The organism is Nostoc sp. NZL (genome assembly GCF_015714705.1).
Taxonomy (GTDB): domain Bacteria; phylum Cyanobacteriota; class Cyanobacteriia; order Cyanobacteriales; family Nostocaceae; genus Nostoc; species Nostoc foliaceum_A.
The window spans coordinates 1-57,671 of the sequence record NZ_WBKL01000172.1 but is presented as its reverse complement, the minus strand read 5'-3'; the positions used below and the strand labels follow the sequence as shown (position 1 = coordinate 57,671).

At 39.9% G+C, this 57,671-nt stretch carries 49 protein-coding genes, 1 tRNA gene, 1 other RNA gene and 5 pseudogenes (1 of these 56 running past the window's edge); 32 read left to right on the top strand and 24 right to left on the bottom strand.

The annotated features are described in order from the left end of the window. Positions 1–2,255, bottom strand: a pseudogene (locus F8R90_RS26000) (phycobilisome rod-core linker polypeptide) (its annotated part extends 1,033 nt beyond the left edge of the window); the annotation flags it as partial. Between the two features lie 539 nt (positions 2,256–2,794). Between F8R90_RS26000 and F8R90_RS25995 the strand changes: the two are divergent. The 3 genes from F8R90_RS25995 to F8R90_RS25985 all read left to right on the top strand — a co-directional run bounded on the left by F8R90_RS25995 (position 2,795) and on the right by F8R90_RS25985 (position 4,886). Then, a complete protein-coding gene (locus tag F8R90_RS25995) occupies positions 2,795–3,325 on the top strand; it encodes a hypothetical protein (protein WP_196513072.1) in 531 nt (176 codons plus the stop codon). Positions 3,326–3,573: 248 nt separating this feature from the next. Then, on the top strand, positions 3,574–3,717 hold the full coding sequence (locus tag F8R90_RS25990) for a hypothetical protein (protein WP_196513071.1): 144 nt from the start codon (positions 3,574–3,576) through the stop codon (positions 3,715–3,717). Between the two features lie 107 nt (positions 3,718–3,824). After that, positions 3,825–4,886 carry a glycoside hydrolase family 2 TIM barrel-domain containing protein gene (locus F8R90_RS25985; protein WP_196513070.1) on the top strand — a complete coding sequence of 354 codons (1,062 nt, stop codon included), beginning with the start codon at positions 3,825–3,827 and terminating at the stop codon, positions 4,884–4,886. Positions 4,887–5,048: 162 nt separating this feature from the next. On the opposite strand, the gene F8R90_RS25980 is transcribed toward F8R90_RS25985, so the two are convergent. From F8R90_RS25980 to F8R90_RS25955, 6 genes are all read right to left on the bottom strand, one after another. Next, the gene (locus F8R90_RS25980; RefSeq protein ID WP_230966888.1) at positions 5,049–6,182 is read right to left on the bottom strand and encodes a glycosyltransferase family 2 protein; all 1,134 of its coding nucleotides are present in this window, start codon (positions 6,180–6,182) and stop codon (positions 5,049–5,051) included. Positions 6,183–6,233: 51 nt separating this feature from the next. Next, entirely contained in the window at positions 6,234–7,007 is a 774-nt protein-coding gene (locus tag F8R90_RS25975; protein WP_196513069.1) for a glycosyltransferase, read from the bottom strand. A 26-nt stretch (positions 7,008–7,033) separates the two neighbouring features. Then, positions 7,034–8,350 (bottom strand): EpsG family protein, encoded by a 1,317-nt coding sequence (locus F8R90_RS25970; protein WP_196513068.1) that lies wholly within the window; start codon positions 8,348–8,350, stop codon positions 7,034–7,036. A gap of 26 nt (positions 8,351–8,376) precedes the next feature. Further along, a complete protein-coding gene (locus tag F8R90_RS25965; protein ID WP_196513067.1) occupies positions 8,377–9,360 on the bottom strand; it encodes a glycosyltransferase in 984 nt (327 codons plus the stop codon). Between the two features lie 61 nt (positions 9,361–9,421). After that, the gene (locus F8R90_RS25960; RefSeq protein WP_196513066.1) at positions 9,422–10,900 is read right to left on the bottom strand and encodes an oligosaccharide flippase family protein; all 1,479 of its coding nucleotides are present in this window, start codon (positions 10,898–10,900) and stop codon (positions 9,422–9,424) included. 74 nt (positions 10,901–10,974) lie between these two features. Continuing rightward, positions 10,975–13,188, bottom strand: a complete 2,214-nt coding sequence (locus F8R90_RS25955) for a GumC family protein (protein ID WP_196513065.1) — start codon at positions 13,186–13,188, stop codon at positions 10,975–10,977. A gap of 1,056 nt (positions 13,189–14,244) precedes the next feature. Here F8R90_RS25955 and F8R90_RS25950 point away from each other — a divergent pair. Together F8R90_RS25950 and galE are read left to right on the top strand one after the other, a co-directional pair. Further along, a complete protein-coding gene (locus F8R90_RS25950) occupies positions 14,245–15,657 on the top strand; it encodes a sugar transferase (RefSeq protein ID WP_196513064.1) in 1,413 nt (470 codons plus the stop codon). Positions 15,658–15,667: 10 nt separating this feature from the next. Then, entirely contained in the window at positions 15,668–16,684 is a 1,017-nt protein-coding gene (gene galE, locus F8R90_RS25945; RefSeq protein ID WP_196513063.1) for a UDP-glucose 4-epimerase GalE, read from the top strand. A 14-nt stretch (positions 16,685–16,698) separates the two neighbouring features. Here the strand turns inward: galE and F8R90_RS25940 are convergent, their stop codons facing one another. Then, the gene (locus tag F8R90_RS25940) at positions 16,699–17,472 is read right to left on the bottom strand and encodes a 2-phosphosulfolactate phosphatase (RefSeq protein ID WP_230966885.1); all 774 of its coding nucleotides are present in this window, start codon (positions 17,470–17,472) and stop codon (positions 16,699–16,701) included. 109 nt (positions 17,473–17,581) lie between these two features. Here F8R90_RS25940 and F8R90_RS25935 point away from each other — a divergent pair, with 109 nt between their 5' ends. Both F8R90_RS25935 and F8R90_RS25930 read left to right on the top strand, forming a co-directional pair. Beyond that, positions 17,582–17,956 (top strand): type II toxin-antitoxin system HicB family antitoxin, encoded by a 375-nt coding sequence (locus tag F8R90_RS25935; protein WP_196513062.1) that lies wholly within the window; start codon positions 17,582–17,584, stop codon positions 17,954–17,956. Next, positions 17,953–18,375 carry a type II toxin-antitoxin system VapC family toxin gene (locus F8R90_RS25930; protein WP_196513061.1) on the top strand — a complete coding sequence of 141 codons (423 nt, stop codon included), beginning with the start codon at positions 17,953–17,955 and terminating at the stop codon, positions 18,373–18,375. Before F8R90_RS25935 ends, F8R90_RS25930 begins: the two co-directional genes overlap by 4 nt. A gap of 22 nt (positions 18,376–18,397) precedes the next feature. Here F8R90_RS25930 and F8R90_RS25925 read toward each other — a convergent pair whose 3' ends face one another. From F8R90_RS25925 to F8R90_RS25910, 4 genes and pseudogenes are all read right to left on the bottom strand, one after another. After that, positions 18,398–18,781: a barstar family protein gene (locus F8R90_RS25925; RefSeq protein ID WP_196513060.1), complete on the bottom strand. Its 384-nt coding sequence runs from the start codon at positions 18,779–18,781 to the stop codon at positions 18,398–18,400. A 23-nt stretch (positions 18,782–18,804) separates the two neighbouring features. Further along, a complete protein-coding gene (locus tag F8R90_RS25920; RefSeq protein ID WP_442946762.1) occupies positions 18,805–18,981 on the bottom strand; it encodes a ribonuclease domain-containing protein in 177 nt (58 codons plus the stop codon). Between the two features lie 55 nt (positions 18,982–19,036). Beyond that, positions 19,037–19,186, bottom strand: a pseudogene (locus F8R90_RS25915) (protein phosphatase 2C domain-containing protein); the annotation flags it as partial. Positions 19,187–19,208: 22 nt separating this feature from the next. Beyond that, positions 19,209–19,856 (bottom strand): annotated as a pseudogene (locus tag F8R90_RS25910) (vWA domain-containing protein). Between the two features lie 260 nt (positions 19,857–20,116). Here F8R90_RS25910 and F8R90_RS25905 point away from each other — a divergent pair. The 12 genes from F8R90_RS25905 (at position 20,117) to ssrA (ending at position 29,679) form a co-directional block, all read left to right on the top strand. After that, positions 20,117–20,533, top strand: a complete 417-nt coding sequence (locus F8R90_RS25905) for a XisH family protein (RefSeq protein WP_196513058.1) — start codon at positions 20,117–20,119, stop codon at positions 20,531–20,533. Then, entirely contained in the window at positions 20,521–20,850 is a 330-nt protein-coding gene (locus F8R90_RS25900) for a XisI protein (protein WP_196513057.1), read from the top strand. Before F8R90_RS25905 ends, F8R90_RS25900 begins: the two co-directional genes overlap by 13 nt. 82 nt (positions 20,851–20,932) lie before the next feature. After that, the gene (locus F8R90_RS25895; RefSeq protein ID WP_196513056.1) at positions 20,933–22,114 is read left to right on the top strand and encodes a class I SAM-dependent methyltransferase; all 1,182 of its coding nucleotides are present in this window, start codon (positions 20,933–20,935) and stop codon (positions 22,112–22,114) included. A 506-nt stretch (positions 22,115–22,620) separates the two neighbouring features. Continuing rightward, positions 22,621–23,103 carry an ATP synthase subunit I gene (locus tag F8R90_RS25890; RefSeq protein ID WP_196513055.1) on the top strand — a complete coding sequence of 161 codons (483 nt, stop codon included), beginning with the start codon at positions 22,621–22,623 and terminating at the stop codon, positions 23,101–23,103. Between the two features lie 60 nt (positions 23,104–23,163). Then, a complete protein-coding gene (gene atpB, locus F8R90_RS25885; RefSeq protein ID WP_012411161.1) occupies positions 23,164–23,925 on the top strand; it encodes a F0F1 ATP synthase subunit A in 762 nt (253 codons plus the stop codon). 152 nt (positions 23,926–24,077) lie between these two features. After that, positions 24,078–24,323 carry an ATP synthase F0 subunit C gene (atpE, locus tag F8R90_RS25880; RefSeq protein WP_012411162.1) on the top strand — a complete coding sequence of 82 codons (246 nt, stop codon included), beginning with the start codon at positions 24,078–24,080 and terminating at the stop codon, positions 24,321–24,323. Between the two features lie 183 nt (positions 24,324–24,506). Beyond that, positions 24,507–24,938, top strand: a complete 432-nt coding sequence (locus tag F8R90_RS25875; protein ID WP_190894666.1) for a F0F1 ATP synthase subunit B' — start codon at positions 24,507–24,509, stop codon at positions 24,936–24,938. Between the two features lie 167 nt (positions 24,939–25,105). Beyond that, entirely contained in the window at positions 25,106–25,678 is a 573-nt protein-coding gene (locus tag F8R90_RS25870; RefSeq protein ID WP_196513054.1) for a F0F1 ATP synthase subunit B, read from the top strand. Further along, positions 25,675–26,229 carry an ATP synthase F1 subunit delta gene (atpH, locus tag F8R90_RS25865; RefSeq protein WP_196513053.1) on the top strand — a complete coding sequence of 185 codons (555 nt, stop codon included), beginning with the start codon at positions 25,675–25,677 and terminating at the stop codon, positions 26,227–26,229. The genes F8R90_RS25870 and atpH overlap by 4 nt, the downstream gene beginning before the upstream one ends. Positions 26,230–26,438: 209 nt before the next feature. After that, positions 26,439–27,959: a F0F1 ATP synthase subunit alpha gene (gene atpA, locus F8R90_RS25860; protein ID WP_196513052.1), complete on the top strand. Its 1,521-nt coding sequence runs from the start codon at positions 26,439–26,441 to the stop codon at positions 27,957–27,959. Positions 27,960–28,055: 96 nt separating this feature from the next. Then, positions 28,056–29,003, top strand: a complete 948-nt coding sequence (locus F8R90_RS25855; protein ID WP_196513051.1) for a F0F1 ATP synthase subunit gamma — start codon at positions 28,056–28,058, stop codon at positions 29,001–29,003. Between the two features lie 286 nt (positions 29,004–29,289). Then, positions 29,290–29,679, top strand: a transfer-messenger RNA (tmRNA) gene (ssrA, locus tag F8R90_RS25850). A 148-nt stretch (positions 29,680–29,827) separates the two neighbouring features. On the opposite strand, the gene F8R90_RS25845 is transcribed toward ssrA, so the two are convergent. Further along, complete coding sequence (locus F8R90_RS25845; protein ID WP_190894670.1) at positions 29,828–30,283, bottom strand: helix-turn-helix domain-containing protein; 456 nt, start codon at positions 30,281–30,283, stop codon at positions 29,828–29,830. 1,122 nt (positions 30,284–31,405) lie between these two features. On the opposite strand from F8R90_RS25845, the gene F8R90_RS25840 reads away from it, so the two are divergent. The 5 genes from F8R90_RS25840 to F8R90_RS33145 all read left to right on the top strand — a co-directional run bounded on the left by F8R90_RS25840 (position 31,406) and on the right by F8R90_RS33145 (position 37,456). Further along, a complete protein-coding gene (locus F8R90_RS25840; protein ID WP_196513076.1) occupies positions 31,406–33,124 on the top strand; it encodes a diflavin flavoprotein in 1,719 nt (572 codons plus the stop codon). 126 nt (positions 33,125–33,250) lie between these two features. Continuing rightward, positions 33,251–34,963 carry a diflavin flavoprotein gene (locus F8R90_RS25835; protein WP_196513050.1) on the top strand — a complete coding sequence of 571 codons (1,713 nt, stop codon included), beginning with the start codon at positions 33,251–33,253 and terminating at the stop codon, positions 34,961–34,963. A gap of 422 nt (positions 34,964–35,385) precedes the next feature. After that, positions 35,386–36,501, top strand: coding sequence for a hypothetical protein (locus F8R90_RS25830; protein WP_230966883.1), 1,116 nt, complete (start codon positions 35,386–35,388; stop codon positions 36,499–36,501). A gap of 374 nt (positions 36,502–36,875) precedes the next feature. Further along, positions 36,876–37,052 (top strand): hypothetical protein, encoded by a 177-nt coding sequence (locus tag F8R90_RS25825; RefSeq protein ID WP_196513049.1) that lies wholly within the window; start codon positions 36,876–36,878, stop codon positions 37,050–37,052. Between the two features lie 224 nt (positions 37,053–37,276). Continuing rightward, entirely contained in the window at positions 37,277–37,456 is a 180-nt protein-coding gene (locus F8R90_RS33145) for a hypothetical protein (protein WP_230966875.1), read from the top strand. 20 nt (positions 37,457–37,476) lie between these two features. On the opposite strand, the gene F8R90_RS25820 is transcribed toward F8R90_RS33145, so the two are convergent. Next, a complete protein-coding gene (locus F8R90_RS25820; RefSeq protein ID WP_196513048.1) occupies positions 37,477–38,769 on the bottom strand; it encodes a dicarboxylate/amino acid:cation symporter in 1,293 nt (430 codons plus the stop codon). Positions 38,770–38,962: 193 nt separating this feature from the next. Here F8R90_RS25820 and F8R90_RS25815 point away from each other — a divergent pair, with 193 nt between their 5' ends. From F8R90_RS25815 to F8R90_RS25805, 3 genes are all read left to right on the top strand, one after another. Further along, complete coding sequence (locus tag F8R90_RS25815; RefSeq protein WP_196513047.1) at positions 38,963–41,593, top strand: DNA polymerase III subunit alpha; 2,631 nt, start codon at positions 38,963–38,965, stop codon at positions 41,591–41,593. 70 nt (positions 41,594–41,663) lie between these two features. After that, positions 41,664–42,293, top strand: a complete 630-nt coding sequence (locus F8R90_RS25810; protein WP_196513046.1) for an FMN-binding negative transcriptional regulator — start codon at positions 41,664–41,666, stop codon at positions 42,291–42,293. A gap of 219 nt (positions 42,294–42,512) precedes the next feature. Beyond that, positions 42,513–43,730 (top strand): acetate kinase, encoded by a 1,218-nt coding sequence (locus F8R90_RS25805; RefSeq protein WP_196513074.1) that lies wholly within the window; start codon positions 42,513–42,515, stop codon positions 43,728–43,730. A gap of 42 nt (positions 43,731–43,772) precedes the next feature. Here F8R90_RS25805 and F8R90_RS25800 read toward each other — a convergent pair whose 3' ends face one another. The 3 genes from F8R90_RS25800 to F8R90_RS25790 form a co-directional block, all read right to left on the bottom strand. After that, positions 43,773–44,720: a hypothetical protein gene (locus F8R90_RS25800; RefSeq protein WP_196513045.1), complete on the bottom strand. Its 948-nt coding sequence runs from the start codon at positions 44,718–44,720 to the stop codon at positions 43,773–43,775. Continuing rightward, positions 44,720–45,595 (bottom strand): hypothetical protein, encoded by an 876-nt coding sequence (locus F8R90_RS25795; RefSeq protein ID WP_196513044.1) that lies wholly within the window; start codon positions 45,593–45,595, stop codon positions 44,720–44,722. Before F8R90_RS25795 ends, F8R90_RS25800 begins: the two co-directional genes overlap by 1 nt. 137 nt (positions 45,596–45,732) lie before the next feature. Beyond that, complete coding sequence (locus tag F8R90_RS25790; RefSeq protein WP_196513043.1) at positions 45,733–46,191, bottom strand: hypothetical protein; 459 nt, start codon at positions 46,189–46,191, stop codon at positions 45,733–45,735. A gap of 471 nt (positions 46,192–46,662) precedes the next feature. Here F8R90_RS25790 and F8R90_RS25785 point away from each other — a divergent pair, with 471 nt between their 5' ends. From F8R90_RS25785 to F8R90_RS25770, 4 genes are all read left to right on the top strand, one after another. Further along, entirely contained in the window at positions 46,663–47,448 is a 786-nt protein-coding gene (locus F8R90_RS25785) for a hypothetical protein (RefSeq protein ID WP_196513042.1), read from the top strand. Between the two features lie 11 nt (positions 47,449–47,459). After that, positions 47,460–48,254 carry an aminotransferase class IV gene (locus F8R90_RS25780; protein ID WP_196513041.1) on the top strand — a complete coding sequence of 265 codons (795 nt, stop codon included), beginning with the start codon at positions 47,460–47,462 and terminating at the stop codon, positions 48,252–48,254. Positions 48,255–48,367: 113 nt separating this feature from the next. Further along, positions 48,368–50,209 (top strand): ATP-dependent zinc metalloprotease FtsH3, encoded by a 1,842-nt coding sequence (gene ftsH3 / locus F8R90_RS25775; protein ID WP_190729958.1) that lies wholly within the window; start codon positions 48,368–48,370, stop codon positions 50,207–50,209. A gap of 271 nt (positions 50,210–50,480) precedes the next feature. Then, positions 50,481–50,681: a hypothetical protein gene (locus tag F8R90_RS25770; RefSeq protein WP_196513040.1), complete on the top strand. Its 201-nt coding sequence runs from the start codon at positions 50,481–50,483 to the stop codon at positions 50,679–50,681. 143 nt (positions 50,682–50,824) lie between these two features. Here F8R90_RS25770 and F8R90_RS25765 read toward each other — a convergent pair whose 3' ends face one another. The 6 genes from F8R90_RS25765 to F8R90_RS25740 form a co-directional block, all read right to left on the bottom strand. Then, complete coding sequence (locus tag F8R90_RS25765; RefSeq protein WP_094330884.1) at positions 50,825–51,043, bottom strand: hypothetical protein; 219 nt, start codon at positions 51,041–51,043, stop codon at positions 50,825–50,827. Between the two features lie 397 nt (positions 51,044–51,440). Next, entirely contained in the window at positions 51,441–52,622 is a 1,182-nt protein-coding gene (locus tag F8R90_RS25760; protein ID WP_196513039.1) for a low temperature requirement protein A, read from the bottom strand. Positions 52,623–53,067: 445 nt separating this feature from the next. Then, positions 53,068–53,139, bottom strand: a tRNA-Gly gene (locus F8R90_RS25755). 172 nt (positions 53,140–53,311) lie between these two features. Further along, entirely contained in the window at positions 53,312–53,917 is a 606-nt protein-coding gene (locus tag F8R90_RS25750; RefSeq protein WP_196513038.1) for a GerMN domain-containing protein, read from the bottom strand. Between the two features lie 249 nt (positions 53,918–54,166). After that, positions 54,167–55,018 carry an indole-3-glycerol phosphate synthase TrpC gene (gene trpC, locus F8R90_RS25745; protein WP_196513037.1) on the bottom strand — a complete coding sequence of 284 codons (852 nt, stop codon included), beginning with the start codon at positions 55,016–55,018 and terminating at the stop codon, positions 54,167–54,169. 202 nt (positions 55,019–55,220) lie between these two features. Further along, positions 55,221–55,499, bottom strand: coding sequence for a HetP family heterocyst commitment protein (locus tag F8R90_RS25740; RefSeq protein WP_196513036.1), 279 nt, complete (start codon positions 55,497–55,499; stop codon positions 55,221–55,223). A 1,808-nt stretch (positions 55,500–57,307) separates the two neighbouring features. On the opposite strand from F8R90_RS25740, the pseudogene F8R90_RS25735 reads away from it, so the two are divergent. Then, positions 57,308–57,451, top strand: a pseudogene (locus F8R90_RS25735) (response regulator); the annotation flags it as partial. A gap of 29 nt (positions 57,452–57,480) precedes the next feature. Here the strand turns inward: F8R90_RS25735 and F8R90_RS25730 are convergent. Beyond that, positions 57,481–57,671 (bottom strand): annotated as a pseudogene (locus tag F8R90_RS25730) (ISKra4 family transposase); the annotation flags it as partial.

Here is a 57,671-nt window from a genome sequence, read left to right as displayed (position 1 = left end):
AAAATCTGACGATATGCAGCACTAATCAAAGTTTGCACTGCAACTTTGTCACTGGTATTAGCCACCAGCTTAAAGATTTTGGTTTGTTCGCGTTGCTTGCTGACACCTTGGTTAATGCGGAACTGAATATCTGGTTCTGACCGTTTTTCTGTGACTGTACCCAATGTCACAAAACTTGGTGTTACTTCCTTGTGAACTTTCGCCGCAACATCTTCACGAATGGTACCAACGCGCAATTGTCGCCCTGATACACCACCAGGAGTCAAATACCGTTCATAAGGAATTGTATCTTCACCAAATGCTTCGGTGTATTCTACGCTGTTAATAATGGCATCAACCACCGCGTAAAAGCCTTGCTTCGCAGCAATGTCAAAGTACTTGTTGATTTCTTGACGACCATAGGTCGGACGACCCAACAAGCGGCGGTGAATATACTCGATCGCTTTACAAACATAGAGCGATGACCAGTACAGATTGCGGAATACATCCGACTTAGCCAAAGCACGGATAAACTCCCGCACAGAGATGTCGCCGTTTTCCAGCTTGATTTCCAATACCTTCGGGCGCTGACCTTCGTAGAGATCGCGACCGAAAACTTGCAGGTAAGCAGCTTTAATCAATGCTTGCGTGGAGCTTTCGGAGTATCTGACGCTAGAACCTTTGGCAGCCTTTCTACCAACAGTACCAGGTAGCTGGTCTAACTTGAACACCTTGGGTCCAAGGGTACCAGGAACTTCACCCCGCGCTTTGGGATTACTATTTTGGTTATTAATCCCTGCCCCTTGGTGAATCAGGATGCGCTTGGTATCCTTGCCAAAAGGAGCCGGACGGGTGCTAGGGTTGCGAGTTTCTTTCGGGAAAATCGCCCCAAACTGAATTTCCAAGGGGTCATTACCAGAACCATAGGGATGTTGGTCTGGTAGTGGTTGTTCGTAAGCAGCAAATGTGGTAATAAACTGAGGTATCTTGCGGAAAGGCGCACTGTAGTTAAACAGGTCTTGCTGCGGCCCCCAGTTGCGACATTCTTGTGCTTCTTGTCCCAGACCCCGCAGGTAGGGTACTGTTTCTTCGCCAAAATAGTCGCCGTATTCAGCAGAATCTACTAAGGCATCTACTAAGGCTGGCAGACCACCGTTAGAAATAATTGAGAAGTATTTTTGTACTTCTTCACGGCTACTTGGGCCTCGTCCTAGAATGTGACGGAAAGCCAGTTCAATGACTCGGCTGTTAATAAAAGGCTGGTAAAACTGTTTTTGGTAAAGGGGAGATTTAGCTAGACGACGGACAAACTCTTTCACGGAGATGTCGCCATTTTTCACTTTGGATTCTAGGTCAGATATGGACAAGCTATAAGCACGGGTAATGTCGCGCTCAAAAATTTGCCGATATGCAGCCTTGATTACCTCATTTTTTTCGCTACTTGACAACCCAGTTTTCATCACAAACTTGGGACGCCGTTCTGCCGCATTAAAGTAAATTTGCGGCAGTTGCAACCCTTGCTGGTCGCTAGAGGGGCGTTGGCGGACTTTATTTGAAGGTGTGGCTGCTTTGAATTCTGTTAGCAAAACATCCATGTACTGAGACACAATTTCTGTAGCCTCAGCATCCTTGCGGAAAAAGGAAAGCGACCCGGCTTTGATTTCTTGCAAAGCTACCAGCGTTGCTTCACCAGAGCAGGCATTTTCAATTATTTCCCGCAGACCCCGTGTATTCACCGCTATGATGTTGGGGTCGCCAGCAACGATCGCATAAGTAGCGTAGCGCAAGAACCAGGATAAATCCCGCAAGCTCTTGGCCATGTTGCTTGGGCCATATCGAGCAATGTTAATTGGTCTGAAACCTGGAGGTGTCGGACCACTGGGGGATGAGTTAAATATTGAGCGTAAATTTTCTAGGAACCCACCACGACTTTCAACGTAGGTTACAGTTCCCAGTTGCATCCCTTGTTGAACATTAGCACCACCACCAGCAGTTACTAGTTCTGCTTCTCTGGGCTTTTCTAAAAAAGCCATTGGCGAACCACCGACAAAAATCCGGTTGGCAGCGCGAGATACAATAATCTCGGCATTATCCGTCAGCGTCTGGGAAATTTCTAGACGCTTTGCACCAGATGCAAAATAGCTTGCGAGTTCATTTAACTCACCACTTCCCAAAAAGCGGTCTTGCTGCTCGGCTTGGGTAATTGTCGCTACAGCTAGGGTTTGATATAGTTGCGGACGCGCAACTGAGCTTCCACCACTTGCCTTAACACTCATCGGATTTGTAAAACTCCCATCATAATCATTTATGTGTTAAGTCTGGGTCGCTTTGAGGCTTGACACATCGGTGCGTCTGTGCTTTATGAGCTTGAGAGTACTGCCTGCAAAACTGCCAGTAAATTAACCCAGTTAGCTTTTAGATTAGAACGTTTTGCGTTCTCAAGGCTGGTTTATTAAGAAGTGTGTAGAACCTGTAGCTTAGATACATCCAGTCTTAAAAGTACATACTCTTGTTTGGCTGAGACAAAATCTAAGTTTTGTAACTAAGTAATAGGGTAAGCATGGTCTACTGATGCCGAAAACCCTTATTGTGATGTTTGTGGCAGTGTCCACTCTACGATTATTACAACTTATACAAAATTTTAGTTGAAACCAAATTGCCTTTAGCAATCTCAGTGGACAGTAGTCATTAGTCAATGTTAAGTTGTTTTTGCTACTAGCAAATGGGTATCAATAAATAACGTCACCCTGGAAATAATTCTTAACTTGTGATGGGTTAAGCGTTTGCTATCAACATTCTTTAACCGGAAAATACGATGTACAAAAGTTATAAATTTAACTATTTATTCAATGCTACTCTGTCTGCGATCGCAGTTATTTTAGCTATCACTCCTGCAAATGCGCTTCCAGATCAAAACATTAGCACCGTTGTTAAGTGGGCAAAAACACGATCGCAACTACCAACTTTGAGATACAACAGCGAAGCCCACGGCTACGATGGTACAAAGGGAAATTTATACTTTTATGCTGATGTCACTTCTCAAAATGGGACAGTGACTAAAGAAGGAATAACCGTTAGTCGTGACTCAAGCATCAAATTCAGCACAAAAAATGCCAAAGGAGTCAAACTACTAGAAAATATTTACAATTTAAACATTGCCAATGACTTCAAGCAGTCCCAGTATGTTACAAAAATTGGTCGCGACCAATTTTATCGTGGAAAAAAGTTTGCCTACATCACTGCGGCGGTTCAAGATGGAACTAATTTTCAGATAATTCCCTTGAGAAATTTACAAGATACAATCAATAAAACCAAATACTGCCAAACCCATGAATGTGACATTTGATTAACCTCAGAGCTTTGAATTGATGATTGCCAGTTCAAATCTCTACCCCATTGGTTAAACTCACAATTGCTGCAATCTTGCTCACCATCCCATATATAAAATATTAATCCCCTCTGTTGGCTCAAGGTGGTTTTTGCTGACAGGACTTTTCCATTTTTTTTGATTTTATGAACAAAGGCGTTAGTCGCCAGAATAAAGCCATAAATTCTGTGGGACTAGTGAGCCAGCACGCGCGATAGGGGATTTTCATGCCACAAATGACACTTGGTAACGCCCCAAGCGCTCTCTACGATACGCTGCGCGTAGAGAAACTATCACCAGAAGCAGAAGATCGACTTTTTGCTGAATCTCCAACGCCAAAGCATCAAAATGCTTTGGCGCAATGTCTCTAGCTTTGTTCCTAAATTTTTCTGAAACTTGATATTTGATGATCATAACGCGACGTAAATTTATAGCCTTGATTCCTAGTTTCATAGTAGCTAGTACTAGCAGCATTCTTTTGAGTTTCAATACTACCAAATATTTAACAGTTCATCGGAAAAGAAATTTACCCTTTTTCTTAGGCTGGTATGACCACATTTACAATATTGATGTTTCAACTCAAGTATCTTCTAAAGGAATTGATCTATTAATACCTTATGTAGGAGAAGCAGACAAGAGAAAAATTCAAGCATTTCTGGATACCTCTAAGAAAGCAGGAGTAAAAGTTTTATTAGAGATTTATCGTCCCCTAGTTGAATCAGAAAATATATTAGGAGTAAAAAATTTTATTCGTACTTATAAAAACCATCCTTCCGTTTATGGTTGGTATCTTTATGATGAACCAGAGATGAAAAAACCTACACCACTCTCTCCAGATTTATTAAAAAAGGTATACAAAGCTATTAAAAAAGAAGATAAAACTAAGCCAGTTGCTTTAGTTTTTGCTGGCATAAAAAAAATCGAATCTTACGCCGATGCAATGGATATACTGATGTGGGATCGTTATCCTTGCGAGGAGGGAGTTCCAGAATTTGAATGGGTATTATCTTACCGCAAGGCAATCTATAAAGTCATTTCTCTAGCTGATGTTAAAAATAAAAAATTTTGGAACGTACTACAGGCTTATAGCAGTAATCAGTTCAAAAAACGACTACCAACAAAGGCAGAATTTCGCTATATGTTTTATTTATCAGTCCTTACAGGGGCTGACGGACTGCTATTTTGGACGCACTACCGTTCTTCACATTTCTGGAATGAGTCAGTTTTGTATCCTACTATTCAGGAATTTCGAGATTACATTCCTGCAATCGTTAGAGGGGAAGATTCAAATAATCCAGTACAAGTAAATCACTCAAACATAGAAGTTAAATTATTCTCTATTCCTAATACTAAAAATTTTGTGATGATAGTTGTTAATCACAATAATACTCAGAGCAATTTCACTGTAAAACTTCCTCAAAAATTAGCTAGCAAAATAGTTACTTTTAATCAAAAGCCTATTACAAAACTAATTGCTGAGGGAGGTTTTAGTACTCTTTTAAAAGCTTACGAAGTTGGGTTATATCAAATGGGAATGTAAAACATGATTTGATAAAAATAATTATAGTTGAGATAAGGTATGGGAAAAAGGTGTTTTAGTTCTGTTTAGCTTTCTTCCCATAGTTTGGTTTTATTGTGCCAACTTATGCTACGCTTACTTATTTTGCATATTAATTAATCGATAAATATATAATATATTAATTTACCAAGTTTTTACTCTCATAATTTTCTGCCGAAATAATTGATATGCATATCCAGAAAAGTGAGCAATCGGCATACTTAATAAAGTGGTACCACAAAAAAACCAACAACTAAAAAATGATGGAATTTTATCTTCATTACCTCGCCAAATTTCGGAAGGAAAGCTTTTCCAGTATATCAAATTAACTCTTAAACTCTCTAAAAAAGGCAAAAATAAACCTATTGTAATTAATATTTCTATAGGCAGACCTAGCTTAGGAAATAGTAAATCAACAATCAGCAGTAAGATGACAGTAGATATAAATACAAAAGGTAGCAAACCCCTCAACTGCGATTTGATTTGGTGTTTTGTACTTGTTAAATAGCGACCTCTACCATATTTAAAATATTGAATAAACAAAGACTTCCAGCTTTTTCGAGGGTAGTACCAAGCACGAATTTTGGAGTCAATATATATTGCTTGTTTATTTTGAGCAATTAATCTTTGATTTAATTCAGCATCTTGATTAGTAATTTGTGTTGTGTCAAATACTTTTTTTAATCTTAAGTTTAATTCAGCATCTTCATTAGAACTTGCTTTTAAATTATAGGCTTGTATTTCTAGTAAACTCTTTTTCCAGAAACACCCTAAATAAACTGTATCCGCATAACCTGTATAGTTGGGATTTCTATATTTAGCTCCACCATTACCAAGAAAACTTTTGGATGCAAGGGAAACACCAGCTTGGAAGGAAGTTTGTGCAACAAAACGCTGCGCTCCACCAACATTGCTAGCTTTTGATTCTAGCAAAGCCTCTACACATCTTTCAATGTAGTCAGGTGCATAATCGGAATGAGCATCAATTCTAATAAAAATATCACCTACAGATTCAGAGAAAATCAAATTAAGACCAGCCGATTGGATTTTTTGAGGATTGTGTATTAATTTAACTCGTACGTCTTTATCTGATAGTTTTTTGACTATTTCTTGAGTGCCATCATTGCTGCCACCATCAGCCACAAATATCTCGATTAAGTTGGGATAACTTGTTCTTAAAAACCCTAAAACCAGGTTTTCTATATAATTTCCCTCGTTATAGGTTGGTATGGCTACAGTTACAGAAGGAAAAGTCTTGACTTTGGGTTCAACTAACATATTACATTTAGCTATGATATTGAATTTATTTTGGAGAAATAACAATTTAAGTTACAAGAATATTTTAATCGGGATCATCAGAAAGCGCATACATGCTTTTAAAAAGCACAGACTATCAGTTTTCAAGCTATTAATAGGAGATAGCGGAAAGTATTTTTTACGTAACTTTCTGTGTATTCTATAATGTTTAAAGACTTTTATAGAAGATACGCCTGTAGTGTCATAGTAAGAAATTGGAAAATATAGCAGGTGTGGTTGAGCAATCAAGGAGGCTCTAATATTAAAATCATAATCCATTTCTAAATTTAGCTGCTCATCATATAAGCCGACTTTCTGGATAAGCTTTTGAGAAAAAATAGTAGACTGATGACAGATAGGATTACGAGATAAAAATAAGTTTTGATCCCAAAGAATATACTGTTTGATATGTCGTTTTAAGTATTGCTTCCGGCTCATAGAAATAGTTTCTCCAAATGCCCAAAGCCACTTTTGTTTTACATAAGAATCTACAATTTTAGTAATTACTGCTTCATTAACTAAAGTATCTCCAGAATTTAAAAAAATCAATAAATTACCTGATGATTTCGTTAATCCTGCGTTAAAAGCATTAGCAATTCCAGTACCATTTTGCTGAAATATAGTTATTATTTTTTTATGATTATATCGATTGATAAGGGAAACTGTTTCGTCTGTTGAATGTCCATCAATAATAATGTGATTTATATATTTATAATCTTGCATACTAACACTATTTAAAGTTTTAAGTATACAATTGGAAGAATTTTTTGTCAGAGTAATTACATCAACTTGAATTAGGTTATTCATGAATTTTTAAACTTGTAGAGAGTTATTTACCACCGAGAAATAGCCAAATCAATATAATCTACAATAGATGATGTAAACAGACGCCCTTCTAAATAATTAAATGTAACATTTTTACCAGAATTAGCTTGTAAAAAATAAATAAAGTAACTAAACAATAAGGTAACTAAAATAACCATAGACCAAAATTTTATTGGTGGTTTAAGCTTACTCTTTCTTTCTAAAGGTAAATAGAAGAAAATTCCTAAAAACGATAGAAGTATAAGACTCAATCTCAAAGGAAGGTAATCAAGATTGCGCGTAAATAAAAATAAAATTGACTGCAATACATAAAGACATAACATACTTAGGTCTAAATGTTCTTCTTCTGAAGTAAGGCAACAATTTAAACTTGTCTCAATGTAATTATCTCGTGATAAATTTATATAAAAATAACCAAGAAAGGCTACAAGCACTAAATGAGCCAGGAAACCTATACTCGCCAATTGATTTTTTACAAAAAATGAACTTTTAGCAGCTAAGAAACTAAGTTGGGGAATACTACTAATTCTATCAAAGAGAGATGCGATAGTAGCTTGATTCACAGAATATATTAATCCAAATGCAAATAAACTAATACTGGTATATTTAAGTAAAATAATGATTTTATTAAAATATTTATATTGTAATAAGCTCTTTACATCAACGAATTGCATGATTATTATAGGTAAATAAAGGAGTATAGAGTAATGATTTAAAATACTTAAAAGCAGGAATAAAATACAAGTTACCTTATTTTTTTTAGAAACTAATGCACACAAAAAAAAAGCACTTGACATAAATTGGCGCATTATAAATGCTTGAAGATAAAATGCCGGATTTAGTAATATAAAAAATATCAGTAAAGCATAATATTTTTTTGAAAATCCCTTAGAGATTACGAAAAATGTCAGAAAATTAATAATAAAAGACCAAAATAATAGAAAGCCCAGTTCCGAACCATTACAAATAATAAATAATATAGAAGCGAGCAAATAAAAACCTGGTTCAAATGGAAAAATGTCTGATTTAAAACATTCTATAGGATTATCACCATTACAATCTCGATATGCTATTAAATATTGCTCAGTATCAGCTTGAATATCTATAAGACAACAAAAAAGAGTGACGGTTACTGCAACTAGCAGAAGTATAGAATTATTGAGTAAGCTGTCTAGGCTATAAGATTTTGAGTTTCTATTGAGAAATACAAATAAAACTAGTGGTAAAACTCCAATTATCGGAATGTTTAGCCATATAATTATTCCAACAAATAGCAAAATATACTTTTGATAGTTGTTTTGGACACTTGATAAGTTTAAAGTCATTATCTAATTCTTGTCTAATTCTATACTTAGGTATTCAATGATTTTTGAAATAAGCTTAACCAGATTATATGTTCTTGTTTATCCATCCTGACAATAGTAAATAAACTATAAATTTGACCTTTAGTCCAATTCCACATGATTAATGCTTCTGCTTTATTGTTCGGATTAATTGAAGCTTTAATATAGCAAGCAATTACTTGCAAAAACCCCTTGAAAATTCGGAGAATAGATACAAGCAACCAAATATAATAAGAACGGTTCCAACGCATAGCAGCAATGTAAGGAGCTGCGGCACCAAAACCATACATTAAGTTAAAAAGATAAGTTTCTGATATGCGCTTTGTGGGGATAAAATGATGCAGCACACAATCAGGCGTATACCAAAGTTGATAACCTGCGTTCAGAATTCGTAAAACTATCTCTGAATCTCCTCCTGCACTTAGCTTTTTTCCTTCTCTATCGTTGAGTAATTGTTTATCTAACCAGCCACTTTTATCAAGGGCAGTTCTACGAATAACTAAACCTGCACCTGGAATCTGGTAATTACCCCGATTTAACTGTTTTGAAGTTTCGCCGCGTTCATAGGCTGCATATTTACCTGAATGTTTGACAAGGATGGGGGAAGGAGTTATTTCCCAATCGAGAACTACCTTGCCACCAAAAGCACCACAATTTGGATGAGTTGCAGCAAATCGTGTTGCTTTATCTATCCAGTCTTCTGATAACAGGCAATCATCATCAACAAAAGCGAGCCATTCACTAGTTGTATTTTTAATTCCACATAAACGGGCGTGAGTTAATCCTTGTTTTTGCTCTACTATCCTAAACAAGCTAGGTATTCGTTGTAAATTAATGTGTTTTTCAACAACAGCACTAGTATCATCTGTACAGTTATTATCTACAACTAAAACTGTCCATTGATAGCTAGGAGATACTTTTGATAAGGAAAGGGCTGTAAGAACACGATCTAGTAAATTAGCGTTATTGTAAGTACAAATTATTATATCCATGAATACAACCCTGAATTATTTTTTAAGCTTAATAATCATTTATAAAATATAGCTGTAAAGCTTATTTTTTAACGGCGATATATTTTTTGATAGATGAGAACTTGTAGTTATTGCTAATAGCAAACCATGTCAATATAATAGTTGTTTGCATCGAACATATAATACATCTTAGTATATAATCATTTGGAAGCTGAAAGCTCAATAATACAACTATAAAAAACCAAATTAATGGAAACCATAGCCATTTAAACCAGAGAGTATAAGACACAGATAAACGTTTCATTCCAAAGACAGTTACCAGAAAGGTTGTGAGATATCCCAAATTACCTAGAATTGCTCCTATTAAGCCAAAATTATAAGCACCAATAGCGATTAATCCTAGTGACGAAAAACTGCCTAGCAGTTGAATCAATGCACAAGCCTTAACTGCATTTGTTCCTAACAAAGAATAGTAGCCGACTGCATGACACGAATAAAGTGCGTAAATTGCTGTTGCAATACAGAAGATAATTAAGTATTGACTTGCAGTTTGCTCAGAAAATAATAGTTTGAGAATTAATGGAGAGAGTGTTATGAGAGTTGCTCCCATTCCCAAAGCAACTAATCCATTGATTTGTGTAGCTTGTTTAAGTTGCTGTTCTAGTTGACGCTGATTAATGTTTTGCTGTCCAATTAGATTGCTTAAAGTGGGAAGCAAAGGCTGTACAGGTAATGCAGAAAATGAGTTGATTTGTGCGGTGATATCAGTAATACTTGCATAAACTCCAAGCGCCTGGGTACCTAACAAGCTACCAACAATCAGCCGATCGCCTCGACTAAAAAGCATACTTCCCAATGTGTTTAACCACATCATTAAGCTGTAGCCTCCTACTGCTACTGCTTTGTTTTGATTCCAACTCAGACGCAGGTTCATATTTTGGAGTAACGATCGCACTACCCAGATATGACTGACCAAAGTCACTACACCGACTCCAGCCTGCCACTGCATTAACTCAACTGTGCGACCTCCTAGCCAAACTACAATCAACATTCCGACATTGAGTAGCACAGACTGTATTGTATTCAGCACATTCATTAAGTCATAGCGCTGATGGGCTTGTTCGACACCAATCAAAATTTGTTGCAACAATCGCGCCGCTACTACTAACCCACCAATTTTGATAGCCTGTATAACTTTTAACTGTTGTAACTGACCCAATTTAGGAAATAAATTCATAATCGGTTCAGCACCCATCCAAAGAGCAACTACTGCTAAAGTTGCCAATATTAGCATTGCCCCAATAGTGACAGTCAAGGTTTGCGATAGTCCATCAACATCTTTCTTTCCTAAGTCTTGAGAAACAAATACAGTTGTGGCTGTGGATAGACCCGCTTCAGCTAAAGTAACCATTACCACCACAGCAGAAGCTAGAGTCCATAGTCCATACTCTTCAATTCCCAACAGGCGAATTAGTATAGGAATAATTAGTATGCCTAGCCCTATTTTGATTAATCCTGTTATTGAGTTGTAAAAACCGTTCTTAAGTAAGCTATTTTTCACCAAAAATATTCTCTTTTAATACAAGCATTAACGCAAAAATACTAAAATAGTTAAGTTAAATCGCTATCAAGGGATTAGGAAATGCGTATATTGGGAAACTTCAGTTCACCCTTACCATTCCGCAGCTTGCCGCCGTAGGCATCGCTGCTATTTTTGTCGTAATAACTCTTCTGGTTGTAGTAAATAAAACCGCTATCAGCAGTAACTCCATTCATCACCATTCCCAAAACACGCGATCGCGCTTGCTCAAGCATCATCTTCGTACTCTTAGCAACAGCACAATCAAGCACTCCAGGACGTACAACCAGCAATATCCCATCTGCCATCTTGCCCAGCATCAGTGCATCACCAAACAAACTCAAGGCAGGAGTATCAATAATGACGCAATCATAGTCTTTGGCTGCCTCTTGAATTAACAAAGCCATGCGTTGTGAATCTAGCAATGCTGCGGGGTTGGGTGGAATTGTCCCAGCCGTTAATAGATCCAAGTTAACTAATACTTCTTGGGTGGTGCTACGAAACTCCGCTTGACCAACTAAAACATTACTTAGTCCGACTGGGTTAGATAATTTCCAGATTTCCTGTTGGCAGGAGTGACGCATATCCGCATCTACTAATAGGATTCTGCGTCCCATGTGTGCTTTAGCTACTGCCAAATTTGCAGCCACAAATGATCTACCTTCACCTGGAGTTGAACTAACTACGGCAATTACTTTTAGTGGTTTATCAGAGATGGTAAAATCCAGGTTTGTCTGAAGCATCTCAAAGGCTGAACTTGCTCCCGAATATGGATTATCTCTCACTGGCAGTTCTACTAAAGCTTCCCCACCATTTTTAGCTTTTTGACCCAAGTGAGGAATCGTACCGAGTAAAGGATAACCTAATAACTGCTGGGCTTGCTCAAGAGTTTTGAGAGATTGATCCATAGCTTCTAACATCAGAGCTAACCCTACACCCAGCAAAATTCCCACAAATCCACCTAGCGCCAGGTAAAGGGCAATTTTGGGAGAAACAGCTTTTTTAGGAAGTAAAGCCGCAGATACTACCCTGGCATTACCGACATTTTGATTTACTACTACCTCGACTTCTTGCGATCGCTTCAGCAGTTCTTCATAGGTAGACCTCGCTACTTGCAACTGTCGCTCTAGCTGCTGCTGTTTTTCTTGCAGTTGGGGTAAGACACTCAATCGTCTTTGGGAAAGTGCGTATGCATTCTGCAAAACTGTAACTCGGTTAGCTAATGCTGACCGTTCTACATCCGACTGTACCAGTTGGGCCAGTAGGGTCTGCTTGAGTTCTCCCATCCCTAAATTCTGCGCTGGTACAGATTTTTCTCTGCCTGCATTCTCAAAAATTCGAGTCTCTAGCTGCTTTTTCAGGGCTGCTTCTTTTGCTAATAAATTAGCGATCGCAGGATGTTTGTCTGTATAGCGAGTCTGTTCTACTGCTAACTGATTTTGCACTTGCTGGTATTCTGTTAATACCTCCTGCACAGCTTTTGATTGACTTAAATTCCCCGTATCCACAGCCTGCTGGGAATTCAATCTCAATTGACGTTGCAGAAGTTGTGAGCGAGTCTCAGCATCCGTTAAATTTGCCTGAGCTTGGGTAATCTGGTCTGATAAATCCGCAAGTCTGTCCACTCCTTTTGCCGCTTCTTGCTCTAAGGCAATTACCCGATTTTCTTCTTTAAACCGACGCAAAGCTGCCTCTGATTTAACTACCCTTGCTTCAACTTCAGGCAATTGCTTAGTCAAAAACTTCTGTGCCACTGTCGCTTGGGTTTGGTTAATGCGAATATTATTCTCCAGGTAATATCTCATCAGCAAATTCACAACATCTGCGGCTTCTTTGGGATTGCTACTGCTGTAGGAAATCGCCAAAATATCTGTACCCCGGACAATCTTAATTTTGATTTTTTTGAGAAACTCATCTATTTCTAAGGGTATTCCTTGCTTACCTACCAAGTTGAGACTAGCGATAGTTTTTTCAACTATCGGGTTAGAACGAATTACCTCTGCTTCTGTATCCAACGGGCTGCTGAGTTGAGTCACACTGCTCAACTCTCCAACTTGTGCCGAGGGACTTGTCAGCGAAGAAACACGGTCAGTTTTACTAAAGAGCAACTTGCCTTCTGCTTCATAAATTGGTTTTTGTCTGATGGCAGTTAAAGCTGACAGTCCAAAAATAGAGGCAGTCACCGCAGCTATGACTAACCAACGCCTTTTCAGGATCAGCGAATATTGTTGCAAATCTAGGGAGTTTTGGTCTTCTTGGTTAGAGGGCATGGAATATATTGCGAATACCTAAAATACTTACTAATTTTGCTTCACAATCAAATTTGGCAGTCTAAGACAGTAATTTTGACATCCTTAAGTATAAATGCATGTAAAATAATGTATAAAAAATATTAAAATTACTGTGTTTTTATATTTACTTTCTTATTTTGTTACATCTTTTTAGTTTTATCCCAGAAACATTATCTAAATGTCAAGGTATTTTTAATATTCTTTCTCTGAGATTTTATATTACTTCGACAAGTATCTGAATTAAATAAAATTTTAACCTTCAGATAGCCTTATATACTAGTATATAAGGCTACGGATATTCAAATTAAACAATTTCGGTTTGATTGTAGTATATTTAAGAGTATTTTTCTTATTTAAGCATTAATACTCAAAATATGTAAATAGATGCTGGGGTTATAAAATTAACTAAGCATTTATAAAAATGTAAACGATGACAAGTAAGTTGGCCCAATAAACCAAACTATGCAAATCAAAATTAAATAGGCTGAGTTCCTTCTATATCAGGCTTTTTGGCTCTTAAATTTTGCTTTATCCCAACTACAAATATTTACGTCGACCGACTTAAATTAGAGAATACTAGTATTACAGTATTGGCACAACTTGTAATCTTCTATATCCGGTTTATAGCAGTAGTTCAGCAGTTTTAATAAATCTTTTTCACGAGTTGATCACTCGGTCAATACGTACTTTCAAAGTAAATCTACGCTAATTATTTAAATTTAAAGTTCATATTGACTACATTCATGGCATCATGCAAATATAAAGGTAACAAATTGAAACCTGTAGTCTAAGTTCGACAGCGAACGTAAGTAAGATGTATATATTAAAAATATAGTACGTAAAACCGCTGGCAATTCCTTTTGCAATCCGTAATACCCAATACCCCATTCACTTGAAACATAGTGTATTATAAAAATTTCTCGCTTCTGTAATTTTTGATACAATCAAACTAGTCTTTATTACTACCATCTTTAAACCTCTTGCTGCCTTTAACAAACAAATAAATACCAGGATACTGAAGAATCAGAAAAATCAATGACTCTTACAAGTTATGTCAGTTCTCCTGCCAATACTAGACTGCCAAACATAGTCCGTAGCCTACCGATATTGCTCTTGTTAGGAGATATTTTTGGGTTGCTCATTTGTTTAGCGATCGCACAATGGTTGCGTTTAGATCAACCCTTAAATTGGCTCAATCCATTGCCTTACGGATTTGTGTGCATGACACTTGCAACGTTTTATTTAGCAGATGCGTACCATCCAGATCGGCAAATTGCAGGTTTAAGAGCGCCTGCTCGAATTATTGTTTGTAACATTGCGATCGCATTTTTCGTTTCTGCCCTAATTTACTTGTCAGGTATTGCCCAACATAACCCGGTATCGTGGCGGAGTGTCTTCTTACCTAGCTTGGGAATCTTTACTATCTGGTCAGTAATATTGCGCGTGATAGCAGTGAAATGGGTGCGATCGCACGCTCTGAAAAGTCGTTGGTTGATACTAGGAGCAGAGGATAATGCCATTAAATTTGCACAGAAATTGCTGGTACTTAATCCTTTAGGAAAGTTGACTGTTCTAGCAGAAGAAAATCAAACAACCATAGACTTACCAAAAAGCAATCTGAGTTATCAGGGAAATCTGAGCGATTTGTCGCAATGGAGTCAAGAATCCTGGTCTGGGGTTATAGTTACAGCCCAGATAAATTTTTCCAAATCTCAAGCACAACAGTTAATGCAAATGCGGTTGCGAGGCATTCCGGTTTACACATTGCCGGATGTTTACCAAACATTTTGGTATAAACTTCCTTCATCGCTGCTACAAGATAAATGGTTGGCTTTTAGCGATGGTTTTAACCTAATGCCTGGTTACTTCAGTATGAAACTGAAGCGAGTTGTCGATCTCATATTGATCCTCTTTTTACTAGTATTAGTTGCACCACTTCTGTTATTGGTTGCATTACTAATTAGATTAGATAGTCCTGGCCCAGTATTGTACAGTCAGCAGCGAAGTGGGTTGTACGGTAAACCATTTAGAGTTTATAAATTTCGCTCCATGTATCAAGATGCAGAAAAGTCTGGGGCGCAGTGGGCAAGTCAACGCGATCCACGGATCACCAGAATCGGATATTGGCTACGTTTGTTGCGTATTGATGAATTACCCCAAATCTGGAACGTCTTACAGGGTGAAATGAGTCTGATTGGTCCTCGTCCAGAACGACCAGAATTTGATGTCAAACTTAAAGAAGCGATTCCCTACTATGAAATACGCTATTTGGTAAAACCGGGAATTACAGGCTGGGCACAGGTTATGTATCCCTATGGAGCATCTATCGAAGATGCTTACGAAAAGCTTTCTTACGATCTGTATTACATCAAAAATTATTCCATTTGGTTGGATTTAGCGATCGCCTTCAAAACCATTCGAGTAGTTTTGTTAGGTAAAGGTAGATAAGGAAAAAGAAATGAAAAAGAAAATATTGGTAACTGGCGGTGCTGGTTACATTGGTTCCCATGTAGTTCGTCAACTAGGGGAAGCTGGTTATGATGTCGTAGTCTATGACAACTGCTCTACAAGTTCACCAGCATCCGTACTACACGGGAAACTAATTATTGGCGATTTAGTAGACACCGGGCATCTTTATCAAATTTTTGCCCAGCATGAATTCAGCGCAGTCTTACACTTCGCCGCTAGTCTGATTGTTCCAGAATCACTAGCTCATCCCCTCGACTACTACGCAAACAACACCCGCAACACCTTAAATTTACTGCGCTGCTGTAGCGTTATGGGTGTTAACAAGTTCATTTTTTCCAGCACAGCCGCAGTCTATGGGGAAGTAGAAGAAAATCCTGTTACTGAGTTGAACCCTACACAGCCGATTAATCCTTACGGACGTTCAAAGTTGATGAGTGAATGGCTGATCCAGGACTATGCGGCAGCATCTTCAATGCACTACGTAATTTTACGTTACTTCAATGTAGCAGGTTCTGAACCACGTGGACTATTGGGGCAAATGTCACCGAATGCCACTCACTTGATTCGGGCTGCTTGTGATGCGGCACTCAAGCGTAAGCCAGAAGTACGAATTTTTGGTACTGATTTTCCTACGCCTGATGGAACCGCAATCCGAGACTATATCCATGTCGAGGATTTGGCGACTGCTCATTTAGATGCTTTGGATTACTTAGAAAAAAGAGGTGAAAGCCAAATTTTTAACTGCGGTTATGGGCAAGGATACAGTGTGCGACAAGTTATTGAGAGAGTCAAGGCTATTTCTGGTGTAGATTTTCCCGTTATTGCCGCACCACGCCGTCCGGGCGATCCTGCCTGTGTTGCAGCTTGTGCTGATAAAATCCGTAGGGTTTTGGGCTGGCAGCCGAAGCACGATGATTTAGACGAGATTATCGACACAACTATTACTTGGGAAAAACATAAGAGTAACTTGGCAAGACAAAGGCATCTAAATATGGCATATGCGTAATTAAACTGTGATACCTAATTAACCTTGTACCAGGAATTTACATAGGCATTATCGCTAAACAAAGGCACGCAATCACTGATGTTAAAAGCAGATGACAGTTCAACATCTGACTCAAAACCTTTTTCAATCAACTCTTTACCCGAACTGCATTTTTTCAAGTACCCTATTAAATCGTGCTGGAAAGCCTGAAATGTTGTCACAGCAACTTCAGCTTCAGGTGATAAACTGCCATGTAAATAACTAAGAATTGCCCCAGCACCAATTAAATCTTCAAATGCAGGTCTTAGGCTACCATCTTCTTTCCATCTTTCACCGGCAGGAATCACAGCGATTTTATCACCATACTTTTGAGCAAACTGCGCTACAGCTTGGCAATTTCGCAAGCAACCAGCCAAAGTTGGTGTATTTCCAGTATGTAAAGTCAGAAAAGAACCATTAGGTGATGGTAAAACTAGTCTAGTTCCAGCAGGAATCTGAGCCACAGATTTTGGCGAGAGAGAATACCCAGTTGTAGTCCAACGTTGTCTATGACTTGCCAACTCTGCTTGCACTGATTTGGCATAATCTATGACAGATTCATCTCTCATTGCGTAGGGAAAAATTATCGCGCCGTTCTTGGTGGCAATTTCCACGCAGGTAGAAAAAGAGAGAACGTCAACTATTACAATTACATCACTGATAGAAGCGAGTTGAGCAACTCCTTGTACACCCCATTCACAGCGTAAATTAAACTCTGATTGGTTGTAAATCATTGGTGCGATCGTAAAAGACAATATGATAAAAATCAAAACATATATTAAGTAAGGTAGTGTAAATTCCTAAAGGTTTGTAGTCAGCACAAAACAGTAAGTAGGCCAGCAGTTATAATCAATATAAAACTTCAAGGTTTAAAATATTATGAATTTAACTGTAAAAACTTATCCTAACAATACTGTACCCAAGTTAAATTATGATGTGCTGATTGAAAATCAAGAAGATGGTGGGGTTATTGCGACAGTGTTAGGCTTGCCAGATTTTAAAGCCTCTGGTGTGAATAAAGAAGAAGCACTAGAGAAACTAATTCAACTTTTACAAGAGCGAAAACCAGAAATAGTAACTTTGGAAATTGAACCTCCCCAAACCGAACATCCTTGGACGAAATTTGCGGGTATGTTCAAGGATGATCCTCAATTTGACGAGGTGCTGGCATATATAGAAGCTGATCGCCGCGAACTTGACGCACAAATGGAGGAATATTATCGGCAACTTGATGCAGAGGATGAAGCTAAGTGACTTTATGGATACTTGATACGGATCACGTCTCACTTTTTCAACAGCGACATCCAGTTGTCACGCAGCGTATCAATGCAGTTAATTCTGAAGACATTGCCATAACGATAATTACAGTTGAAGAACAACTGCGTGGGAGGTTTAATGTAATCAGAAAGGCTTCGTCATCTGATACATTGCTATTAGCTTACACAAAGCTACAGGCTACTTTAGAGTTTTTCAAAAATGTGCGATCGCTAGCATTTGGCGAGTATGCTATTAATTGTTACGAAGACTTGATTCGTCAAAGCATCCGCATTAGTACTCAAGATTTACGCATTGCGGCAATTACGTTGTCGGTGAATGGGATTTTAGTAACCCGCAACCGCAAGGATTTTGAGAAAGTTCCTAATTTGCGTTTAGAAGATTGGACTATATCTTAATTTGTTTAAAGCCTAAATTGAGCTATTTGTTTATAGTTAAAAAATTCAGAGTTATATTATTAGCTTCCCAGTATTCTTTAGCTGAATTTAAAATATCCAATGCTATTTGGTACTGTGTCGGTTCAGCTTGAGCAAATATATCGGCATGGTCATACAATATGACGTATCTCTCAGCCGGACACCATGTTAAATCGGTGATACATTCATCAAAAGCATCCCAATTAGCACCAAAGTATGTAGGAAATTGCATAGCTTCAGCAGCTTTACTTAAAAATGTTTCTTTGCTATTAATTTTTTTACCATCAAGATAAAAAACTTTAGTTCCTGGTTCTGCGGCTATTTGTTCCACTGCTTCACGTATGCCTTGTTTTACATCTATTGACGAAAAGTTTAGAAATTCACTCATATGTTCCTCCTTACTTATCACTACTAGTAGATGACTGCTTGAAAGCTATTGTAGTGATCAGCAGTATAATAAAGTTCGGCATTTTGCCCAGTAATCAGACGACGACTACCTCTATCTGTTGATCCGGGAGTTGGTACTGTGTACTCTCTGTAATATCCTCGCGGTTGTGGTGGCAGTAATCCTTCAAGGTTTTTGAACACAATGCCATCTTTGCTATGAGGGTAAGAACCGCCTACGGAAATAAGATTGATAGTAGTCAGAATATTTAGCACTACCAGCACCATCAGCAACAGCACCTACAATCACATCATCCAAGATGCGATAATTTCCATAATCTTGACAAACTATCCCCTGTTTTTGATGACTTGTTCCAATCTCGGAACGTGCAACAGCTTTCCAATTCACAAAATTTCCTCTAACTAGTAATTTAACCCCATCCCATAGCTGGTAAAGCTACAGCCTGCCCTACTTTGCCACTAGAAACCCGTTTCATCGAAGTAGAAAGCCAGACAAACAACTCACGAAAATCTAAGCCATTTAGCATAACTGGTGGACGTTCAGGAGGAGAAATTTATTTGAGGATATTCATATCAGCACCCTGTACACCAACCGCAAAAAATGACAGTCGGCTTTGTGCTTCTGCTTCTCTCAACCTTTGCGCGGCTGGCTGCCAGGAGTCATTTGGCTCTCCGTCTGTAATCAAAAATACCCAAGGGCGATAATAGAGAATACCGTTGTCTTTATAAGTCTGTTTACGATTTTCTAGAAAATCTAAAGCATACTCAATCGCCGCACCCATTGGGGTTAAACCACCTACTTCCAATATAGGCGGTGTAAATTGGTCAATCGTCACAAAGTCTTGCGTGAGTTTAACTATGGGGCCAAACGTGATCATAGCCACTTCCACACTCAGCGATGCTTGAGAATCTTTTAGTACATCTGCTTTGAAAGCAGCAAGTCCTCGATTTAACTCTTGGATAGGCTGACCTGACATAGAGCCAGAAGTATCGAGTAACAGAATTACAGGGCAACGATTTTCTGGATTTTCAACGAATTCCGGCATTCCTACAGCCATTTAATGCTCCTTTGTAAGTAAATTTTTATACAAAATTATAATTAAGTTTATTAGATAATAAATACTTAAACAGTAGTGTTTTTACTGAAACGACTTCCCTAACTAAAATATATAGGCTGATGGCGATGTCTACGACGGGCTGCGCCTACGCAATTATTTGTATATCTGAAGTGTTCCGCATTCGCTAAACTCAGAATTGCTGCAATATTGCTCATGAAATGTCAGGCTCCCATACCGCTAGCGCAGATTTTACGATACCTATGCCTTCTAAAGATATATTTCATCAATCTGTCCGCATTGCTTTAGAAAAAGATGGTTGGATGATTACCCATGATCCACTGCATTTAAAAGTTGATGATATTGAATTTTTTGTGGATTTAGGAGCAGAAAGACTATTAGCAGCACAAAAACAAGGTCAAAAAATAGCTGTAGAAATTAAATCCTTTGTAGGTGCATCTGAAGTAACGGAATTTCATCTCGCTTTAGGTCAAACCCTGAATTATCGGCTAGCATTGAAAAAAGAAGAACCAGAACGCATTCTATATCTAGCTGTTAGCCAAGATACATACCAAGACTTTTTCTCACGTCAATTTATTCAAGATTCTTTAAAAGAATATCAAATTAAACTTTTAATATTTAATTCCTTAAGTCAAGACATTGTTTTATGGAAGGAATAAATTACTCTCAAATCATTCAAGACATCTTAAGTAACCATTCCGCTAATGACGTGGCTAATGGCACAGAAGTCCAATTGTTGTTTGACGCAGAACGCCATCATTATCAAGTCTTAAATATTGGCTGGAAAGAACAACGAAGAATTTATGGAGTCATCATTCATGTTGATATCAAAGACCAAAAAATTTGGATACAAAGAGATGGTACAGAAATCGGTATCGCTAATGAATTAATCGCTGCTGGTGTACCTAAAGAAGATATTGTATTAGGATTTCACGCTCCTTATAAACGCGAATTTACTGACTTTGCTGTTGGATAAATAGCAGGAAATAAGCAATAGTAATCTTTGCCCTAATGATCCACTATCCGCTAAACTCAGAAATGCTGCGTTATTCCTCATCATGTCCGATTCCCAAACCGTTAGTGCTGCTGTTGCCAAACTCTACAATACCTACCCCTTTCCGCCAGAAGCCTTGTTGGATGAACCACCTCCAGGCTACAACTGGCGCTGGAATTGGCTAGCCGCTCATAACTTCTGCACAGGTCAAAAACCCCAAAAGCAAGATATTCGGATTTTAGATGCAGGTTGCGGTACTGGTGTGGGTACAGAGTACTTGGTTCACCTCAATCCACAAGCTTCGGTTGTGGGAATTGATCTCAGTACTGGCGCTTTAGCTGTAGCAAAAGAACGTTGTCAGCGTTCAGGGGCTACCCGCGTTGAATTTCATCACCTCAGCTTGTTTGACGTGGAACAGCTACCGGGTGAGTTTGATTTAATCAACTGTGTCGGTGTTTTGCATCATACCTCCGATCCAATTCGCGGTATTCAAGCTTTGGCGAAAAAGTTAGCCCCAGGCGGCTTAATGCACATTTTTGTGTATGGGGAGTTGGGACGCTGGGAAATTCAACTCATGCAAAAAGCGATCGCACTTCTGCAAGGTGATAAAAAAGGCGACTACCGTGATGGTGTCCAAGTCGGACGACAAATATTTTCTTCTCTACCAGAAAATAACCGAATTGTCAAATACGATAAGCAGCGTTGGTCATTAGAAAATCACAAGGATGAAAACTTTGCGGATATGTACGTTCATCCGCAAGAAATTGACTACAACATTGAGACGTTGTTTGAATTAATTGATGCTTCGGGATTGGAGTTTATTGGTTTCTCGAATCCGAGTTTCTGGGATTTGGAGAGACTTTTAGGCAAAGCACCCGAGTTAGTTGAACGGGCAAAAGATTTGAGCGATCGCCAGGTCTACCGCCTGATAGAATTACTAGATCCAGAAGTAACTCATTACGAGTTTTTCCTTGGTCGTCCTCCCTTAATCAAGTCCAACTGGTCAGACGATAACGCCCTATTGGCAGCCATTCCCGAACTTAATCCTTGTATTCAGGGATTTCCCAGTCAATGTTTCTTTAATTACGATTACCAGATTGTTAATTTATCTGTAGCAGAGTTTGAGTTTATGCAAAGATGTGATGCGAATTCAAGAGTGGCAGATATTTTAGCTGGTGGGCAACTCGGATTAGATGATGTAAGAAGGCTTCTTGAGCAGCAACTGATTTTATTGACACCTGTTTAATTACACTGCACTCTGTTACTGAGTTAATAAAAGCAATTTATACTCGTGGTGATGAGCGATCGCCTATCACCACTTTTGGCAAATTAATGTAAATTAAGAAAGTGCCCAAGAAACGGGGTATTGTACATTGCAAAAGTTGGAGTTTTCTGGGATTCAGCAGTGGTGCGATCTTTTATGACAAGCCGCTACTCTACGATTTCTGATTTGCGGTACGTCCATACGCTCTTCAAGCACCAGTTGATTTTATTGACACCGACTTAATTCAAACACCAAGATGTTATATAACGACTTTGGAGGAGAATTATTCATTCGAAAAAACTGAAATTGGAAGAAATTTTGAATTTCCAGGCAACAATTATTGATTATTCACTCTCACCCTCCCTCACATCATCAGCCGCTCTCTCGCTTCTGGGAGCGCGATTTACTGACTGTGTAACGTTGCCAAGAAGTTAATTGTTTTTTCCTAAAGTATTGTTACCGGATCGTGATATGATTCAGCTGACTGAATGTGCAGTCATCATAATTTAGCTGTACTGGTTTCAAGTCTCGTGAGCTTGTCAGACGAATCAATTGCGCCCACTCCGACAACGCAACAAGATGCTAAAACTGGTTCTGGAGACACAGAATCAGATAACTCTATGCAAGAGTTTTATCAACTCTTCCAGCGGTTGTTGGTAATCACGCTTGTCTTGACGGGGGTTATTTTTATCTCTGTGTGGATTTTTTATTCCTTAAACATTGCCCTAAATTATTTAATTGGGGCGTGTACAGGTGTGGTTTACTTAAAAATGTTGGCTAGAGATGTTGAGCAGCTCGGTAGTGAGAAAACCAGTTTGAGTAAAACTCGTTTTGCTCTATTTATGGGAGTGATGATCGTGGCAACTCAATGGCGTGAGCTACAGATTCTCCCCATATTTTTGGGATTTCTAACTTACAAAGCCACGCTCCTCGTCTATATGGTGCAAATTGCGTTCATTCCTGATTCTTAAAAAGTCAGGCTCACAAAGATAGTAATCCCATCCTCGCTTGTTGGGGAAAATGCTTGAAGAATGCAAATGCTTAGTGTCTTAAACGCCTTTAATTCTTTTCCCCTCGCCGAATTAGAAGTAGGACATCATTTCTACTGGCAGTTGGGCAATCTTAAAATTCATGGGCAAGTTTTTCTCACCTCATGGTTTGTGATTAGCATTTTAGTAGTGGCTTCAATAGCTGCTACTCGCAACGCACAAAGAATTCCCAAGGGCATCCAGAATTTGATGGAATACGCCCTAGAATTTATTCGTGATTTGGCCAAAAACCAACTTGGTGAGAAAGAGTACCGCCCTTGGGTGCCATTTATTGGCACATTGTTCTTGTTTATTTTCGTATCGAACTGGTCAGGTGCGCTAATTCCCTGGAAGCTCATCAAGCTACCTTCGGGCGAATTGGCAGCTCCCACCAATGACATCAATACGACTGTTGCATTGGCATTGCTAACCTCCTTAGCGTATTTTTACGCAGGTTTTAGCAAGCGGGGTTTAGGCTACTTTAAGAAATATATAGAGCCAACACCCGTTTTGTTGCCAATCGCAATTCTTGAAGATTTCACCAAGCCCCTCTCCCTAAGCTTCCGGCTATTTGGTAATATTTTGGCGGATGAATTGGTAGTCGCGGTGTTGGTGCTGCTAGTTCCTCTATTTGTACCTCTGCCTGTAATGGCGTTGGGTTTATTTACCAGTGCCATTCAAGCCCTGGTTTTCGCCACCCTCGCCGGAGCATACATTCATGAGGCAATGGAGGGACATGGTGGAGAAGAACATGAGGAGCATTAAACTTCTCAGCTGATAGCACAGTTCCAAGAGCATATTCGCTCAAAACATCGCAAAGCGCGATCGATCAAAGAACTCATGTGCAGCGTGAAAACCACGTTTCTAATCGTTAACGTACTTTTGTTAGTTTTGTAATCAAAGCAAGGAAAATCAACATGGATCCATTAGTTCAGGCTGCTTCAGTTCTCGCTGCTGCTTTAGCGATTGGTTTAGCTGCAATTGGCCCTGGTATTGGTCAAGGTAACGCTGCTGGACAAGCAGTAGAAGGTATTGCTCGTCAACCTGAAGCAGAAGGAAAAATTCGCGGTACTCTGCTATTAACCTTGGCATTCATGGAATCCTTGACTATCTATGGTCTGGTAATTGCCCTGGTATTGCTGTTCGCTAACCCCTTCGGTTAATACCTGAAAATTTTTGCGAGTGTGGAGACGTGAATCATCACGCCTCTACAATCAAAACGTTTTGGGTATCTCAATAGTTATAATGTTCAGTTGACCCTTGTTGGCTATGGGTCTCTAAAAATATGAAAGGTTGGATGACGTTGCTAGCCATGAAAACTGCTACTCCAGCCAAAGAGGAGACAAATGTTTGATTTCGATGCTACCTTGCCCTTCATGGCATTGCAATTCCTGCTATTGGCAGCTTTGTTGAATGCAATTTTCTATAAGCCACTGACCAAGGTACTAGACGATCGCGATAGTTACATCCGAACGAATACCCTTGAGGCGCGGGAGAGCTTGGCTAAAGCCGAGCGCTTGGCTACCGAATATGAGCAGCAACTCGCAGACGCTCGCAGACAATCGCAAGCTACCGTAGAAGCGGCTCAACTTGAAGCTAAGAAAATTACTGCCGAGAAAATAGCTGAGGCCCAAAAGGAAGCTCAGTCTCAACGAGAACAAGCTTCTGTTGAAATAGAACAACAAAAGCAAGAAGCTTTTCGCACCTTAGAGCAACAAGTTGATGCTCTAAGCAGGCAGATTCTAGAAAAACTATTGGGGCCAACTCCAGTTAGATAAGCTAACGAGATTGGTTCTGTGTAAAGCATACGCGCAACTGGGCCCTAGTCCAGAGCGCTTAATTAAGTGTCAAAAAAAGGCACTTTTTCCCTTCTGGGGAAAAGATACTTAAATTTCCTTTCCTTCGGAAAATACAACGTATTAGCAAGCGAGCAGCGCACTTGTAAATGGGTATCATGGGGACATTCTTATTACTTGCCGCAGAAGCGAACGCTGTTCACTCTGAATTGGCAGAAGGCGCAGCAGAAGGTGGTTTCGGTCTAAACCTAGACATTTTTGAAACCAATCTGATCAATCTAGCGATTCTGATTGGCATATTATTCTACTTCGGACGTAAGGTTTTAAGCAATATCCTGAACGAGCGACAATCCAATATTGCCACCGCAATTCAGGAAGCAGAAGGACGCTTAAAAGAGGCAAAGACTGCCCTTTCCCAAGCGCAAGAGCAGTTGAAGCAATCTCAGGCAGAGGCAGAACGCATCCGCCAATCTGCCGTAGAAAACGCCCAAAAGGCGAAAGAAGCCTTGTTGGCGAAGGCAGTGCAAGACGTAGAACGCTTAAAACAAACAGCAGCAGCAGATTTAAACACCGAAACAGAGCGAGCGATCGCTCAACTGCGGCAACGGGTAGCTACACTAGCATTGCAAAAAGTCGAATCGCAACTCAAAAGCGGGATTGCCGACGATGCTCAACAAAGTTTAATTGATCGTAGCATCGCACAACTGGGAGGCAATGTATGACAAGTCAGGTAGCGGCAGCCGAAGTAGCCCAACCCTACGCACAGGCACTTTTGTCAATAGCGCAATCGAAAAATTTGACAGAAGAGTTCGGGGAAGATGCGCGTACTTTCCTGGGACTGCTCAGAGCAGACAAACAGCTACACAACTTCTTCAGCAACCCGTTTATTCAAGCTGAGAACAAAAAAGCTCTCATCAAACAAATACTCGGTGAAGGCTCTAACGCCTACTTACGCAACTTTTTGTTGGTACTAGTAGACAAACGCCGCATTGCATTCTTGGAATCTATTTTTCAACAATATCTGGCGCTGTTGCGGCAGCTGAATCAAACCGTATTAGCGGAAGTAGTTTCAGCCGTTCCCCTCACAGAAGCTCAACAGCAGGCGATCACAGAAAAGGTGATTGCCATAACTAATGCTCGCCAGGTAGAACTAGAAACCAAGGTAGACAGTGAGTTAATTGGTGGTGTGATCATTAAAGTAGGTTCGCAGGTAATTGACGCCAGTATCCGGGGTCAGTTGCGCCGCCTTTCATTGCGCTTAACTAATAGCTAGAAAGTTAGGAGTTAGAGAGACGCGATTAATCGCGTACAAAAGTTAAGAGTAGAGACGCGATTAATCGCGTCTGTACAGTTAGGAGTTAAGTAAATAGTAATTTATTTTGACTTTTAACTTGTAATTTTTGCATTTTTAACTCATCACTCCTAACTCTTAACTCCTAACTGAATTCATTTTTCCGTCTCGAAAGCAAACAAGATAGACACATGAGCATATCAATTAGACCTGACGAAATTAGCAGCATTATTCAACAACAAATCGAGCAATACGATCAAGAGGTCAAAGTTGCTAACGTTGGTACCGTCCTACAAGTAGGTGACGGTATTGCCCGGATCTATGGTCTGGAAAAGGCTATGGCTGGGGAACTCTTAGAATTTGAAGATGGCACAATTGGCATCGCCCAAAACTTAGAAGAAGACAACGTGGGCGCGGTGTTGATGGGTGAAGGGCTGGAAATTCAAGAAGGTAGTTCTGTAACCGCTACTGGTAGAATTGCTCAGATTCCAGTAGGAGAAGCCTTAATTGGAAGAGTTGTAGACGCTTTAGGTCGTCCCATCGATGGTAAGGGAGACATCAAATCCTCAGAAAGCCGTTTGATTGAATCTCCAGCGCCTGGTATCATTGCTCGTCGGTCTGTACACGAACCCATGCAAACGGGGATTACAGCTATTGACTCAATGATTCCCATCGGTCGCGGTCAACGGGAATTGATTATTGGCGATCGCCAAACCGGCAAAACTGCGATCGCGATCGACACAATCATCAACCAAAAAGAAGAAGATGTAATTTGTGTATACGTTGCGATCGGTCAAAAGGCTTCCACCGTAGCTAACGTGGTGCAGACATTGCAAGAAAAAGGCGCGATGGATTACACCATCGTTGTCGCAGCTAGTGCCAGTGAACCAGCAACCCTACAATACCTAGCTCCTTACACAGGCGCAACTATTGCTGAGTACTTTATGTACAAAGGCAAAGCTACCCTGGTAATTTATGATGATCTCTCCAAGCAAGCCCAAGCTTATCGCCAAATGTCCCTGCTGCTACGTCGCCCACCCGGACGCGAAGCTTACCCCGGAGATGTATTCTACATTCACTCTCGTTTGTTAGAAAGAGCCGCAAAGCTAAGTGACGAATTAGGTAAAGGCAGCATGACCGCCCTACCAATCATCGAAACTCAAGCTGGTGACGTTTCGGCATACATCCCCACAAACGTAATTTCCATTACCGATGGTCAGATATTCCTGTCTTCTGACTTATTTAACGCTGGTATCCGTCCAGCTGTGAACCCAGGTATTTCAGTATCCCGCGTGGGTTCTGCGGCGCAAACCAAGGCAATGAAAAAAGTTGCCGGTAAGATTAAATTGGAACTAGCCCAATTTGACGACCTGCAAGCCTTCGCTCAATTTGCTTCTGACTTAGATAAAGCCACTCAAGACCAGTTGGCACGGGGTCAACGGTTGCGCGAACTTCTCAAGCAGCCACAAAATTCGCCACTCTCAGTATACGAGCAAGTAGCAATTCTTTACGCTGGTATCAATGGTTACTTAGATGACGTTCCTGTAGATAAAGTCACAACCTTTACCCAAGGCCTGCGGGAGTACTTAAAAACTGGTAAAACCCAGTATGCCGAAGGAGTAAGAACCTCCAAAGCACTAGGTGATGCAGAAGAAGCTGCATTAAAGGAAGCACTTACCGAATACAAGAAGACCTTCAAAGCAGCAGCGTAATTAAAGTGAGGAGTGAAGAGTTAAGAGTTAAAAGTTAATGAAATACTCCTAGCTCTTAACTCCTAACTCCTAACTCCTAACTCCTAACTCAAGAATATGGCCAATCTAAAAGCAATACGCGATCGCATTCAGTCGGTCAAAAACACCAAAAAAATCACAGAAGCCATGCGTCTCGTAGCTGCGGCTAGAGTGCGTCGGGCGCAAGAACAAGTGCTAGCAACTCGCCCCTTTGCCGATCGCTTGGCACAAGTATTGTATGGTTTACAAAGTCGTCTGCGGTTTGAAGAAGCAAACCTGCCACTACTGAGAAAACGGGAAGTTAAGTCAGTCGGGCTATTGGTAATTTCAGGCGATCGCGGTCTATGCGGCGGCTACAATAATAACGTTATTCGTCGTGCAGAAAACCGCGCCAAAGAAATCAAGGCAGAAGGTTTAAACTATCAATTTGTGTTAGTCGGACGCAAATCTACGCAGTACTTTCAACGCCGCGATCAGCCAATTGATTCTACCTACAGCGGTTTAGAGCAAATCCCTACCGCAGCAGAAGCCAATCAGATTGCCGACCAACTACTTTCCTTGTTCCTTTCGGAAGAAGTAGACCGCATCGAATTAATCTATACCAGATTCCTTTCCTTGGTTAGCTCCCGTCCTGTGGTGCAAACCTTACTGCCCCTCGACCCGCAAGGTCTAGAAGCAGCCGATGATGAAATCTTCCGCTTGACAACCCGTGGCGGTAAATTTGAAGTCGAACGGGAGAAAGTGACTAGCCAAGTCCGCCCGTTGGCTCCTGACATGATTTTCGAGCAAGATCCAGTGCAGATTCTCGATTCTTTGTTGCCCCTGTATCTGAGTAACCAGCTATTGCGAGCGCTGCAAGAATCGGCAGCTAGTGAACTAGCAGCGCGGATGACAGCCATGAGTAATGCCAGTGAAAATGCTGGTGAACTGATTAACACGCTTACACTTTCTTACAACAAAGCCAGACAAGCTGCTATTACCCAAGAACTCCTTGAGGTTGTAGGTGGTGCTGAAGCACTAACTTAGGGTATAGCTAATTATTTATTTGTAGTGCGTTGTAATATATAGCCAATTGCTAATCTTAAAATAATTAGCAATTGGCTATTTTTAGTATTTGGGACTTTTAACTAGATGACATTGACGGTATATGGGTCATTATGTACTGAGGTTTATCAACAAACTATACTGTTGGTATAGAGCCAAGTTCATATAAAGATACCCTGTGTTTCTCAGCAGCACTGGCATGAACCAAAATTTTTGTCTAGCAACACATTTCAAAAATTGCGTATTATAATTAGATTATGAAGCGCATGGGTCCGTCACGGTTTCGACAGGTTGGCGAACGCTGCTCTGTGATTCAGGTCGAGAGTGAGTCTCCTCTCGAAAATCAAAGGCTCAAACAAAAAGTAAATGCGAATAACATCGTTAACTTTGCTCGTAAGGATGCTCTAGTAGCTGCCTAAACACCTCTTATAGGTTCGAGCGTCTTTAGTTTGACTCCGTTAAGGACTGAAGACCAACCCCCAACGGATGCTCTAGCAAGCGTTCTCTGGTTGGCTTGCTGGCTAAGATTAAATCAGAGCATCCTACGTTCGGGATAATGAACGATTCCCGCCTTGAGGGTCAGAAAGGCTAAACCTGTGAATGAGCGGGGGGTCAATACCCAATTTGGACAGCAGTTCGACTCTGCTCGGATCCACTAAGAATAAATAACAAGTCCACCAAACAGTTTAATGTTTAGGTGGATTTTGTTTTATTACGTTTATTATGCAAAACCGTCCCTCTTTGACGGGCAAGAGGGACAGACTTGAACTAAAGTTCAAAGTAGGGAGAGGTTTATAGAACTCACGTTAATTATTCTGCTCCTGGGGTTGTTTGCGTGTGCTTCCAAACCTCCTTCCCCTTTTTTTAAGTACCCGTCGCAATCGGTCTGCACTCAAGTTTACTTGACGCTCAGATGCCAGTTTTTTTGCTAATTGTTTAGAGTTATAAGTTTGTGACTCTTGAGCTAAACAATTTTCTAGATAAACCAAATCTGATTCTGAATATCGGGGTTTTCCTCCTCGGCCAGGAGCATCCCACAGACCTGCTAAACCCATCTTTTCCCAGCGATGAAGAGTTTGACGTACTGTTGAAATCGCCCAGTTCAAGCCTTTAGCAATTTGCTCATTTTTTAAGCCGCGAGTATTCAGCAGTAAAACTTGAGCACGATCCTTGGTACGTTGAGGAACATCTTTGGCTTTTCTCAACTCTTCTAAAGTCAGCTTTTCTTCTTTAGTTAGAAAGACTTTTAATCGGCATCCCATAAACAATAACCTTTTGCACAGTCAATTTTTGCTATTTTTATGTCTATTCACGCCTATATACTTGATTACTTACGTATTTAACAACACATTCTAGAAACTTAACTACAAGTATTAAGAATGCCAACGTATAGAAGGCTGGTACGTAAGAAGCGTTGGCTTGAGAACACTATCAATAAGTTAGGCACATCAGAAATGGCACCATTAGCCTGTATAGACAGGTTTATTGGAAGCTATGAGATATAAGGATTTATTGGCGTTGTCCTGATTAATGTTTAAAGTCGATAATAAAGGAATGTATCATTAAAATTATTAGATTACTCGTATGGTTACGGAGTTTTATCGAAACTTTAAAAATGATTTTTACGCTAATTTTCATTTGGATGAGCAGAAAAATATATACAAGCCTAGTTCCTTTTTATTCAACTCGCCTCTGGAAGTTTGCTTTGATTATCTCCATAATAAATATCTGCTTTCTCGACTTCATATAAAGTTTATATTTTACGTAACAAGATTCTTGTTTGAGACAAAAATGTATTCAATACTCATTGGGAAAAGCAGGTTTAATAGCTTAGTAGATGTGGGTTAGAAAGTAGATGAATTTACCTTACTTTTCCTACTTTTCCCACCTTTCCTACTTTTCCCACCTTTCCTACTTGTTTATCAGTGAGGATCTTAAAAAACTAATTTTTTATGATTTTTATCTAAATATATTTTTTTAAGATACTTGTTTTGTGATCGCCTAAAATTTGCGCCACAATTCCAAAATCTCCTTGTAACCCTGGTATGTCCTCAGATTCATAAGTCATTCTCAAAAACGAAGGTTACTATAACAGTCCTGGATGTGTAATATTTTCTTAAGCTTTAATTATCAAATAATATGATGATTCTAAAGCTTTTGAATTAGGATAAAATTAGATAAATGGCAAAAATAAATACCCAGTAAATGTTTAGAATAAATTAATATTTAGTATTTTTTCTGAGTCATATTTTTTGCTAAAAAACAGCAATAATTGATACAAGTTAAATTTTGCAAAAACTGATATTCATTACAACTTAAACAAAAAATAATAGGGACAATGGGTGCAGAAGAAAAACCTGTTAATTTGCGCTCGGAGACGAATAATGGTAGCGATCGCAGAGAACGTTCAGCATCGGTTAACTATACAAACTGTAGAAATTGCCCCTAACACAACAGCGATTCGCTCTCTTGATTGGGATCGCGATCGCTTCGATATCGAATTCGGACTGCAAAACGGCACAACCTACAATTCATATCTAATTAGGGGTGAACAAACAGTTCTGATTGATACTTCTCACCAGAAGTTTCGCGATCTGTATTTAGAGACTCTAAAAGGTCTTGTCAATCCCAAAACAATTGATTACATAATTGTTAGTCACACAGAGCCAGACCATAGCGGCTTGGTAGAAGATGTTCTTCAGTTAGCTCCTAGAGCAACCGTCTTAGCCTCAAAAGTTGCGCTTCAGTTTTTGGAAGGCTTAGTACACGATCCTTTTTCCAAGCGGGTTGTCAAAACTGGCGATCGCATAGATCTAGGCAAAGGACACGAAATGGAATTCGTGAGTGCGCCTAACCTGCACTGGCCGGATACAATCTTTAGCTTTGACCGCAAAACCCAAATTCTCTACACTTGTGATGCTTTTGGGATGCATTTTTGTGACGATCGCACCTTCGACGAAGATTTAGAAGCGATCGAAGCTGATTTTAGATTTTACTACGACTGCTTGATGGGCCCTAACGCTCGTTCGCTGCTGAATGCCATGAAGCGGATGGGCGATCTCGGCAAGATTAATATTATCGCTAATGGTCACGGGCCATTATTACACCACCATTTAGATGTTTTAACCGGGTGCTACGAAAATTGGAGCCAAAAACAAGCTAAAGCAGAAACAACTGTTGGCTTGTTTTTTGTCTCAGATTATGGGTATGGTGAGCGCCTTGGTCACGCAATTGCCGAAGGTATCCTGAAAACTGGCATTGGGGTAGAAGTACTGGATCTAAGTACTGCTGAGAGCCAAGAAATTCAAGAATTAGCCGGGAGAGCAGCTGGCATCATTATCGGTATGCCTCCAACTACTTCTGCCGCCGCCCAAGCTAGTATCAGCTCGGTGCTAGCTGTCGCCAAGAACAAGCAACTGATTGGGCTGTTTGAATGTTACGGTGGGGATGATGAACCCATTGATACACTCCGCAGACAATTCCTCAACTCTGGCATCAAAGAAGCCTTCCCAGCTATTCGGATTAAAGAGGCTCCCACTGCATCGACATTCCAGTTGTGTGAAGAAGCGGGTAAAGACATTGGACAATTGCTGGTGCGCGATCGCAACATCAAGCAAATCAAGTCCCTCGATGTCAACATGGAAAAGGCATTGGGTCGGATTAGTAGTGGACTGTATATAGTCACTACTAAAAAAGATAATGCCTCAAGCGCAATGCTGGCATCCTGGGTAACGCAAGCCAGTTTGCAACCCTTAGGATTGACAATTGCCGTTGCTAAAGACCGCGCCATTGATTCCTTAATGCAAGTAGGCGATCGTTTCGTCCTCAACGTTTTGGAAGAAGGCAATTATCAGGAATTGAAAAAGCACTTTCTCAAGCGCTTGCATCCCGGTGCTGACCGATTTGCTGGGGTGAAAACTCAAACCGCGAAAAACGGTTCCCCAATTCTAACTGATGCTCTGGCATACATGGAATGTGAAATACAGAGCAGCATGGAATGCAGCGACCACTGGATTTTATACTGCACCGTCCAAGAAGGTCGTGTCTCCAAAAACGATGGACTGACAGCCGTTCGCCATCGCAAAGTAGGTAATTACTACTAAGAAAGAGGCAAGAGGTAACAGGAAACAGGGGACAGAAAAGAAAACTATCCCCTGTTTCCTATGATCTATACCCCATAACCTATTCCCTGTTCCCTATTCCCTGTTCTCAAACTTTACCCAACAGCTATGACCAATTCCAAGCCACGCGACGTACAAGTTCTACCAATTGCTACAAATACTAAGGCGATCAGAGCACGTAGTTGGTCACGTCTGCGGTTTGAAATTGAATACGCACTTGAAAGAGGTACTACCTCCAATTGCTATTTAATTGAAGCTGATAAAACCGCACTTATTGATCCACCGCCAGAAAGCTTTACCGAAATTTATTTAGAGGCATTGCGGCAGACTTTAGATTTGCAACATTTGGATTATATAATCCTGGGACATTTTAATCCCAACCGAGTTGCAACCATCAAAGCAATTTTAGAACTGGCACCACAGGTAACTTTTGTCTGTTCTCTTCCCGGTGCGAACAATTTGCGTGCTGCTTTCCTAGAGCAAGATTTGAAAGTCTTGGTGATGCGGGGGAAAGAAACTCTGGATTTAGGGAAAGGTCATGTTTTAAAATTCTTCCCCACTCCCAGCCCACGTTGGCCGGAAGGACTTTGTACCTACGATCAACAAACCCAAATTCTCTACACAGATAAGTTATTTGCAACTCATCTCTGTGGTGATGAAGTGTTTGATGATAACTGGGAAGCGCTCAAAGAAGACCAGCGTTACTACTTTAACTGCCTGATGGCTCCCCAAACTCCTCATGTGCAAGCAGCTTTGGAGAAAATATCAGATTTGCAGGTGAGAATGTATGCTGTGGGTCACGGGCCCTTGGTACGCACCAGCTTAATCGAACTCACCAAAGCTTATGCAGAGTGGAGCCGTTCTCACAACGATCGCGAGATTTCCGTTGCCCTACTTTACGCTTCAGCTTACGGAAATACAGCGACTTTAGCACAAGCGATCGCTCTGGGACTAACTAAAGGTGGAGTCGCAGTCAAATCGATTAACTGCGAATTTGCTACCCCTGATGAAATTCGCATCAACCTAGCACAGTCAGAGGGTTTTATCATCGGTTCTCCTACCATCGGTGGTCATGCGCCAACTCCCATTCATACTGCTTTAGGAATTGTGCTATCGAGTGGTGACAACAGCAAACTCGCTGGAGTCTTTGGATCTTATGGCTGGAGTGGCGAAGCATTTGACTTAATTGAAGGTAAACTCCGGGATGCTGGATATCGCTTTGGCTTTGACACCCTGAAGGTCAAGTTTAAACCTGATGATGTCACTCTCAAGTTCTGTGAAGAACTAGGTACAGACTTTGCCCAAGCACTGAAAAAAGCTAAAAAGGTACGCGTACCACAACAAGCTGCGACTCCAGTGGAACAGGCTGTTGGTCGGATCGTTGGTTCCGTATGCGTAATCACAGCTAAACAAGGAGAAGTCTCTACCGCAATGTTAGGCGCTTGGGTTTCTCAAGCCACCTTTAACCCACCCGGAATAACTGTTGCGATCGCCAAAGACCGAGCGATCGAATCCTTGATGTATCCAGGCGGTAAGTTTGCCTTAAATATCTTACCTGAAGGCAATCACCAAGATTACATGAAGCATTTCCGTAAATCTTTCGCGCCTGGGGAAGACCGATTTGCCAACTTTAGTACAGCAGTTGCGGATAACGGCTGTACCGTCCTTACCGATGCATTAGCATATTTGGAATGCTCAGTCAATCAACGTCTGGAATGTGGCGACCATTGGGTTGTGTATGCAACTGTGGACGAAGGTAAATTACTCAAGCCTGATGCTGTTACTGCTATCAACCATCGTAAAACTGGTACTCATTACTAACTCTTTGTAGGTACTCTCTAACTTAAGAGATGAGCCTGTAATCCAACTCTAGCAGCATTTTTGCTACTTAGCGATGTCTGCTAGAGATACAATCAACCGCGCCAGATGTCTGTACATCTGAATAAATCCACCTACACATGAGAGTGAGAGGTGGATTCATTTTTTTCTATAAACAAGGTTTTGAGGTAAGAGTGCGTTCTGCTGGTCAGGGATGTCTGCTAGAAACCATGAGGGAAAATCCTGTATTTAATGCGTTTAGAAATAACAGCAACGGCAGAACTGACGTATCTACATGATAAATTCATACTTTTTTTAGAATAAATTTACACTTATTTAGTGAAGAATTTAGGCAGTGCAAAATATGATTAAGCGGAGGTTATGAAAATTTTAAAATCTGATCTTATCAGTAAATATAATTTTTCATGACTAAGCGAGAAAATTTATTACATTTAGCCAGTGAAAATAAGGAGATATTATTGATTAGGCAAATAGACGCGCAAAGTTTCGAGCTTAAGCCGCTTGGGAAGTACTTGATTGAAGCTGAACTAATTACTCCAGATGAATTAGATACAGCACTCAAGACACAAAAGTTGAGTGGTGAGCAATTGGGAAAAATTTTGGCGATGCATGGTTTTGTTAAGCAGCAAACCATTGAGTACTTCATGTCAAACGTTGTATTGCCAGAGCGATGCAAAATCCTGAAAAACCAGTCTTATTCAGATAATGGTAAGAGAAATTACCTATCTGTAGTTGAGTCAACGAGTTCTACAAAACCAGAAGATGCGATCGCGGCGTTGCAATCATCACATAAATTAAAAGTATATCTTTCTGCCAACAAAACACTCAAATTCCTTCTTGGTGTGGTATTGTGCTTTGCTCTCGTCAGTCTTTTTGCTAATTACAATGTCTACTATCTACCTGACTTTCCTGGGAGGGATACTTTTAGACTTCTATTCGACCTCAACAGCGAGGAAAATATTCCTACAATTTACTCTGGAGGAGCTTTACTATTTTGTTCTATTTTACTGGAGATTATCTTCCAAGCTCAAAAGTTAGCTAAAAAGAAAGATTTCTGGTCATGGAGAGGATTGTCAATAGTCTTTGCTGGTTTGTCGTTAGACGAATTGATCGGTTTTCATGAAAGACTAACTGCACCACTGCAAAGTACATTCAATACCAGTGGTTTTCTTTACTACGCTTGGGTGATCGTGGGTGCTATCTTCGTACTCGGATTTTTGCTAGTGTTTGGTAAATTTGTCGCTACTCTTCCTAGCAAGACACGACGCTTATTTTTTATTGCTGGAACAATCTACGTAGCAGGTGCAATTGCTACTGAATTGGTAGGCGGATACTACGAATATTACTACACTCAAAGTAGCATGGTTTATGCCTTCATAACGACTATAGAAGAGGTACTAGAGATGGTAGGCATAATTATCTTTATTTATGCGCTATTGTCATACATAAATTGCAATATGAAAGGTATAGATATAGGAGTCCACATTAATAATTGTAGGAAGCAAAACCAGTGGACTTAGCTCAAAATATAGCCCAATACAATCTTTTAACCTTTTGTACTTAAAAAGAGAAACTTTTTGATAACTAGCAACTTGGGTTATTAGAAAAATTATCTTTTTGATTATTGGATGGGCATCTTGCCCGTCCCAGTTTTTTGTCGATATGAAAAGTACACCCAAGAAAATTTTACTTATCTATTAAATTATCAATCTTTAGAAAGACGGTCAAGATTTAATGGTCTTAGATTATACACAATATATTTTGTATTACAAAACCGTTTATTGTTTTAAAGGCACTCCGACAATACTCTGGTAAATTTCTGAAATGAAGAACTACTGGCTACGATCGCTAAGTTCATAACAGTCAGAGCATCAAGTCAAAGGTTGTTTCTGCCGTGCAACGAAATTTTCATTGCCTCAACGCCACATTACCCGATTTACTAACAGGCTACCGAGTTAAGATTCTGGATAGCAATGCGATCGCTTCCAAACATCTTTGCAACAGATGTATCGGCTTTAGGGGCGTACAGATGATGTACGCTTCTACGAACGTATCTGTAGCAGGAATATAGTGAAATTGTATGACTTTTCACAGGATGGGGAATCAGAAAAATGGTGTGTGCGATTTCAGTATTAAAGCGGAAACAACATTAATTCACTTGGTGAAATTCCGCAATTGCCACCAAGACAATTGCAAAAACGCAGTGTAGTCTTTAACTAGAAAAACAGTATCAGGCAGTTGCTAGACAAAATGCCAACTATGGCCACTAAACTTTTATAATATTTCGTTGTTCTTATGACTCCAAAACACACCAAGATTAATTTTCCCCTTTGGCAGTATCTGAACCAGCCCTTATTTAGTCACGATACTAAATTAGTATTGAATCCTCAACGCTTTGCATTGATCTGGCGTCTTCGACTTCTAGAACGCTGCTGGACTAAAGAATGTGATGCCAAAGGGCCTCAACAACATTAGATACCTTCAAAGCCGTCAAACTAAGCCTCGTTCTGTAGACGAGGCTTTTTGCCGTCAAGTAAAGCACTAACAGTCATGTCTCCCATGACATTAATCGCAGTGCGGCAGCGATCCAGAAACCAGTCCACAGTAACTAGCAAAGCTATGTACTGGGTAGGTAAGCCTACAGAAGTGAACACCAGTGTCATCGTTACCAGTCCAGCATTGGGAATATTTGCCGCACCTACAGATGCAAAAATCGAGGTCAGGATGACAATTAACTGCTGTCCCAGACTCAGATGTTGCCCAATCAGTTGGGAAATATACAACGCAGACATTGCTTCATAAAGGGCAGTGCCATCATTATTGAAATTTGCCCCTACTAATGCCCCCAAGGCAGCAGAAGATTCCCTTAAACCGACTTTTGTTTGCAAAACCTCAAAAGTTATGGGCATTGCCGCCGCAGAGGAAGAAGTTGAGAAAGCTGTCAAAAAAGCATCAGAACCGCCAGCTAGGAATTTTAGCGGGTCTACCCAAGAACCAAATTTTACTCTGGTGAGGTAGTAGCACGCCTGCAATACCAGCGCTAACAGCACCGCCACGATAAATGCACCCAAAGATTTAAACGGTGCGAATCCTTGCATAGCAACTGTTTTAGCAACAATCCCAAAGACTGCGAAAGGCACTAAGGCAATTACCCAGTTGAGAACGCGGACTACCGCTTCAAACAAAATCCCGATCACATCCTCTATCGGCTGGTATCCTATTTTCCCTTGGGCAATTTGTTCAGATTTTAATCCCCGCAGGACGATGCCAAAACTTAGGGCAATAACAATCAGTTGGATGACATTATTATCAACTAATGGCTTGAGGACAGCTTCCGGTACAGCATCTTTGAGTATTCCCCAAGGATCAAGACTCTGAGTAGTTATTTGTGTAGTTGTTGAGGTGGCTACATTGCCCCAAGTTCCCGGACGCAGTACATTCGCTACGAAAAGTCCCACCAAAATAGCTACAGTAGTGTTAGTTAAAAGTAGCACTGCCAGTCGCCGTCCGACTGTACCAGGGATATTCGTAGTCATTAAGGTATGCAGCACCGCTACCAGAATCAACGGCGTAGCTAGGGCGCGGAGAGCCTTTAGCACCAATTCAGCCGGAATTGCTAAATTGTTGATTAAGGTAGCATTGCTGGGATTGGGATTCCCCGCACCAAGGGCAATTCCAACACTGACTGCGGCTACTAGAGCGATGAGAATTTGCAATGTGAGAGGGATACGCTGCCACCAAGGGCGAGCTTTGGTTTCAGGCGAAGTAGTACTCTCTGTTTGACTCATTAGTTAGATGCTGATTAACTGCTGTAACTATTAAAACAACACTGATGACAGTGACAATTTCGGAAAAAGAACAGCTTTAATTTTGGGTAAAAACTGCTAATGTAATATTCCGTTGCTTTGCAAAATCTGGCTTGAAAGGGCATACCACAAGGTAGGCCCCTAGAGATATCTTGGCTTGTGGTTGGAGATGCTTATGTCCTTTGTTCCTTTACATATTCACAGTGACTACAGTCTACTTGATGGAGCAAGTCAGCTACCAGAGTTGGTGAATCAAGCGATCGCACTGGGGATGAAAGCGATCGCTCTTACCGATCATGGTGTCATGTATGGAGCTGTTGAACTGATCAAAATCTGCCGTAGTCAAAATATTAAGCCGATTATCGGCAATGAAATGTATGTAATTAACGGCGATATTGAGAAACAAGAACGCCGTCCTAAATATCATCAAGTTGTTTTAGCTAAAAATACCAAAGGTTACAAAAATTTAGTCAAATTAACCACAATTTCTCACCTCAAAGGTGTTCAAGGCAAAGGAATTTTTTCTCGTCCTTGTATTAATAAAGATTTACTCAAAGAATATCATGAAGGGTTGATAGTTACCAGTGCTTGCTTAGGTGGAGAAGTTCCCCAAGCTATTCTCAGTAATAGACCAGATGCAGCCCGGAAAGTTGCTCAGTGGTATAAAGATGTATTTGGTGATGATTATTATCTAGAAATTCAAGACCACGGCTCCCAAGAAGACAGAATTGTTAATGTTGAAATAGTTAAAATTGCTAGGGAGCTAGACATTAAAATTATTGCCACTAATGATTCTCATTTTATTTCTTGTTTTGATGTTGAAGCCCACGACGCTTTGCTATGTATTCAAACTGGCAAGCTAATTATTGAAGATAAACGGATGCGTTATAGCGGCACAGAGTATCTCAAATCTGGTGAGGAGATGCAGCAGCTATTTCGTGACCATTTGCCGGATGATGTAATTGCCGAAGCGATCGCCACTACTGAAGAAGTGGCCGATAAAGTCGAGCCTTACCATATTATGGGTGAGCCTCAGATTCCTACTCCCCCTATTCCCTCTGGTCATACTGCTGACACTTACGCCGAAGATGTTGCATGGAACGGACTTTTAGAACGATTAAATCGCAAATCTCGCCAGGAAGTTGATTCCGTCTATAAAGAAAGATTGGAATACGAACTGAAAATGATTCAGCAGATGGGTTTTTCCAAATACTTTTTAGTTGTATGGGACTACATCAAATTTGCTAGGGATAATAATATTCCTGTGGGGCCAGGTAGGGGTTCTGCGGCTGGTTCATTAGTTGCCTATGCAATGCGAATTACCAACATTGATCCTGTACATCATGGATTACTATTCGAGCGCTTTTTGAACCCAGAACGGAAATCTATGCCTGATATTGATACGGATTTCTGTATTGAACAACGGGATAAAGTTATTGAATATGTCACTGAGAAATATGGTGCGGATAGAGTTGCCCAAATTATTACTTTTAACCGTCTAACTTCTAAAGCAGTTTTGAAAGATGTCGCTAGAGTATTAAATATTCCCTATGGGGAAGCTGACAAAATGGCGAAATTAATTCCTGTGGTGCGAGGGAAACCAACGAAACTCAAGGTGATGGTTTCTGATAAAACTCCAGAACCAGAGTTTAAAGAGAAATATGATAAAGAACCCCATGTTCGCCATTGGCTTGATATGGCGATGCGAATTGAAGGAACTAACAAAACTTTTGGTGTTCATGCAGCAGGTGTGGTAATTTCTGCCGATCCACTTGATGAGATTGTGCCGTTACAAAAGAATAATGACGGTTCCGTGATTACCCAGTACTTCATGGAAGACCTGGAATCAATGGGTTTATTGAAAATGGACTTTCTGGGTTTACGGAACCTAACGTTGATTCAAAAAACCGTTGATTTGATTCAAGAAACGAGAGGATATCGGGTTGATCCTGATGAAATTCCCCGCCAAGAAAGAAAAGCCCAGAAGATATTAGCTAAAGGTGAACATAGCAGTTTACCAAAAGATGTCCAAAAAACTTATGAGTTATTAGAAGCCGGGGAGTTAGAAGGGATATTTCAATTAGAATCTTCTGGGATGCGTCAGATAGTGCGAGATTTGAAGCCTTCTAATATAGAAGATATTTCTTCGATTTTGGCACTTTATCGACCGGGGCCATTAGATGCGGGACTGATACCTAAATTTATTAACCGCAAACATGGGCGAGAAAAGATTGATTATCAACACCAAACTCTGGAACCAATATTAGACGAAACCTATGGAATTATGGTCTATCAAGAGCAAATCATGAAAATTGCTCAGGATATGGCTGGATATTCTTTAGGACAAGCTGACTTGCTGCGTCGGGCGATGGGTAAAAAGAAAGTTTCGGAGATGCAAAAGCAGCGAGAAAAATTCGTAGATGGTGCAGCTAAAAATGGTGTTCAGAAAAAAGTTGCGGATGAATTATTTGAGCAAATGTTAAAGTTTGCTGAATATTGTTTAAGCTATGACACGGAAATATTGACAGTAGAATATGGATTACTGCCGATTGGGAAAATTGTAGAAAAACGCATTGAATGTACTGTGTACAGCGTTGATAATAATGGAAATATTTACACGCAGCCCATAGCACAGTGGCACGATCGCGGCCAGCAAGAGATGTTTGAGTATTGTTTGGAAGATGGTTCATTGATTCGGGCAACAAAAGACCATAAATTTATGACTGTTGATGGTCAAATGTTGCCAATTGATGAAATATTTGAACGGGAATTGGATTTGATGCGGGTAGATGGTTTGCCGAATTGAGAGGAGAGGCAGTAAAAATACAAATGAGAGCTAGAGAACTTTTATAAGTTGATAGTGACGTTAAATTGCCATGTATAGACCAACCGCTTTTCAAGAAGATAATGTTGATAAATTGATCGCCTTTATGAGAGCCAATAGTTTCGCTACGTTGGTATCGATTATAGATGGTGTACCTTATGCTTCACACGTTCCTCTTGTCATTGCAATGCAAGGGGATGCTGTTAAATTAATTGGTCATCTGGCAAAACAAAATCCTCAATCACAAGTTCTTGGTAATGAGTTACTTGCTATTTTTACCGGAGCACACGCTTACATTTCCCCTACTTTATATGAAAGGTATGAAAGTGTACCGACGTGGAACTATATTGCTGTTCACGCATATGGTATTCCCAAAGTCATCATGCTTAATGAATCTCCAGAATCAATGAACCAAATGATCAACGAGATGATAGACACCTACGAAGCTGATTACAAATCGCATTGGCACAGTTTATCTGACGGATTCCGTGAAGGTATGATGAATGGCATTGTGGGATTTGAAATAACTGTTACACGCTTGGAAGGTAAGTACAAACTTAGTCAAAACCGAAGCCAAGTTGAGCAGCACAATGTGTCAAGTACGCTACTACAAAGTTCAGATCCGGCTGCTCGTGCCGTCGGTGCCGAGATGAAACAAAACCTTGAAGCGGATGAATATTAGTAAAGGCGTTACGTAACAATTTGAGGCATTTGAGCGGAGCGATCGCGTAGCATCAAGTAAAAAACTATCTTTAGATAGATGGCAAAAAGTTTATTTAAAAAAACAAAACCTGCCGTCGCCAACTAGCAACAATGGGTCTGTATATTATGCCCATAGACTAGAAGCATGAGGCTACACTTAGTGACATGATCAAAGGAGATCATGTTTTTATGTTGTTATATGAAGATATTGGTGCTGAATGCCGGTTCAAGCAGCCAAAAGAGTTGTCTGTACAAGATTGCAGATGAGGCTCCCCCCACCCAAGCACCCCAACCCCTTTGGGAAGGGAAAATCAACTGGACTCAAGAACGGGGTGTGGCAGAAATTGAGGTGAAAACTGGTACAGGTGCAACGTTGCAAGAATCAATCTCTGGTGATTCCCCACAGGCACACCTTACTTATATGCTTCATACGCTGAGTGATGGTACTACCAAAGTAATTGATCAGTTGTCAGAAATCGATGTAGTGGGGCATCGGATAGTACATGGCGGACAGGATTATCGAGATAGTGTAGTAATTACGGAGGATGTTAAAAAAGCGATCACTCGTCTGTCTAACCTTGCTCCAGCACATAATCCAGCCGCTTTGTCAGGTATAGAAGGAATCGAAAAAACTTTAGGAGATGTCACCCAGGTAGCAGTATTTGATACCGGATTTCATGCCACCCTACCTGATGCAGCAGCAATCTATCCCGGCCCCTATGAGTGGGTAGAGGAAGGTATTCGCCGCTACGGGTTTCATGGTATCAGCCACCAATACTGTTCTCAACGTGCTGCCCAAATTCTCGGTCGAGATGTTGCATCTGGGCGATTAATTATCTGTCATTTGGGCAATGGTTGCTCTTTGGCAGCGATTAAAAATGGCCGCAGTATTGATACCACTATGGGATTCACGCCCCTAGAAGGTTTGATGATGGGTAGTCGTTCTGGTTCAGTTGATCCGGGAATTTTGATTTACCTGTTACGGTACTGCAATTACTCTGTCGAAAGGTTGGATCATATTTTAAATAAAGCTTCTGGGTTAAAGGGAATTTCGGGTGTATCTAGCGATATGCGTGAGTTGAGAGCAGCAATCGCTCAAGGCAATTCCCGCGCTCAACTCGCATGGGATATCTACGTACATCGCCTGCGTTCTAGTATGGGTGCAATGCTTACCAGTTTGGGCGGATTAGATAGTTTGGTATTTACAGCAGGCGTGGGTGAACATTCCCCGGAAATTCGCCAAGCCGCCTGTGAAGCCTTTGGTTTTTTGGGATTAAAAATAGACTTTGAAAAAAATCAGCAGCAGCCTGTGGATGAGGATATTTCTACACCCGATTCAGCAGTGCGGGTATTAGTTATTCATACTCAAGAAGATTGGGCGATCGCTCAACAGTGTTGGCAACTTTTGAAACAGTAAAAATAGGATTTACGCACTTACCAGAAAAATTTACTTATATACTCATAATGACAGGAACCGATGAATGATTAGTTTCCCAACTCGTGCCCCTATAAAGCTTAAAATGTACTCGGCAAGTTTTGGGGCAATCAGTGATGTAAACGCCAATAATAAGGCATTAACATCATTAAACCTACTAGTAGCAGCAACAACGATAGGGATGAGACAAATCAGCGTCCATGTCAACCAATTTATAAATTTAGAGTTGATAGAGGTACGTCTTTTAAGTTGATTGACAAGTACATAGCGGGTAGTAGTAAATAGCATAGTGAAGCCTATCCACGCAAATATTAATATAATCACATTTGCTGGATACAGATTGTAGGCTACTAAAGCAGCAGTAAAGAGCGAAGCTAGCTCCCAAACTAGCAGATTTAGCTTAGTCCGAAAGCAATTTAGTAGTTGTTCAGTCAGCCAATAATGAGCAGAGATAATTGTTGAGCAGTTGGGATTTTGCATAAAATCCCACTTGATTTTGTGGAATATATCACCATGTAGAAGGACAGTGCTTTGCAAAATGATGTCTTGATTTTTATAAGCAATCGAACCTAATTCAGCCTGCTTATAGTAAGAATTAAAGGTGATTCCAGACTGTAAGCTTGTTTTGCACCGTGCGGTTTTACTCAGAAAAAATTTGATAAGATTGACTATGAAAATAATATAAAAAAAATTACTAACTTTTTGTTCAATAATTTCTTTTTTATCTCCAGACACAACATTATTGCTGAAACAAACGTAGTACCAAAGAGGAACAATCAGCTTAGGCGGAATGTAGAGAGAAACACCAGTTTTTTGCGCTTGCTGAATCTGTTCTACAACTGTCTCATTGAGATAAAAATTAAACTGTGATTGCTCAACTTTAAGTTCAAAGCGATCGCCCTGAGGAACTTGTAGAAACAGAGAGAGTGCAACATCGCTTTGGTTACCTATTTTTGTTATATCAGCGTTCATTATCGAGATAAATTTGCGATACTCTGTACCAAACTAATCAAAAAACTAAATGTTCCACGCCACTGTTTCTCCCCAGAAATCACTCCTTGATTGTGTGTATTAATGATTAAATTTTTAGCGTCTTCAGATAAACTAAACAGGTCTTTATTGTAACGTGTGATAATATCTCCATCTAACTGCATAACAGTTTGGGCATAAATTATATCAATATTGGTACTTGTCACATTAGTACTATCAAGTGCAGCTTTCAGTTCATACATTTTACGTAGGGTACGAACAAATCTATCATTATCCAAAAGTTTTTGGATTTCTTTAAAAGTTTCAATCCAATCTTCTTGATTATTTTCATCTTTGTCATCAAGAACGGGAGTTGGAGCAGGTAGTATTGGTTTAGCTAGCTTTACGTTTTCTTGATCGGCTTCAACTAGGTTTGGTTGATATTTTTTCGCGTATTCAAGCCTCTGACGATATCGTTTTACTCTATCGTCTTGAGGATTATAAAAACCTGATCCTTCCTCAAGAAGAAGGTAAAAATATTCTCTTTCAATTTGGTCAAATAGGCTTCTATAACGCTTACGTAGTTCTTCAGCTTGAGAACCCTCTTTTGGAATTCCTTTTGCCTTAAAGTAATCTGGATCATGTATAGAATAAATTTCTTGATATGCCTCCCAAGCATTAAATTTTGAAGCATTAATCCTATTTACAACCATCGTATTCACTTCTAAGGCTGTAATGTCATCAACTAATGTCTGTACAGACGATACTAAATTGTTTAACAAGCCTCTAGCTTGATTTTCAATATCTTGGGGTTTAGCAGCATTTTGGTTTCGATTCTGAATACTATTTCGGTCTTTCATTTGAATATCATTAGACATAGTACCGCCCTCTGATCATTTATTTCTGGCTAAATATTGGTGTAGCTTTATATTGATAGGTAAAAGCAAATCAACCTAAAGATTAGGCTAGATTGCTGTCGGTGTTTTAGTTTAAATGGGTAATTAATAAAAAATGCTTAAAGTTCGGACTTTTTGCGATATTTCACGATTTCCATAAAAAACCCATACAACTTCTCCACGCTTTCTATATTTTTTTGAATGATTTCCCGACTGTCTTTAACTTGAGTTAAATGAAATTCTCGAATTTCTTTATATGGGCCACTATCAGTAAATTGACTACCAATTTCATTTTGTATATCGCCATTAACAAGATTAATTCGGGTATATATCCGATTACCTGGTTTGGGAGATTCTATCTCATTTTTTGGCTGATCAGATGACTCTGCTACCCAAGTAGTGATTTTTAAATCAATGACTTCAACAATTACTGTTTTAATAGCATCAATAATTTCGTCAACATCTAGTCCTTTTTTATCAGCATTAAGATTAGTAACTATTGTTTTAAAATCACTATCTTTTGTCTGAAGGGATAAACCATTATTTTCCAAGTTGTTCGTAGCTACAGTATCTAGCATAAGATTAAAGAGTTTAAAGGTCTAATTGCGAATAAAATATTATTTTAAATCATGTTGCAAATCTTACTACCTTTACTTAATAAAACTAAGTAATATCAAAGGAAATTAATTAAGTTAAGAACTTGTTGCTCAAGAAAAATAAAACTGGATTTATAGGAGCTAATTTCATCTCAAAAAAGAAAAAAAAATACTAGATGCTCCAAATAAGCAAGTGTAAATTTTACTCTATCTACTTGCAGAGTAAAAGTATAATATATCACTAAATATTTTATGCACAGTTTGCCGATCTAGCTGTTTTCGGTTTCTCTTGAGAAAAGATAGGCTTATTCACTGTTGGTCTTTGCTAAAGGGTAGGCTAGCAGCTTGATGGATGCTCTTCTATGTAAGCTACTGTGACTATATAGCTGAGTAATCTTACAAGAAGTATATTATATACAATGAATTGCTTCTGCCTGGGAAGACAAGGAAAATATGTTGTTGTCGCGTAAAGCCATTGCTACACCTTTTATAATTTGTTTGTGTATTTTAGGAGTTGGCTTGATTCAATTCCCCCAATTACAAAAACTGATAAAGAGCAAAAAATCTGCCTCTTTAGAAACTCTCGAAAAAGAAATGAAATCGGAAAAACTCCGTCTTAGCTTTCTCAAAAAAATGCCTAGTTTTGGTTATGATAACTTCATTGCAGATTTGGTATATCTCAATTTTTTACAATATTTCGGTGATGATGAAGTTCGGGATAAAACAGGTTACAGTTTAAGTCCACAATATTTTGAAGTCATTCTAGAACGTGACCCGCGATTTTTAGCAGCGTATCGCGGTCTTTCTGTTAGTACTTCATTATATGCCGCTATGCCAGAGCGTGCGATCGCAATATCAGAGAAAGGTTTAAAATCACTATCTCCCTCAGTTCCCGAAAGGTCTTATTACATCTGGCGTTATAAAGGAGTTGATGAGTTATTATTTTTAGGCAACGCTAAAGCTGCCCAACAGTCTTTTGCAACGGCTGCAAACTGGGCAAGTAAATTTTCAGATACAGAAAGTCAACTTGTAGCTAATACTTCCCAAAGAACTGCGGAATTTCTGAGTCGAAATCCTAATAGTAAATATGCTCAAATTTCTACATGGTCAATGGTTTTAAATAATCATGCTGATGAAAGAACTCAAAAACGCGCCATTAAGGAAATCGAAGCCTTGGGAGGAAAAATAATTACAACTCCTGAAGGTACTAATAAAATTGTATTTCCCCCAAAAGATTAAGCATTGGGCAAATGAAAAATGATGTTTTTTGGTATGATGGTAAATTAATTCATTCCCAAACCCTAGAATTAAACATTAACGATCCGGGCTTACTTTATGGGGCAACTGTTTTTACAACATTGCGGGTTTATGAGAACTCGCTAGATAGTAATTTAACGAATTGGCAAGCACACTGCGATCGCTTACTCTTCTCAATACAATCTTTTGGTTGGCAGCAACCCGATTGGAAGCGTCTGCGTCAAGGTGCCCAAATTCTCCTCGCACACTTTCCCGTTCTCAGAATTACCCTTTTTCCCGATGGACGGGAGTGGATAACTGGCAGATTCTTACCACAAAATTTGACAGAAAAACAAAATAATGGTGTTATGTGCGCCGTTGCTAGTTCGGAATTTTATCGCTCTCTCCCCTCTCATAAAACTGGAAACTATTTGAGTGCTTGGTTGGCAAGAACTAGTTTAGATGCCGAAGAGGCAATATTAGTTGATGCTCAAGGAAATTGGCTAGAAAGCAGTACAGGCAACCTTTGGGGATGGTACGATCGCAGTTGGTACACGCCACCAATAAAGGCCGGAATTTTGCCGGGAATTGTGCGATCGCAACTTGTAAACTGGTTACAAAACCACCAACATCCAGTGCGGGAAGAACCTTGGACGGTGGAGCTATTCCAGAGATTTGAAGCGATCGCCTACACTAATAGTGTGGTAGAAATTATTCCCGTTCATACCGTTCATCAGCCTTCAGGGTCGCTACAATATAATCCCTACCATCAGAGTTTTCAGCTAATAAGGGAGCTTTTTTTAGCATGACAGTCACGCCAAATTTGTTATATCTTAAGATAAGTTAACATAATTATTAATAATGACCTCTCCGAACAGAGACGCTACGCGATGGCGCGAAAAATACAGGAGGATAGACCTTAGTGAATAAAAGATGGAGAAATGCAGGGCTGTACGCGCTGCTGTTTATTGTCGTCATTGCGCTGGGAACAGCATTTTTTGACAAACAACCCCAAAGCAGAGAGACATGGCGATATAGTCGGTTTATTCAAGAAGTTCAACAAGGCAGAGTAGAAAAAGTCAGTTTGAGTGCAGACCGTTCTACAGCATTGGTTACACCCAAATATGACCCAGCTAAACGGATTGTTACCTTAGTCAACGATCCAGACCTGATCAATACTTTGACTTCTAAAGGCGTTGATATTTCTGTATTGCCCCAAACCGATGAAGGATTTTGGTTTAAGGCACTGAGCAGCTTATTTTTCCCTGTATTGCTTTTGGTTGGCTTATTCTTCTTGCTACGTCGCGCTCAAAGTGGCCCAGGTAGCCAAGCAATGAACTTTGGCAAATCCAAAGCCAGAGTCCAAATGGAACCACAAACTCAGGTAACATTTGGCGATGTCGCTGGTATTGACCAAGCCAAGTTGGAATTAAACGAAGTCGTAGACTTTCTGAAAAACGCCGATCGCTTTACCGCCGTTGGTGCAAAAATTCCTAAAGGTGTGCTGTTAGTTGGGCCTCCTGGTACAGGTAAAACTCTCCTAGCTCGTGCTGTAGCTGGTGAAGCAGGTGTACCCTTCTTCTCAATCTCCGGTTCAGAATTTGTTGAAATGTTCGTAGGTGTGGGTGCATCCCGCGTCCGCGATTTATTTGAACAAGCTAAGACTAATGCTCCTTGTATCGTCTTCATCGATGAAATTGATGCAGTAGGTCGTCAACGGGGTGCAGGTTTAGGTGGTGGTAACGATGAGCGGGAACAAACCCTCAACCAGTTGCTTACAGAAATGGACGGCTTTGAAGGTAATACTGGCATCATCATTATTGCCGCTACCAACCGTCCTGATGTCCTAGATGCAGCGCTGTTGCGTCCTGGTCGCTTTGACCGTCAAGTTGTGGTAGACCGTCCCGACTACGCCGGACGCAGTGAAATTCTCAAGGTACATGCCCGTGGCAAAACCTTGGCAAAAGATGTGGATTTGGATAAAATCGCGCGTCGTACCCCTGGATTTACTGGCGCAGATTTATCCAACCTGTTGAATGAAGCCGCAATTCTGGCAGCACGCCGGAATTTGACTGAGATTTCGATGGATGAAATCAACGACGCAATTGATCGCGTATTAGCTGGCCCAGAGAAGAAAGACCGGGTAATGAGCGAAAAGCGCAAAACCTTGGTAGCATATCACGAAGCTGGTCACGCCTTAGTTGGTGCATTGATGCCAGACTACGATCCTGTGCAGAAGATTAGCATCATTCCTCGCGGTCGCGCAGGTGGTTTAACTTGGTTTACCCCCAGCGAAGACCGGATGGACACTGGTTTATACAGCCGCGCTTATCTGGAAAATCAGATGGCTGTGGCTTTGGGTGGTCGGATTGCTGAAGAACTAATCTTTGGTGAAGAAGAAGTTACAACTGGTGCTTCTAATGACCTCCAACAAGTAGCACGGGTTGCGCGTCAGATGATTACCCGATTTGGCATGAGCGATCGCTTGGGCCCAGTCGCCCTTGGTCGTCAGCAAGGTAATATGTTCCTTGGACGGGATATTATGTCAGAGCGTGATTTCTCTGAAGAAACCGCTGCCGCCATTGATGAAGAAGTCCGTAAACTTGTGGATGTAGCCTATACACGCGCTAAAGAAGTGTTGGTAGGCAACCGCCATATTTTAGATCAGATAGCTCAAATGCTGGTTGATAAAGAAACGGTAGACGCTGAAGAGTTGCAAGAAATTCTGTCGAATAACGATGTGACAACTGCTGCGTTTGCCTAATTTAATCAATAGTTAGGAAGTTAGGAGTTAAGAAGAATTCCTAACTCCTAATTGTGAATAAAAGCCCGGTCATGAAGACCGGGCTTTTAATATGGGGTTATTATACCCCGGAGGTTTCGTTATAGAGTTTCAGTATAAATCGCTATTCTGATAGAGACTACCATCTGAGCAGAATCAATTCCGGAAAATTAGAAAAATTTTTCTTTGGCTACTATGAGGTGGGTTTGGGAATTGGCATAGAACGAAGAATATATCAGGATATCACGCGAGAGTGGCTGTACATAACCGTTTAATAACGCCGGAAGAAGGTAGCCAAATATTGGCACAAAGGTTACGTGAACTCGGTGTAGTTCCTGATTCTCCCTCGTCAGTTAGGGTAAAAATTCTCCTGTTAACATCTTCCATAACTAGCAACTTGGATTATTTAGTGAAAATTAGAAATCAGGATAATTCTGAGATTTTGCAGAATTAACCTGATTGTTTTGAATGCAAAAGCATCCATGCATTCTCTGTAGCACCCCTTATGGCGATCAAAAGTGTTCTCCTATAGCTATAGCTTTCCGAATCTTGGCATAACTAACGTCAAAAGTGACGATACTTAACCAGTCGCCTATCTTAAACTCTGGATGTCGGTTTCAAAAATAGCCACGCCACAAAGAACGTAGCAGCTGTGAATAGTTGCGTTAAATCCAAAGCAGATAGATAGCCATCCGCAAATGAAGCAATGCTGCGATCGGTAATGCCAAATACCCAGGATGACAGTCCAAACAGCCAAATCCCATTCTTGAGATTTCCGACGAATTCCTTAGAGTCTGATGGTTTCTGGTCTTTCATGATCTTCTGTCCCATTGGTGAAAAATTTCGTGATTGATGCAAAATATTTGCCATTAAGAATTTTTATCTGACTCCTGACGCTAAATTTACACTTCCTATTAATAATATTAATAAATATTTCACCTACTTGACTTCACTACCCAAAGGTACATCTCACAATCTTGACATTCCTCCTCTGGCTTTCTAACCTCTGATAGACAGCAATCCGTTGAGTTATCAGCTTTACAGCGTCAGGTTTGAATACTGAGATTACATAATTTTTAAATAACTATATAAACATTTATTGATATTTGTATAAAAATACTCCATAGGATAGATGCTATTCAGAAAACTCTTCAAATTGAAATTACATGGAGATGTTGTAGTGGCGCACAGATGTACGCCACTAGACTATGAGCTAGATTTCTGGGTCAACCAAGCGGGTAGTGGGCCGACTTTGATATAAATCTTGAACGACTTGGATAGCAGAAACTACAGCTACAAGGGCAATGACTGCAACAGGTAACAAACCTTTGCCAAAGATAGCGATCGCTAGCAGCACAACTGCACCCCCAAGTCGATACTGGGAACGAATTTTGCAATAACGGATCACCCCAAATCTATGGAGAATACTGACAGCCAAAGAGCATAATGCTACTGCACCACAGATGAGCCATCGTTGGGAATCGGGTAGTGCTAAAGTTGGCTTACTCAACAAGATTTGTTCTACCCCGACTCCAGCAGCAGTAATCCCAATCACTAGCGGTAAATGGGTGTAAAGCCAGAGATTAACAACACCAACTTTTCCATGTGTCCGCGCCACCTCAATAGGTTTACCACCCAGGTTATCAAAATAGACCCACCACCAGCTAAAAGCGATAATTAGACCAAACACGGCGGAAATCACCGTTAAAACATCCCATTTCTGCTCAGAAACACCATTGACCACTGCAATGATCGCTTCACCCAAAACAATAATGGTAAATAGTCCGAAACGTTCTGGTAAGTGGGAGGCGTGGGGGAGTAACCCGATCTGAAACTTATGTCCTGTTAAGGGTGTGGCAAAGTCAATAATTATTCCCAGTGTCCAAAATCCGAATCGCCAAGGGATTGGTACAGATGCTGATATTAACCAAAGCAAGGCTGCGATCGCAAAACCAATAGCGTAGCGAGTGGTCAAAGGACGTGCGGAAGGGATATGTCTTCCAGCACGAACGTACTCTATTACAAGCACGGCCCGACCGAGAGCATAGGAAATGGCAAAACCAGGGGAAGTCTCACCCAAACCATGGTGAATATTAATAGCCATCGCTGCTGCTGTCAGCATTTGTATACCAATGAGCAGTCGATGTCCCACATCATCGCTATCAAAGCGGTTGGCGTAAAATGTGGTGCCAATCCATGACCACCAAACTGGTATAAATAGAACTACAAACCCAAACAATCCTGATAGAGAGATATCTTCATTGAGATTGTGGGCGAGTTGAGAAACTGCAACGACAAAAACCAAATCATAAAACAATTCCAGCCAAGTGGCGCGTCGTTCTTCTTCGGTGTCTTCACCAATGCGTAATCTTGGCGGTTGGAGAAAATTTGCCATAGTGCTAATTGCGAATCGCTAATTGTTTTTTACCATTAGCTGTCATCGATTAGCGAGTGTATAGACGTTTCTGCATAAATCGCTAAAAACCTGCTGACAATACAATAGACTTGTCCGAAAATGATGTAAGTAAGTGGGCAATAATAAAACTATATTAAGCAATGTAAATTTTATTAAATTGGCTCCTAGTAAGCCCACTTACATTAGGCACAATTCATGAATTGTGCTTACCAAGGATTTCGAGCAACGCATAATTAATTTTTGGAGATGTTTAATAGAAATAGCAATCTGTTAAACGTCGGCGCTTTATCGGCAACCTGTAGTATATACAATGTAGTAACGATACGTGCAGGCTCCAGATGCCTAGTGAAGTTTGGCTCAACAAACTTATAAGCAACTGTACCAAAAGGAGCAATCACATAGGTAACTTAGTTTCTGATTTTAAAGCGGGCGATGGGACTCGAACCCACGACGTTCACCATGGGAAGATGACATTCTACCACTGAATTACACCCGCGAATTGCTGCCATCGACTTACGACTAAAATAAACTATACCATTATTTACAGCTATTTTCAATTGCTAGAACATGCACTGTTTGGGCAACTGCTGATGTATGAGTCCTGTAGTTGTTCAAATTGGGAAATCTTTTTAGCTAGCTGATGACGGCACTTACTAAACATAATTTAACTAAAGAACAATGTCCTCACCTCGCTCGGTGAAGCGAACCTCTTTAATATTCCATTGAGCATTACTTGTTAGGGTTTTGCGAAGACTGCCAAACAGAGCAAACTGTTCACAACTAGAAAGAGAAGCTATTTGTCGCTTTGAATTAGGGGATATTCGCAAATCAACTGTAGCAATGCCATTTTTGATGTTGACACGATACCCAGACAAGCTAAAGTCACTTGTATCTCGTTTTTCTAAAATTTTACTCACTACATTTGTTACTGGTTCCTCGGCTGGGACTGAAACCTTTTCTGGAATGAGTTCTTGACATTGGGTATCACTTGTATATAGTGTGACGTTGGTAGTTTTGCTAGTGGCAACTTTAGGCGTTAATGAGGAAGGCGTATTTTCCTTGGGAGATTCTTGATTAGGAGGTTTTTCTCTCAATTGAGCTACGCTAGGAATCTGGCTGGGAGTCTGAGACAATGGGCTATTCGTCGGTGTCGTAGTAGAGGATGGTGTTCCACTGTCAATATTACGAGTAGTGGGGTTAGAACTACAACTGCTGAGGCTAACAACCATTGTCACAAAAATAAGGGGTAAAAAATATCTCTTGGTTGTGTTCATAAATTTTGTTTACACAGTGATGTTGCTGCTATCAATTTCAGTGTCGCTGGTATCAATTCCGCATAAATTCGTGAATTTTGAGCCAGTCTATAAAGTGTCAACCCGAAATCTGTTAAAGTCGAGGGTTATACTATACACCGAAATTACAACATCGCGTCTACACCAATCCCAAAAAGCTTGGCCAGAAAAAGCAGGGGTGAAGCAAACGAAGATATACCGACTCTTGCTTGAATTAATAATGTGGTCTATTTATCTGAAAATAGCTGTAGGTTTGAGCAGATTACGCACGCTCTGCTGTATATCTTCTTGTTTAACTAGAGCCTCACCAAGTATAACGGCATGTGTACCAGCTTCAGCTACAAGGGATAAATCAGCAGGTGTATACAAGCCAGACTCACTGACGACAATAATGCCCAAACTTTGTAGTTGCGATCGCCTAGCCGCTAGTAGTTGACCAGTTGTGCCAATATTGACACTAAAATCTGCTAGACTTTGGTTGTTAATTCCTATTAAGCGCACATCATCAAGCTTTAGCACCCGATCTAGTTCTGCCAAAGTATGGACTTCTATTAAAGCATTCATTCCCAAATAGTGAATCACTCGCAAAAAGTTTTGAAGTTCCTTATCTGAGAGAATTCCTGCAATCAGTAGCACTGCATCTGCGCCTGCTGCCCGTGCTAAATAAATTTGGCAGGGGTCTAAAATGAACTCCTTGCACAGTAGAGGCAATCCTACCCGGTAGCGAATGGTGCGTAAATTCTCAAAGCTGCCATGAAAGAACTTCTGATCGGTGAAGACCGAGATACAAGTTGCACCACCACGTTCATAAGCTTTGGCGATCGCTACTGAGTCAAAGTCTGCTTTAATAATTCCGTGAATTAAAGATGCTTTCTTCACCTCTGCAATGATGCAAGGTCGGTAACGACTCTGTTGCAAAGCGGAGAGAAAATCTCGCACGGTCGGCGCAGCAGTTAACTGGCGTTGCAAAGAAGCCAAAGACATCTCTTGTTGAATTTGTGCGACTTCATGCTTTTTCTGCCATATGATCTCTTTAAGAGTAGGTTGCAAATGAGTATTAGGGGTAGTAGCTGGGTAAGTCATATGTTAAGGATGGGGTGGCCAAAAAAGTATGAATTATAAAATTTCAGGCTACCCTACAGATATTCATTTCGATGGGCCTTTGTAGAAACGCCTTTAAAAAATAGGAATCTGTGAATAACCGGACGTTTAAAGCTTTCAGTCTTCATCCTTTCCTTATGGAATTTTGCGATCAATTGCCTTGAACTAGCCTTAATGGCTCTTTTCAGAAATGAAGCCAAGTTGATTTGAGTTTCAACGCTTTTACAGCCTCACCATCACTTTGATTTTGTTTTGAGCTTTCAACTAAGCAGTTATTTTTGAGCAGTCGGATATAGGTGCGGTAGGGTATGTAGTCTATGGGATTGTAACCAGCAAACCGCAGAATTAAAACACATGCCCAGGAATATTTGCCAGCAATAATTGCTTTCAGGATTTGCTCAATTTGTTCATTATTGATTTTCTTACCTATTTGTGTTTGATAACCAGTGATGTTTTGAGTCATAATATGCGCTCTTTGGTGTAAGTTAAAACTGGTTTGTATCTGGCAATATTTATCTTCTTTTCTCTATATTGCGTTTAGTTAAATTTTTCCTATCCTAAAAACAATCTATCTTTTGGACTAAGTTTTTAATGAATACCAGACTGACTTATCTTGATAGAGTTATAATTGATTAGCTATTAGAAGTGCTTAATATTGAATTTCAATAATCAAAATTGATTTTTAAATTTCTTTAAGACCATTGTTCATATCTCAAATTAGGAGCACAAGATAATGATTAGGCAAACTTAAATAAAGTTATTAACAATTGCAAATCCATATTAAAAGTAGGGGCGGGTCTAACCAGCATTATAAATATCTTGTTAAACCCGCTCTTACAAATGAACCGTATTGCAGAAGCTGCTTCTTCGTTAAGCTTACTGAATCTTCGCCAAAAGAGTATATGAACAATTTTTTGGTAGATATGTCTATTTTTTCGCTTTTGAAGTCTAATTTATTTTCATTAGTATAAAACTAACTTGAATTTAGGATAGGGAGCATGGATATTATCAAGTTTTATATGGTAATGAGAACTGCGTTACTGGATTTCTCTTGTGCTGTCCTCCAATTACGCCTATGGAAAGGTGTAAATAGCCATCAATTCCCCTAAATCGTATTCATCAATACATAGCTGTTTAATCTTTTCTACTTCTTTTGGAAGAATTATTAGCTACATTCCCAGGATTTAAAAAAAATGTATTCCTTGTGACAGATGACAAGCTGTCTTATCATATAGTTAGATGCCTAAGTGAGCAAATTAAAGGCTGTTAAAATAATAATCAATGATTTACTTCTTAAAGCCGGAACTATTAGAGCAAATGCACCTTAATTAGAATTGACAAAATTAAGATATTATGCATTAAATAACTTTGCTGATAAATATTCTCTTGATTGCATAACAGTTACCAATAGTTACAAATAATTAGCTAAAATCAAAATTTAATATGGGATTTCGCATGTTTTATTATGTTTTGGTACAAAATTTTGAGATAGATAGTCAATAAATATGCAAAATATTTCTCGTAGTTAGACACTATTCAAAACTACATGAGGCATATCTATGCTGTTTGGAGGTTATTTATATATACTGCTATACATGAGACAAGAGCAGAACCACTAGATATTGCTATTACATCTAGTTCAAAGTTTGAAAAAAGTTGAATTATTGATGTTGGATTTCTAACGCAACTAATAAGATTTTATTTCTTTTAAAAATTTATTAAATATAATAAGCTTCTTGATATTATAAATAAATCAAATAATTAATCATAAGTAAAACTAAATACTACCTATGGGTGTTTTTAATTTCATTCTTCCTATTTAACTTAGGAAAATGATAAATAATATTTATATTTAAGTGTTGACCAATAATTTCTTTATGTTACCAACATAAAAAATATCGTTTTTTCTTGTTAAGATTATATTTAAAATCATAAGTAATTTCTGAGTCTTTCTAATTCAATTTCTTTAGAACTAGCCAATAGTAGCATCAGAATTTGAGGAAGTTGTTATTAGCAACTCATTAACGGCTATAGTGCCGATTTATTTAATCAAGTGTCTAGGGATATGGATTCTGGAGGCTATAGGTTAGTTCAATCTAACTTTCATATGGTTCAACAACCAGAAATGGAGTTTTATTGGTTTCCTGATAGTAGTGTTTTGAGTTGTTAATTAACAACTATCTTCAACTCAACACTCATAGTTTTTTTACAAAGCACTCGGCACAGAGTTTCATCATCATTCCCTGCCACAAAAATCCTAGTGATGGAAAAATGAGATACGAATCGTCAAAAAAAATTCTTGTAATTGAAGATGAGGCTATTACCCGCAATCTCTTCTTAGAGGTTCTTGAGTCCCAAGGTTTTGACACAATAGGTGCTGAAGATGGATTGGCTGGTATCGAGCAAGCACAAAAGCAGGGAGCATCCACTTTTGGCAGAAAGACTTAAATAGTTAACAAACCATTGAGATAAGCACAACGAATAGAGAGGATGTGATTAACACTATCAACATTCCACTGTGCGCCAGAAATTTTAATTCTCGCACCAATTTGTTTAATAGCAGATTCAACTGCTCCAGAACCAATAGAACAAAGTTGTTCAGCCTGGTAATAGGCATAGTTGACAATACGAGAGC

Excerpts from the sequence above, each read along its gene's own strand:
- F8R90_RS25995 (WP_196513072.1), top strand. The coding sequence starts at position 2,795 with ATGTACAAAAGTTATAAATTTAACTATTTATTCAATGCTACTCTGTCT.
- F8R90_RS25990 (WP_196513071.1), top strand. The coding sequence starts at position 3,574 with ATGCCACAAATGACACTTGGTAACGCCCCAAGCGCTCTCTACGATACG.
- F8R90_RS25980 (WP_230966888.1), bottom strand. The coding sequence starts at position 6,182 with ATGTTAGTTGAACCCAAAGTCAAGACTTTTCCTTCTGTAACTGTAGCC.
- F8R90_RS25975 (WP_196513069.1), bottom strand. The coding sequence starts at position 7,007 with ATGAATAACCTAATTCAAGTTGATGTAATTACTCTGACAAAAAATTCT.
- F8R90_RS25970 (WP_196513068.1), bottom strand. The coding sequence starts at position 8,350 with ATGACTTTAAACTTATCAAGTGTCCAAAACAACTATCAAAAGTATATT.
- F8R90_RS25965 (WP_196513067.1), bottom strand. The coding sequence starts at position 9,360 with ATGGATATAATAATTTGTACTTACAATAACGCTAATTTACTAGATCGT.
- F8R90_RS25955 (WP_196513065.1), bottom strand. The coding sequence starts at position 13,188 with ATGCCCTCTAACCAAGAAGACCAAAACTCCCTAGATTTGCAACAATAT.
- F8R90_RS25950 (WP_196513064.1), top strand. The coding sequence starts at position 14,245 with ATGACTCTTACAAGTTATGTCAGTTCTCCTGCCAATACTAGACTGCCA.
- galE (WP_196513063.1), top strand. The coding sequence starts at position 15,668 with ATGAAAAAGAAAATATTGGTAACTGGCGGTGCTGGTTACATTGGTTCC.
- F8R90_RS25935 (WP_196513062.1), top strand. The coding sequence starts at position 17,582 with ATGAATTTAACTGTAAAAACTTATCCTAACAATACTGTACCCAAGTTA.
- F8R90_RS25925 (WP_196513060.1), bottom strand. The coding sequence starts at position 18,781 with ATGAGTGAATTTCTAAACTTTTCGTCAATAGATGTAAAACAAGGCATA.
- F8R90_RS25905 (WP_196513058.1), top strand. The coding sequence starts at position 20,117 with ATGCCTTCTAAAGATATATTTCATCAATCTGTCCGCATTGCTTTAGAA.
- F8R90_RS25900 (WP_196513057.1), top strand. The coding sequence starts at position 20,521 with ATGGAAGGAATAAATTACTCTCAAATCATTCAAGACATCTTAAGTAAC.
- F8R90_RS25895 (WP_196513056.1), top strand. The coding sequence starts at position 20,933 with ATGTCCGATTCCCAAACCGTTAGTGCTGCTGTTGCCAAACTCTACAAT.
- F8R90_RS25890 (WP_196513055.1), top strand. The coding sequence starts at position 22,621 with ATGTGCAGTCATCATAATTTAGCTGTACTGGTTTCAAGTCTCGTGAGC.
- atpB (WP_012411161.1), top strand. The coding sequence starts at position 23,164 with ATGCAAATGCTTAGTGTCTTAAACGCCTTTAATTCTTTTCCCCTCGCC.
- atpE (WP_012411162.1), top strand. The coding sequence starts at position 24,078 with ATGGATCCATTAGTTCAGGCTGCTTCAGTTCTCGCTGCTGCTTTAGCG.
- F8R90_RS25875 (WP_190894666.1), top strand. The coding sequence starts at position 24,507 with ATGTTTGATTTCGATGCTACCTTGCCCTTCATGGCATTGCAATTCCTG.
- F8R90_RS25870 (WP_196513054.1), top strand. The coding sequence starts at position 25,106 with ATGGGTATCATGGGGACATTCTTATTACTTGCCGCAGAAGCGAACGCT.
- atpH (WP_196513053.1), top strand. The coding sequence starts at position 25,675 with ATGACAAGTCAGGTAGCGGCAGCCGAAGTAGCCCAACCCTACGCACAG.
- atpA (WP_196513052.1), top strand. The coding sequence starts at position 26,439 with ATGAGCATATCAATTAGACCTGACGAAATTAGCAGCATTATTCAACAA.
- F8R90_RS25855 (WP_196513051.1), top strand. The coding sequence starts at position 28,056 with ATGGCCAATCTAAAAGCAATACGCGATCGCATTCAGTCGGTCAAAAAC.
- F8R90_RS25845 (WP_190894670.1), bottom strand. The coding sequence starts at position 30,283 with ATGGGATGCCGATTAAAAGTCTTTCTAACTAAAGAAGAAAAGCTGACT.
- F8R90_RS25840 (WP_196513076.1), top strand. The coding sequence starts at position 31,406 with ATGGTAGCGATCGCAGAGAACGTTCAGCATCGGTTAACTATACAAACT.
- F8R90_RS25835 (WP_196513050.1), top strand. The coding sequence starts at position 33,251 with ATGACCAATTCCAAGCCACGCGACGTACAAGTTCTACCAATTGCTACA.
- F8R90_RS25830 (WP_230966883.1), top strand. The coding sequence starts at position 35,386 with ATGACTAAGCGAGAAAATTTATTACATTTAGCCAGTGAAAATAAGGAG.
- F8R90_RS33145 (WP_230966875.1), top strand. The coding sequence starts at position 37,277 with ATGACTCCAAAACACACCAAGATTAATTTTCCCCTTTGGCAGTATCTG.
- F8R90_RS25820 (WP_196513048.1), bottom strand. The coding sequence starts at position 38,769 with ATGAGTCAAACAGAGAGTACTACTTCGCCTGAAACCAAAGCTCGCCCT.
- F8R90_RS25815 (WP_196513047.1), top strand. The coding sequence starts at position 38,963 with ATGTCCTTTGTTCCTTTACATATTCACAGTGACTACAGTCTACTTGAT.
- F8R90_RS25810 (WP_196513046.1), top strand. The coding sequence starts at position 41,664 with ATGTATAGACCAACCGCTTTTCAAGAAGATAATGTTGATAAATTGATC.
- F8R90_RS25805 (WP_196513074.1), top strand. The coding sequence starts at position 42,513 with ATGAAGATATTGGTGCTGAATGCCGGTTCAAGCAGCCAAAAGAGTTGT.
- F8R90_RS25800 (WP_196513045.1), bottom strand. The coding sequence starts at position 44,720 with ATGAACGCTGATATAACAAAAATAGGTAACCAAAGCGATGTTGCACTC.
- F8R90_RS25795 (WP_196513044.1), bottom strand. The coding sequence starts at position 45,595 with ATGTCTAATGATATTCAAATGAAAGACCGAAATAGTATTCAGAATCGA.
- F8R90_RS25790 (WP_196513043.1), bottom strand. The coding sequence starts at position 46,191 with ATGCTAGATACTGTAGCTACGAACAACTTGGAAAATAATGGTTTATCC.
- F8R90_RS25785 (WP_196513042.1), top strand. The coding sequence starts at position 46,663 with ATGTTGTTGTCGCGTAAAGCCATTGCTACACCTTTTATAATTTGTTTG.
- F8R90_RS25780 (WP_196513041.1), top strand. The coding sequence starts at position 47,460 with ATGAAAAATGATGTTTTTTGGTATGATGGTAAATTAATTCATTCCCAA.
- F8R90_RS25765 (WP_094330884.1), bottom strand. The coding sequence starts at position 51,043 with ATGAAAGACCAGAAACCATCAGACTCTAAGGAATTCGTCGGAAATCTC.
- F8R90_RS25760 (WP_196513039.1), bottom strand. The coding sequence starts at position 52,622 with ATGGCAAATTTTCTCCAACCGCCAAGATTACGCATTGGTGAAGACACC.
- F8R90_RS25750 (WP_196513038.1), bottom strand. The coding sequence starts at position 53,917 with ATGAACACAACCAAGAGATATTTTTTACCCCTTATTTTTGTGACAATG.
- trpC (WP_196513037.1), bottom strand. The coding sequence starts at position 55,018 with ATGACTTACCCAGCTACTACCCCTAATACTCATTTGCAACCTACTCTT.
- F8R90_RS25740 (WP_196513036.1), bottom strand. The coding sequence starts at position 55,499 with ATGACTCAAAACATCACTGGTTATCAAACACAAATAGGTAAGAAAATC.